The sequence below is a fragment of the Geomonas ferrireducens genome (assembly GCF_004917065.1).
In the GTDB taxonomy this organism is placed as follows: Bacteria; Desulfobacterota; Desulfuromonadia; order Geobacterales; family Geobacteraceae; genus Geomonas; species Geomonas ferrireducens.
Genome location: NZ_SSYA01000001.1, coordinates 356590 through 414260, shown reverse-complemented (window position 1 = coordinate 414260; position 57671 = coordinate 356590). Strand labels below are relative to the sequence as shown.

The 57671-nt window shown below is 56.4% G+C and carries 44 protein-coding genes and 1 pseudogene (2 of these 45 only partly in view); 22 read left to right on the top strand and 23 right to left on the bottom strand.

Annotated elements, in window-relative coordinates:
• The 3 genes from E8L22_RS01860 to E8L22_RS01850 all read left to right on the top strand — a co-directional run.
• Positions 1-1366 carry the 3' portion of an FAD-dependent oxidoreductase gene (locus tag E8L22_RS01860; protein ID WP_136523587.1) on the top strand. Its footprint begins 647 nt before the window's first position, so the window shows 1366 of its 2013 coding nt (coding positions 648-2013); its start codon lies beyond the left edge, outside the window; its stop codon occupies positions 1364-1366.
• Between the two features lie 57 nt (positions 1367-1423).
• Complete coding sequence (locus E8L22_RS01855) at positions 1424-3895, top strand: molybdopterin-dependent oxidoreductase (protein ID WP_136523586.1); 2472 nt, start codon at positions 1424-1426, stop codon at positions 3893-3895.
• A gap of 139 nt (positions 3896-4034) precedes the next feature.
• A complete protein-coding gene (locus tag E8L22_RS01850; RefSeq protein WP_129127204.1) occupies positions 4035-4271 on the top strand; it encodes a hypothetical protein in 237 nt (78 codons plus the stop codon).
• Between the two features lie 7 nt (positions 4272-4278).
• On the opposite strand, the gene E8L22_RS01845 is transcribed toward E8L22_RS01850, so the two are convergent.
• From E8L22_RS01845 to E8L22_RS01815, 7 genes are all read right to left on the bottom strand, one after another.
• A complete protein-coding gene (locus tag E8L22_RS01845) occupies positions 4279-4854 on the bottom strand; it encodes a menaquinol oxidoreductase (protein ID WP_246044513.1) in 576 nt (191 codons plus the stop codon).
• 10 nt (positions 4855-4864) lie between these two features.
• Positions 4865-5701, bottom strand: coding sequence for a cytochrome C (locus E8L22_RS01840; RefSeq protein ID WP_136523585.1), 837 nt, complete (start codon positions 5699-5701; stop codon positions 4865-4867).
• A gap of 65 nt (positions 5702-5766) precedes the next feature.
• The gene (locus E8L22_RS01835; protein WP_136523584.1) at positions 5767-6501 is read right to left on the bottom strand and encodes a cytochrome b/b6 domain-containing protein; all 735 of its coding nucleotides are present in this window, start codon (positions 6499-6501) and stop codon (positions 5767-5769) included.
• Complete coding sequence (locus tag E8L22_RS01830; protein WP_246044511.1) at positions 6498-7583, bottom strand: cytochrome c3 family protein; 1086 nt, start codon at positions 7581-7583, stop codon at positions 6498-6500. The genes E8L22_RS01835 and E8L22_RS01830 overlap by 4 nt, the downstream gene beginning before the upstream one ends.
• Before the next feature lie 22 nt (positions 7584-7605).
• Positions 7606-8259, bottom strand: a complete 654-nt coding sequence (locus E8L22_RS01825) for a DNA-binding transcriptional response regulator (RefSeq protein WP_136523583.1) — start codon at positions 8257-8259, stop codon at positions 7606-7608.
• Positions 8260-8291: 32 nt separating this feature from the next.
• Entirely contained in the window at positions 8292-8555 is a 264-nt protein-coding gene (locus E8L22_RS01820; protein ID WP_136523582.1) for a hypothetical protein, read from the bottom strand.
• A gap of 51 nt (positions 8556-8606) precedes the next feature.
• On the bottom strand, positions 8607-8855 hold the full coding sequence (locus E8L22_RS01815) for a hypothetical protein (RefSeq protein WP_136523581.1): 249 nt from the start codon (positions 8853-8855) through the stop codon (positions 8607-8609).
• Between the two features lie 493 nt (positions 8856-9348).
• Between E8L22_RS01815 and E8L22_RS01810 the strand changes: the two genes are divergently transcribed.
• Positions 9349-10776: a sigma-54-dependent transcriptional regulator gene (locus E8L22_RS01810; protein WP_136523580.1), complete on the top strand. Its 1428-nt coding sequence runs from the start codon at positions 9349-9351 to the stop codon at positions 10774-10776.
• Between the two features lie 83 nt (positions 10777-10859).
• Here E8L22_RS01810 and E8L22_RS01805 read toward each other — a convergent pair whose 3' ends face one another.
• From E8L22_RS01805 to mltG, 6 genes are all read right to left on the bottom strand, one after another.
• The gene (locus E8L22_RS01805; RefSeq protein WP_136523579.1) at positions 10860-11855 is read right to left on the bottom strand and encodes a cytochrome c3 family protein; all 996 of its coding nucleotides are present in this window, start codon (positions 11853-11855) and stop codon (positions 10860-10862) included.
• A gap of 270 nt (positions 11856-12125) precedes the next feature.
• On the bottom strand, positions 12126-13772 hold the full coding sequence (locus tag E8L22_RS01800) for an aspartate:alanine exchanger family transporter (protein ID WP_136523578.1): 1647 nt from the start codon (positions 13770-13772) through the stop codon (positions 12126-12128).
• 52 nt (positions 13773-13824) lie between these two features.
• Positions 13825-16305 (bottom strand): methyl-accepting chemotaxis protein, encoded by a 2481-nt coding sequence (locus tag E8L22_RS21940; protein WP_136523577.1) that lies wholly within the window; start codon positions 16303-16305, stop codon positions 13825-13827.
• A gap of 92 nt (positions 16306-16397) precedes the next feature.
• Positions 16398-17531 (bottom strand): ABC transporter substrate-binding protein, encoded by a 1134-nt coding sequence (locus tag E8L22_RS01790; RefSeq protein ID WP_136523576.1) that lies wholly within the window; start codon positions 17529-17531, stop codon positions 16398-16400.
• Positions 17532-17821: 290 nt separating this feature from the next.
• Positions 17822-19738, bottom strand: a complete 1917-nt coding sequence (locus E8L22_RS01785) for a response regulator (protein ID WP_136523575.1) — start codon at positions 19736-19738, stop codon at positions 17822-17824.
• On the bottom strand, positions 19735-20760 hold the full coding sequence (gene mltG / locus E8L22_RS01780; protein ID WP_136523574.1) for an endolytic transglycosylase MltG: 1026 nt from the start codon (positions 20758-20760) through the stop codon (positions 19735-19737). Before mltG ends, E8L22_RS01785 begins: the two co-directional genes overlap by 4 nt.
• A 254-nt stretch (positions 20761-21014) precedes the next feature.
• On the opposite strand from mltG, the gene E8L22_RS01775 reads away from it, so the two are divergent.
• Positions 21015-24479, top strand: coding sequence for an alpha-amylase family glycosyl hydrolase (locus E8L22_RS01775; protein ID WP_136523573.1), 3465 nt, complete (start codon positions 21015-21017; stop codon positions 24477-24479).
• Positions 24480-24571: 92 nt separating this feature from the next.
• Complete coding sequence (gene scpB / locus E8L22_RS01770; RefSeq protein WP_136523572.1) at positions 24572-25351, top strand: methylmalonyl-CoA decarboxylase; 780 nt, start codon at positions 24572-24574, stop codon at positions 25349-25351.
• A gap of 137 nt (positions 25352-25488) precedes the next feature.
• Here the strand turns inward: scpB and E8L22_RS01765 are convergent, their stop codons facing one another.
• From E8L22_RS01765 to E8L22_RS21685, 6 genes and pseudogenes are all read right to left on the bottom strand, one after another.
• Complete coding sequence (locus E8L22_RS01765) at positions 25489-25599, bottom strand: RCKP-type rubredoxin-like domain-containing protein (RefSeq protein WP_129127189.1); 111 nt, start codon at positions 25597-25599, stop codon at positions 25489-25491.
• Positions 25600-25611: 12 nt separating this feature from the next.
• Complete coding sequence (locus E8L22_RS01760; protein WP_136523571.1) at positions 25612-27111, bottom strand: M16 family metallopeptidase; 1500 nt, start codon at positions 27109-27111, stop codon at positions 25612-25614.
• 81 nt (positions 27112-27192) lie between these two features.
• Complete coding sequence (locus tag E8L22_RS01755; protein ID WP_136523570.1) at positions 27193-28683, bottom strand: M16 family metallopeptidase; 1491 nt, start codon at positions 28681-28683, stop codon at positions 27193-27195.
• A 151-nt stretch (positions 28684-28834) separates the two neighbouring features.
• Positions 28835-31153: an endopeptidase La gene (lon, locus tag E8L22_RS01750; protein ID WP_136523569.1), complete on the bottom strand. Its 2319-nt coding sequence runs from the start codon at positions 31151-31153 to the stop codon at positions 28835-28837.
• Between the two features lie 84 nt (positions 31154-31237).
• The gene (locus E8L22_RS01745; RefSeq protein ID WP_136523568.1) at positions 31238-33181 is read right to left on the bottom strand and encodes an ABC-F family ATP-binding cassette domain-containing protein; all 1944 of its coding nucleotides are present in this window, start codon (positions 33179-33181) and stop codon (positions 31238-31240) included.
• A gap of 215 nt (positions 33182-33396) precedes the next feature.
• Positions 33397-33501 (bottom strand): annotated as a pseudogene (locus E8L22_RS21685) (HNH endonuclease); the annotation flags it as partial.
• A gap of 299 nt (positions 33502-33800) precedes the next feature.
• Between E8L22_RS21685 and E8L22_RS01735 the strand changes: the two are divergent.
• From E8L22_RS01735 to brxL, 16 genes are all read left to right on the top strand, one after another.
• Positions 33801-34136, top strand: coding sequence for a YajD family HNH nuclease (locus tag E8L22_RS01735; RefSeq protein WP_136523567.1), 336 nt, complete (start codon positions 33801-33803; stop codon positions 34134-34136).
• 696 nt (positions 34137-34832) lie between these two features.
• Positions 34833-35777: a toll/interleukin-1 receptor domain-containing protein gene (locus E8L22_RS01730; RefSeq protein ID WP_162604762.1), complete on the top strand. Its 945-nt coding sequence runs from the start codon at positions 34833-34835 to the stop codon at positions 35775-35777.
• Positions 35778-35885: 108 nt separating this feature from the next.
• Positions 35886-36830 carry a toll/interleukin-1 receptor domain-containing protein gene (locus E8L22_RS01725; RefSeq protein WP_162604761.1) on the top strand — a complete coding sequence of 315 codons (945 nt, stop codon included), beginning with the start codon at positions 35886-35888 and terminating at the stop codon, positions 36828-36830.
• Positions 36831-37459: 629 nt separating this feature from the next.
• Positions 37460-37819: a hypothetical protein gene (locus tag E8L22_RS01720; RefSeq protein WP_136523564.1), complete on the top strand. Its 360-nt coding sequence runs from the start codon at positions 37460-37462 to the stop codon at positions 37817-37819.
• Positions 37820-38057: 238 nt separating this feature from the next.
• Positions 38058-38543 carry a hypothetical protein gene (locus E8L22_RS01715; RefSeq protein ID WP_136523563.1) on the top strand — a complete coding sequence of 162 codons (486 nt, stop codon included), beginning with the start codon at positions 38058-38060 and terminating at the stop codon, positions 38541-38543.
• Between the two features lie 138 nt (positions 38544-38681).
• Positions 38682-39152 carry a hypothetical protein gene (locus tag E8L22_RS01710; protein ID WP_162604760.1) on the top strand — a complete coding sequence of 157 codons (471 nt, stop codon included), beginning with the start codon at positions 38682-38684 and terminating at the stop codon, positions 39150-39152.
• A 220-nt stretch (positions 39153-39372) separates the two neighbouring features.
• The gene (locus E8L22_RS01705; RefSeq protein ID WP_136523561.1) at positions 39373-40020 is read left to right on the top strand and encodes a hypothetical protein; all 648 of its coding nucleotides are present in this window, start codon (positions 39373-39375) and stop codon (positions 40018-40020) included.
• 743 nt (positions 40021-40763) lie between these two features.
• Complete coding sequence (locus E8L22_RS01700; protein ID WP_136523560.1) at positions 40764-41156, top strand: TIR domain-containing protein; 393 nt, start codon at positions 40764-40766, stop codon at positions 41154-41156.
• Between the two features lie 5 nt (positions 41157-41161).
• Positions 41162-42136, top strand: a complete 975-nt coding sequence (locus E8L22_RS01695; protein WP_136523559.1) for a caspase family protein — start codon at positions 41162-41164, stop codon at positions 42134-42136.
• Positions 42137-42181: 45 nt separating this feature from the next.
• Complete coding sequence (locus E8L22_RS01690; protein WP_136523558.1) at positions 42182-43036, top strand: toll/interleukin-1 receptor domain-containing protein; 855 nt, start codon at positions 42182-42184, stop codon at positions 43034-43036.
• Between the two features lie 201 nt (positions 43037-43237).
• Entirely contained in the window at positions 43238-43441 is a 204-nt protein-coding gene (locus tag E8L22_RS01685; protein WP_136523557.1) for a helix-turn-helix domain-containing protein, read from the top strand.
• Positions 43442-43647: 206 nt separating this feature from the next.
• Positions 43648-44805 (top strand): hypothetical protein, encoded by a 1158-nt coding sequence (locus E8L22_RS01680; protein WP_136523556.1) that lies wholly within the window; start codon positions 43648-43650, stop codon positions 44803-44805.
• A gap of 256 nt (positions 44806-45061) precedes the next feature.
• On the top strand, positions 45062-47419 hold the full coding sequence (locus E8L22_RS01675) for a phosphoadenosine phosphosulfate reductase domain-containing protein (RefSeq protein WP_136523555.1): 2358 nt from the start codon (positions 45062-45064) through the stop codon (positions 47417-47419).
• Positions 47420-47455: 36 nt separating this feature from the next.
• On the top strand, positions 47456-51610 hold the full coding sequence (locus E8L22_RS01670; protein ID WP_136523554.1) for a transposase: 4155 nt from the start codon (positions 47456-47458) through the stop codon (positions 51608-51610).
• A gap of 4 nt (positions 51611-51614) precedes the next feature.
• Positions 51615-53741 carry a BREX-4 system phosphatase PglZ gene (locus E8L22_RS01665; protein ID WP_136523553.1) on the top strand — a complete coding sequence of 709 codons (2127 nt, stop codon included), beginning with the start codon at positions 51615-51617 and terminating at the stop codon, positions 53739-53741.
• 20 nt (positions 53742-53761) lie between these two features.
• Complete coding sequence (brxL, locus tag E8L22_RS01660; protein ID WP_136523552.1) at positions 53762-55219, top strand: BREX system Lon protease-like protein BrxL; 1458 nt, start codon at positions 53762-53764, stop codon at positions 55217-55219.
• Between the two features lie 320 nt (positions 55220-55539).
• On the opposite strand, the gene E8L22_RS01650 is transcribed toward brxL, so the two are convergent.
• The 4 genes in view from E8L22_RS01650 to E8L22_RS01635 are tightly spaced (at most 40 nt apart) and all read right to left on the bottom strand, a layout consistent with a single transcriptional unit that may run on beyond the window.
• The gene (locus tag E8L22_RS01650; protein ID WP_198420105.1) at positions 55540-55944 is read right to left on the bottom strand and encodes a hypothetical protein; all 405 of its coding nucleotides are present in this window, start codon (positions 55942-55944) and stop codon (positions 55540-55542) included.
• Positions 55945-55969: 25 nt separating this feature from the next.
• Positions 55970-56422, bottom strand: a complete 453-nt coding sequence (locus E8L22_RS01645; RefSeq protein WP_136523550.1) for a hypothetical protein — start codon at positions 56420-56422, stop codon at positions 55970-55972.
• A gap of 3 nt (positions 56423-56425) precedes the next feature.
• Complete coding sequence (locus E8L22_RS01640) at positions 56426-56929, bottom strand: HNH endonuclease (RefSeq protein ID WP_136523549.1); 504 nt, start codon at positions 56927-56929, stop codon at positions 56426-56428.
• Positions 56930-56969: 40 nt separating this feature from the next.
• Positions 56970-57671: the 3' portion of a metallophosphoesterase gene (locus tag E8L22_RS01635; RefSeq protein WP_162604759.1), read on the bottom strand. The gene runs 57 nt beyond the window's last position; only the last 702 of its 759 coding nucleotides appear in the window; its start codon lies off the right edge, out of view; its stop codon occupies positions 56970-56972.

Sequence of the window (57671 nt, the reverse complement as noted above, 5' to 3'; positions counted from 1 at the left end):
CAGGAAAAACGTCGACGAGCCGATCAACATCATGGTTCTCAAGCGCAGCGCCTCCGACTACGAGTGGCAGCACGGCCATCTCCCCCCCATGGTACCGGCGGAGAAGAAGTCCAAGAAGGTCGCCGTCGTGGGTGCCGGTCCTGCCGGCCTCGCCGCGGCCTACTACCTGGCGCTTGAAGGGTACCCGGTCACCATCTACGAGGCGCTCCCGCTCGGTGGCGGCATGGTCGCCGTCGGCATCCCGCCGTACCGGCAGCCGCGTCACCTTTTGCAGCGCGACATCGACATCATCGCGGCGCTCGGCGTCGAGATCGTCTACAACACGCGGGTCGGCAAGGACGTCACCCTCGACGAGCTGAGGCAGAAGTTCGACGCCGTCTTCCTGGCGCCGGGCGCGCACCGCTCAAAGCCGATGGGGGTCGAGGGCGAGGACAAAGGTTACAAAGGCTTCTTGACCGGCGGTATCGACTTCCTGAGAAACGTCTACCTCGGCCTTCCCACAGGGATGGGCAAGAAGGTCTTCGTGGTCGGCGGCGGCAACACCGCCATCGACTGCGTCAGGGTTGCGCTGCGCGAGGGGGCCGAGGAGTCGGTGCTCGTCTACCGCCGCTCCCGCAAAGAGATGCCGGCGGACGTCTGGGAGGTCGACGGGGCGGACGAGGAAGGGGTGCGTTTCGAGTTCCAGGTGCTCCCGACCAAAGTCATCGCCAACGAACAGAACGAGGTCACCGGCGTCGAGCTGATCAGGATGGCGCTGGGCGAGCCGGACGCCTCTGGGCGTCGCCGTCCCGAGCCGGTGCCGGGCTCCGAGTTCGTCATCGAGTGCGACACCATCATCCCGGCCATCGGTCAGGATGCCGACCTCTCCTTCATCCCGGCCGATGCGGGGATCGACACCACCAAGTGGAGCACCATCGTCACCAAGTACGTTCCGCTCAAGGGGCACGACGGCAAGGACCTGAAAGACGGCATGGGGAACATGCTTTCCAGGACCCTCATCACCGACTGCGGCGGCGTCTTCGCCGGGGGCGACGCCGAGATCGGCCCGCTCACCGTCGTGGCCTGCATCGGCTCCGGTCACCGCGCTGCCAAGGTGATCCAGCGCTACCTCGAAGGTAAAGGGGTAGAGCTTACCGACGACGAGAGGATGGAGGACATCCTCACCTACTTCGGCGTCTACGACAAGAACGAGGACGTGCAGTGGCTCGATTCCGCTTCCCGCGCGCACCAGAAGGAAGTGCACGGGAAGCAGAGGGCTAGCTACAAGAACTACTGCGAGGTGGAACTCGGCTACGCCAACAGCCAGGCGGTGCGGGAGGCCGAAAGGTGCCTGCGTTGCTACCGAGTCGCCATGGTGGCCGTCTAGGCGACACGCCGGCCCCGACCTAGTTGAATTCATTACACCGAATACTGAGGTTTTTATATGGTCAGCTTAACCATTGATGGCAAGAGCGTGCAAGTCGAAGAAGGTACCACCATACTGGGGGCCGCGGCCACGGTCGGGATCACGATCCCGACCCTTTGCTGGCTGAAGAAGGTCTCCCCCACCGGCGCCTGCCGCGTCTGCGCGGTAGAGGTGGCCGGGGTGGAGCGTACCATGACCGCCTGCAACACGCCGGTCAAGGAGGGTATCCAGGTCACCACGGACACGCCGGCCCTCCGGGAGGCGCGGCGCAAGATCATGGAACTCATGCTGGTGAACCACCCGCTGGACTGCCCGGTCTGCGACGCCGGCGGCGAGTGCGACCTGCAGGACTCCTGCTACGCGCTGAACGCGACCAAGCAGGACTACTCGGCGATCCTGGAGCGCCGCCAGATCCGCTACGACTGGCCCCTCATCGAAAGCGACCCCAACCGCTGCATCCTCTGTGAGAAGTGCGTCAAGGTGGACCACGAGATCGTCGGCTGCGACGCGATCAAGGTTGTGAACAAGGGGGAGGACGCCATCATCGACACCGTCGACGGCAAACCCTTGAACTGCGAGTTCTGCGGCAACTGCGTCGCGGCCTGCCCGACCGGCGCCCTCATCTCCAAGCCGTTCAAGTTCAAGGGGCGTCCCTGGACCTTCAACCGGATTCCGAGCGTCTGCGCCTTCTGCGGTACCGGCTGCCAGATCGAGTATCACGCGAAGGAAGGTCGCGTCGAGCGGGTAACCAGCGAGGACGACGGCTACAACAACGGCAATCTCTGCATCAACGGCCGCTTCGGCTACCGCTACCTCGATTCCGACCAGAGACTTTCCGAGCCGATGCTGAGAAACGATGCCGGGGCCCTCGGTAAGACCGACTGGAACACCGCGCTCAACACGGTGGCGGCGAAACTTAAGGAGATCGTGGCGCGCGAAGGGGGCAAGGCGGTTGCCGGCCTCGGTTCCCCGAGGGTTACCAACGAGGAGAGCTTCCTCTTCCAGAAGATCTTCCGCGAGGCGCTAGGCTGCGGCAACGTCGATTCGGAAGCGGGACTTGGCTTCGCCCAGGCGCAGGCCCAGATGCAGAGACGCTTCGGTTTCACCGGCGCAAGCAAACAGCTCGACGCGCTCGATGAGGCCCAGGCCATCCTGGTCTTTGGCTGCGACCTGAACGCCGAGGCGACCAACGCCGAGTACCGCGTCATCAAGGCGGCGACGAAAAAAGATGCGCGCCTGGTCCTCGTGAACATGCGCGACGTCAAGCTGAAGAAGTTCTCCAACGTGCACCTGAAGAACGCACCAGGTGCCGAGCTGCAGGTGATCTACGCCCTGATGAAGGGTCTCATCGCGGCAGGCGTCGCCGTCCCCGCCGGGGCCGAGAGCGTCAAGGAAGGGCTCGCCCAGCTTTCCATGGCCGAGCTCTGCGAGCAGGCCGGTATCACCGAGGCGGCCGTCGAGAACGCGGTGCAGCAACTCGCCGGGATGAGCCGCGTGGCCATCGTCTTTGGCGCCGATCTGATCAGGAGCGCCGATGCTTCCGTCAAGATCGCGGCACTTGCCGACCTCGCCGTGCTCACCGGGGCCTCCGACGCGCAGGGGGGGGGCATCTACCCGATCGACGCGAAGAACAACAGCGTAGGCCTGCTCGACATGGGGGTGGTCCCCGGGGCGGACGGCAAGGATATCTGGGGCATCGTCGAGGGGATCGAGGCGGGGAGCATCAAGGCGCTCTACCTCATGGGATGTGACCTGGCCGGCTTCCCGGACAACCAGCGGATCAGGAAGGCCCTCGCGAAGCTTGAGTTCCTGGTGGTGCAGGACGTCTTCGAGGGAGACTCTCTCGAGTATGCCCACGCCGCGCTCCCGGCTGGTGCCGCGGCTGAGAAGAGCGGCTCGTTCACCTCGCTCGACAACAGGGTGCAGGCGATCTTCAAGGCGGTCGACGCCCCCGGCCACGCCAAGGAAGACTGGGCCATCCTGGCCGACCTCTGGAGCCGCCTCACCTCCAGCAACCAGCGCATAACCCCGGCAAGCGTCATGGCTGAAATCAAGACCAAGGTCAAAGCGTACGAGGCATTTGACGGTTCGCGTGACGGCGTTACAAAGGGTGCTACCGCTGCCAGGGGCGATGCGCCGCTCGCACCGATCACCAAGCCGGCAAGCTCCGCCAAGGCGAGGTTCCAGCTCCTGGTCGGACCGGTCGGTTACCACAACGGTACCTCCACCACCCGCTCCTCCGCGAACCTCGAGGTCTGCCCGACCGGATTCGTTGAGCTGCATCCCTCCGATGCCGCGTCCCTTGGGGTCGCGGAAGGGGCGAGCGTCAAACTATCCTCCGGCAACGGTGCCATGACCGCCCCGGCGCGCATCAGCGACAAGGTGCAGCCCGGCCTGCTCTTCGCTCCGTCGCACTTCAGGGAGCTGAACGCAAACGCGCTCCTCAAGGGGAACTGCAACCTCGTCGAAGTGAAAGTGGAAAAGGGATAGGAAGGATGCCGCGCACGGCATGAAAGAACGAAAGGCCCCCGAAGCAAGCGCTCGGGGGCCTTTTTTTGTAGCGGTCCCGGACGTGTGATGATAATCTGCCGGTCCAACTGCAGCGAGATCACTGTGGAGGTGGAAAACGATGGAAGACAAGCTGACGCAGATCGCCGCGATGGCGGGGAAAAACGACAAGATCGCTGACAAGCTGGAGCAGATGCTCTCCGGCCCCAACGACCGTGCCTACGTGGTCTGCAGCTACGAAGACTGCAAGCTCCACCTCAAAGGGCGCTGCACCATCTACACCGTGCTGGACGTGCCCCGCATGAAGACGGGGCAGCCCTGCAACAGTTACGAGAAACACCAGGCGGCTGAGAACTGATGGGGGATCAGCTGTAGAGGGAGTCTTCTTCCTCGGGGGGCATCCTGCCGTTTCGCTCCAGAAAGTCCAGTTGCTCCTGTTTCTTTCCGAGCTGGTCGCTGCAGAAAGTCCAGATCCGGTAACTTTCCAGGCAGAGGACGGTGAAACCGGCGCCGAAAACGGCCCAGTAGTTGTCGGCGAGCGCGTCGGCCACGTAGTAGAAAAGGTAGAACCCGAGCGCGTAGCCGACATGACAGAAGCTGCTTTTGTGGTACACGCCGGCCATCATGCGCGACAGGCTCAGGATGATGGCGGAAAAGGTGTAAAGCACCAGCACCATGCTGACCATGAACGGGGTGGGGGGCGTCCCCATGGCCGCCACGAGCTGCTGGGGAGTGGGGAGGAAGGTGAAGCCCCGCCACGCCACGGTACTGGCGACTATGAAGAGCGACAGCGCGAAGAGCCCGCGGTTTGAGAAGCGCCGCAGCCTCGCCATGTCGTCCATAAGCCCCTGCCGCAGCACGCTTTTCGCGTCCCGGGCAGCGCTACCCGTCGCTATCTTGTCTTTGCTTGCCGCTTCCATGGAGCACCCGTCCGCTTTCATGACTGGCCTGCTACCGGTTCGGATCTGCATTGGGGGAAGGATTCACCCGGTTCAGTTCGACGTTGTCCAGCCTTTTCCTGATACAGTAGAAAGACTGTGCGATCCTGTCAAGCTCATAGGGGAGTTTTGGCGGGTGCAGCGCGGTACCTCCCTCCTCGTTTTTTTCCGCAAAATCCTGCAGCTTCCTCATAGGCACAAGCACGATCATCTTAAGTAGTGCGATCACCCCCGCCATTGTCAGTACCAGCGTCAGTATCGAGAAGATGATCATCTGCAGGCGGATCGATGCCAGCGAGGCGAGAGTAGCTTCCTGCGAAAGGCCGATATCCAAGGTTCCCAGCACCTTCTGGTCGGCGGGGTGGAAGTGGCAGGCGGCGTTGGCGCATTCGGGGTCGTTGTAGATCGGCGCGGTTATCGCGATCACGTCGGCGCCGAGGTTGTTCTTGAAGCTGCGGGCCTTCTGCATGCTGCCGAGCGTCGTGATGGGCTGAGCTTTTTCGTGGCAGATGACGCACCCTTCCGCTTTCTTGTCGAGCTGGCGGTTCACTTCTTCCGGGTGCGACGAGACCACGACGGTCCCTTTCTTGTTGAAGATGCGCACGTGCTGTACGCCCTTTTGCTCGCTTATGTTCCGGATGATCGCCCGGTTTAGCTCGCGGTCCGATTTGAGCATGGCATGCCGCGTAGACTTCAGCACGATTCCCGCCAGGTTGTTCGCGTGTTCCACCGAGTCCCGCAGCACCACGTTCTTGATCGCCGCATACAGGAGCACGAAGCAGACCACGAGGAAACCGGTTACCACGATCCCGACCGGGACCAAAGCCCTCCCTGCGATTCGCTCGAACATGGTGCACCTCCGTTTTCACGTATCCCCGGCGACCGGTTTACTCCGGCGCCGGGGTGGCTGCCGCCTCAACTATGCTGATTGTCAGGTATGTGCTGCATGCACTCCGGGTAATGCCGTACGGGCCGGTACCCCCTGGGAGCGTCCTGGTGCTCTTCGGCCACCTCGTGGTGCTCCTCCACCTCCTCCCAACCGAAGATCATCGGTTTCAGGTAGGAAAGCGGGGTGGCGCCGAGGGTCGCCAGGTAGACGTGGGTGCAGAGAAAGGCCACCAGTGAGCAGGCAAGGAGAAAGTGCAGCGCGACGATGAACTTGATCCCTCCGGTCATGAGCACCAGCACCCTGAGCGGGGTGACGTTCATGAGCAGCAGCCCGCTGAAGATGACGAACGGCTCCAGCATGAACATGACCACCAGGTACGCCGCCTTCTGCATCGGGTTGAACTTCACCTTGGGTGTCGCGTGGAAGGGGCTCGGACGCCCGAGGAAGTACCAGAAGCAGTAGTAAAGAAGCTGTCTTACTATGCCGTGCTTGATGTCTTCCTGGTTCGGAATGTAGATGTCGTCCAGGTTGCTCTTCACCGTCGCGTAGTAGAAGAACCAGATGAGAAAGGAGAACGATACGATCAAGCCGGCGGTGTTATGGACCCTGATTGCGGTCTGGTAGCTCCCGAGAAAACTGAGCGTTTCTGGGAAGCGGATCTGGACGCCCGTTACTGCGAGCGTGATGATGCCGAAGGCGTTTAGCCAGTGCCAGACCCTGATCGGGATGGGCTGCAGGTATATTTTCGTTTTATCGCTCATGACTCATGCTCCTTTCTCTCTCTGTTTTTGCGGGTAAGGAAGCGGAGGAAGCCATGCCCGACAGGCATGATGAGGCCGCCGCAGATGATGGCGAGGCCGATGCGGTTCAGGTTCTGGTTTTTCGTCGAGCCCATGAGGTAGAAGTCAGGGGTGCCATAGAGGGCGTCGAGGATGGCCCCCTTCTCGACCGCCACCCGCTGATAGGTGCCGTCCCTCCCCGGGAAGGTGAGGTAGCTCGTCTGCATCACGGTGGAACCCGAGGTGTGGCAGAAGGAGCAGTTGCGGCGGTTGTCGAGGATCTCGAAGTTGTGGGTGACCGTTTCCGGGGTCATCATCCCCTGCAGGTGCAGGTTCTTGTGCGCCGGGTCGTTGTTGAAGTTGCGCAGTTCCTGGATGGAGATGTAGTTGTCGTGGTTCTTGTCGACCAGGGTTACGATCTCCGCGCCCCCGGCGAGACCTTTCAGCTCGTCGTAGCTTGCCATCTCCTGTTTCCCGAAACGCGAGCCGTTTTGTCCTTTCACGATGTACATGCTGATGTAGTAACTCTTCGCCCCGGTATGGCAGGTGATGCACGGCAGCATCCTGATGTGCAGATCCGCCTGGGGTAGCCACTGCCCGTGTGTTGCCGTCATCTTGAAGACGTCATGGCAGTTGGAGCACATGGTGTTTATCTCCTGACCGGAGATTTCCTCGGGAGACTTCACCTTGTGCGGGTTGTGGCAACCGGCGCATCTGGTCTTGCCTGCGTGGATGCTGGAGCCGTACTGTTGGGCGATCTCCGAGTGGCACTCGGCGCACTCGGCCCTGGCCGGCACTCCACCTTGCGGATGTGTCGCCGGCATGGAGTCGTGGCATGATGGGCAGCCGATCTTGGCGTGCGTGGTCCGTGTGTAGCGCGCGGGATCGATGAGCATCTTCCCGCCTACGGCGGCGGGGTCCGCATGGCAGGAAAGGCAGGTGCCGCTTTTCCCTTCGGTGCCGCCGAAGGAAAAGCCTTCCGCCCTGCAGATGGCCGCGCTTGCCAAGAAGAGCAGTGCCATGAGGAAAAGGGCTATCCAGTTCTGGTTCGTGTGACGGTTCACGTTGACCTCCTTTTTACGGCAGTTATCTCTTGGACAATTCGCTAACCGCGGTCTGCGCCACCCGCTGTGCCAGCCTGATGCGGAAAATCGGCACGAGCTGCGTGGTGATGATGACGGCGCAGAAACCGAGGAAGAGGTAGGTCAGCCCTGCGGTGGCAAATCCGGCCCCCTGTATGGCGAGGGTAAGGGCCGCGCCGATGACCACGGAAAGAAGCGTCATGAGGCAGACGACGTGCCTGGCCGGTGCCGCTATCCTGTTACGTTCCCGGCCGACAACGCCTTTGCGGCCGTTTTCGCGGTTTTTCCTGAAGGCACATCCTACTGCCGCCTCGAGTTCCTCGGTGTCGCACGGATCGGCCGGTTTCAAGGCGCAGTAGAAAATTCCCTCGTTGTGGACCCGGCGAGCAAGCGCGGCTGGGACGTCATCGCATACCAGAATCACCTGGAGGTTCGGATCGCCACGTTTCAGCAGGTGGAGCAGGTCAGCCGATGCGATATGGGGATCGAAGTCCCCGTCCAGCAGCAGTACGCCACCCTGCGTCTCGAAGACGCCCTGCAGCAACTCGGCGGCTGAACCCATGGTTGTCACCGAGTATCCCGAGGCACTGAACCTGTCCGCCATCCGGTCACGCCGCACCGCGTCGTGTTCCGCTACTATGACTCTAAGCTCTTTCATGGCCCACCTCGACTGGCCTTAGCCAGCACCGACTACTTGGTATCGGTTTCCACTGGAACCCGGGATTTTTTGCTGACCAGGGAGTAGACCCCTTTGAGCATAGCACCCAGCAGCATGAGCCCCGGGATCACCTGGACCACGATCACAGCACCGAGGAAGAGGAAGAACACCTTGGACATGGTCCCTTCATGCCCGGAGAGATCGACTACGCCGGAGATCATGGCGGCACCGGCCAGGACCAGACCGATGATGGAGCAGGTGACGATTTTGGCTTTTTGGTTGGCTAGCTTTTTCATGGCATCCTCCTTGGTATCGGGAAATTGTGCTTGTTAACGGTTCAGGGTGCTCTAGCCGATTCTGGTGCTGCGGCTCTTCACCGCCGCTTCCCGCTTGGTGTGGGCGCCGAAGAGTCCCTTGAGAAGCCCGATGAAGAGCGCTGCGCCGGGGAAGAGCTGGAAAATGAACACGGTGGCCGCGAAGGTAATGAAGAAGGTGGCAGCGAATCCGTTCCAGGCAGGAGCCGAATCCTGGGCTGCAGCAAGGGCCTGGGGTACGGAGGCGAGCAGGGCTACGATCAAGGTGGCGAGCGCTTTCATGATTCCTCCCCGTCGCGGGCAGATCGTCATGCCCGGATCTTGCTTTCCTACTAGCATCGACCATGCCACTTTTTGTAAACTTGCAAGTGGTTGAAATTATTATATGTGTGCGAATGGTGTGTCCGGCGTGGCGAGAAAGTCTTCCCGAATCTGTATAACGCTTTAATACAGCTCCGTGTTTCGGGCGGATGGGCAAAACGGTCGTCGCTAAAGGCAGATCACGCAATTTCAACATGTTATCCGTGTCCAACACGGTGTATAAAGGCGAGATACACTCTAGGAGGTGCGGCGCGGCTTTACTGTCTCGAGCCTTTTGCTTCTTTATCTGCAAAGGCATGGAAGGTTGCAGTGAGGAACTTGCCGTTTACAATGCTTGATGTTGACACGATGATGTTTGTGGGCTATTGAATAGCTGCACATGAATGACATCTTTTGTTGACGTCGACCGACGAGGTGATCGAGCCTGTAACCTTGAATGAGGTATGGTGAGCCTATGAACATCCTGGTTGTAGATGATGAAGCTGTAATTCGGGAGGGGCTTTCACGGATTCTGGAGGGTGCTGGTTACCAGGTGGAAACTGCGAAGAGCGGTATCGTAGCCATCCCATTGCTGCAAAAACAGGAATTCGATCTCATCATCACCGATCTCAAGATGCCGGGCATGAGCGGTTTCGAGGTGCTGGACACGGTGAAGACGCTGCAGCCGGGGGTTCCGGTCATCATGATCACCGGGTTCGCCACGGTGGAGACCGCAGTCGAGGCGATGCGCCGGGGAACCGTCGATTACCTCGTCAAGCCGTTCGCTCCGGACCAGATCCTCGAAAAAGTTAAGCTCGCCCTGGAACAGCGCAAGCTTCCCCCCGAAGACCTCTTTCTCAAAAACGAATTGCAGTGCCACCAGGGCTTCGACCTCTTCGTGGGGCAGAGCCCGGAGATGCAGAAGGTTTACCGGCGCATCCTGCAGGTCGCACCCACGGCTAGCACGGTCCTCGTCTACGGCGAAAGCGGTACGGGGAAGGAGCTCGCGGCGCGCGCCATTCATAACAACAGTCCCCGCAGGGACCGTCCCTTCGTGGCCGTAGATTGCACGGCACTCGCGGAAACCCTTCTGGAGAGCGAGCTTTTCGGCCATGTGCGGGGCGCCTTCACCGGGGCGGTGCAGACGAAAACCGGCCTTTTCAAGGTTGCCGACGGCGGTACCCTTTTCCTGGACGAGGTGTCCAACATCAGCGTTTCCACGCAGGCGAAGCTTTTGCGTGTACTGCAGGAGCGGAAGGTAACCCCGATCGGGGGGACCCAGCCCGTCCCCTTCGACGTGCACCTGGTCGCTGCGAGCAACAGGAACTTGAAGACCATGGTCGCCGAAGGGACCTTCCGCGAAGACCTCTTCTTCCGTCTGAACATCATCCCGCTGGAACTCCCACCCCTGCGCGAGCGCAAGGGTGACATCCCGCTTCTCGCGCGGCACTACCTCGAAAAATTCGTGGGTGAAATGGGGAAGGATATCCGGGGCATCTCCCAGGAGGCGATGCAGTTTCTGGAGCACTACCCGTTCCCGGGGAACGTGCGCGAGCTGGTGAACTGCATCGAGCGGGCCGTCGTACTCACCGAGGGGGAACTGGTTCAGCAGGAAGACCTGGAACTTGGCGACGCAGTCGTCTCTGGAAGGGATGATGCGGAGGGTGACGACGAGTTTGGCGGGCTGGTGCCGCAAAACGTCGAGGACCTGAAGGAGATGAAGCGCCAGATTCGTGACAAGTCGGTGGAGGGCGTGGAAAAGGCCTTCGTGATCAACGCGCTCAAGAAGACCCAGGGGAACATCTCACGGGCCGCCGAGGAGACCGGCATGCTGCGCCCGAACTTCCAGACCATGCTGAAACGGCTCGGGATCTCGGTGAAGGATTACTTCGGCAAGACGTAACCTTTGCGCTTGCCGCATGAAAAAAACGCGGGCCGCCGCTTCTTCGTGAAGCGACGGCCCGCGCTGCGTTTTAGGGCCCCTTCTCAGCCGCGGACGTGGCAGGAGTCACAGTTGCCGTTGACCGTGAAGGCGGCCTTGCCGTCGTGGCATGCCCCGCACGACCTGGCCTTCTTCATCTCGGACATCGAGATCGGTTTGTTGCCGCTTCTGGTCGGGAAGGTGCGCGTGTGGCAGTCCTGGCATTTGTACATCTGCAGGTGCGAGGTGTGGCTGAACTTCACATCGCCGACCTTGGCCACCTTGAAGTTGATTTCCCGTACCGGATGGCATTTTTCGCACTTGGCCAAGGCGAAGGCCTCTTTCGCGTTGTGGCAGGCACCGCAGGATTTCCCCTTCTGCATGGCCGCCATGGAGACCGGCTTGTGATTGGGTGACAGCGAGTAGATGGCAGAGTGGCACTTGCCGCAGCTGTAGAGCCCTGCATGTTTGCCGTGGTCGAAGACGGTAGGGCCGGTCTGCTTGACCTTGAAGACCACCTGCTTGGGCGAGGGGTGGCAGGCCTCGCACCGGTCGATGCTGAAGGCTTTGTTGCCGTTGTGACAAGCCCCGCACGATTTCCCCTTCTTCATCTCCGCCATGGTCGTCGGCGGGTTGTGCCCGGTAGTGAAAATGGCGTCGTGGCACGCGGTGCACTGCATGCTCTTTAGGTGAATGGCGTGGCTGAAGTGCACCGGGCCTGTCTGTTTGATCTTGTAGGTGATGTTTTTCACCTTGTGGCATCTGGTGCATTGCGCGACGGCGAATGCATGCTTGCCGTCGTGGCACTTGCCGCACGATTTCCCCTTCTCCATGTCCGCCATGGTTGCCTTGCTCTTCGGTGCATTGGCGTCCTCGTGGCAGCTTTTGCAGGTCGTTTTCCCGCCCTGGGCGTTTTTCGCCTTCAGATGGGTCGAATGGCTGAAGACCACCTTGCCCGCCCCGTCAGTCTCGTACACGACGTTCTTCAGCTCCAGTGCCATCGCCCCGGATGCTGCCAGTGCCAATGCGGCCAACACGGCGAATGCGGATCTGCGTCCCATGGTCTGTCCCTCCCGGTTTGTGGATTGATGTACCGTACTGCCGTTTCTCGAGCAGATTGTTTTCAGAAAGGACCTGTTGCATCACGCGTGCCGGAATATCCGGTGGTTAGCCGAGATTCGGTATCTGTTTGGAAAGATGGGCCTTTTGCCGACGGCCGCACGGAAGGGCGGCGCCCCGGTGAGGGGGCGCTGTATAGCGACGCTATACACGCCGCGCGTTCAGCTGCGGTTCGGGTGGCGGGTAGGGGAGGCGGGCCGAGCCCGCAGGCGTCAGTAGGGGCCGACCGTGGCAAGAATGATGTGGACCAGGATGATCTTCCCTATCGTGGCGAACGGGAAGACGCAGGCGTACCCCTGGTCGGAGAGGTCGTTGCCGGTCTGTTCCTTGATGTATCCGAGGCCCGGCGTGGAGGTGTGCATCCCCGCGACGATGCCTACGGCGAGCGTCATCGGGAGCTTCATGATCTTGTGCGCGATGAAGAGGCCAAGGAAGGCGGTGACTGCGGTGAGGCAGACCCCGGCGATGAAGATGGCGCCGCCCCCCCCCTCGGTCAGCGTGGTGAGCAGGCTGTAGCCGGAGCGGGTGCCGATCCCGGCGAGAAAAAGGACGAGTCCAACCTGCTTCAGCGTCATGCTGGCGCTGTAGGGGAGGCTCCAGACCATTTTGCCGGTCCTGCCGAAGGTGCCGAGGAGGATGCCGACGATGAGGGGGCCGCCGGCGAAGCCGAGTTGCATGCTTCCGCCCCCCGGGAATGGGAAGGGGATGAGACCGAGGATGAGACCGATGACGAGGCCCAGGCTGAAGGTCATCACGTCCACCTCGCTCACCTTGCGATACGAGTTGCCGAAGAAGGCGGTCACCGCATCCATGTCGCTTTTGTGCGCAAGGACCCGGATCACGTCCCCCAACTCCAGCACCATCTCCCCGTCGGGAAGCAGCTCGCTGTCGCCGCGGCGCACGAGCGTGATCACCTCACCGAAACGCTGGTCATTGTGCAACTCGCCTATGGTGCGCCCGATCGCTTGCGGACTCGATACGAATATCCGGCGGTACTCGTACTCGGTGCGGTCCAGCCCGAGGCGCTCCTTGCTCCTGCGTTCCCCTAGCACCGCCGCGAGCTTTTCGATCTCCTGCGGCAGGCCGGCCACCATGACCAGGTCTCCAGGCTGCAGCACGGTGGCGGGACCGGCGTAGAAGAACTCGCCGGAGCGCTTGACCCGGCTGAAGATCACCTCGCAGTTGTTCGACTCGTTCAGCCTCTGAACGGTCGTGTCCGGCGGCTCCACTGTCTGCACCTTGATGGTGCAGTGCACCAACGACTTGCGGTCCTCGGGCTTATGCAGGACCTGGTACTCGGCCTGGTAGTCCACCTTCCAGAGCTTCTGGCAGACGTTTATCGTCAGCATGAGACCGATGACGCCGATGGGGTAGGCGACCGAGAAACCGACTACGGGCTCGGCCAAAAGCTTCTCGAGGAGGTTCTCCGGCGCGGTCTGACGGATCGATTCGAGCGCGCCCCCGAGCGCCGGGGAGGCGGTGAGGCTGCCGCAGAAAATCCCGGCGGCGATTCCCGGCTTCAGTTCCAGGTAGCGCTGCAGTGCTATGCATACCGCAGCCGACACGCAGAGTACCCCGCCTGCGACGGCGTTGTTCATGACGCCGTTTCTGCGGAAGGTCGAGACGAAGGAGGGGCCGGCCGAGAGCCCGACGGTGTAGACGAAGAGCGCCTGCCCCATGATGTACACGATGGCGGGGGCCTTCATGTCGGGGTGGAGCATGCCGAAGCCCAGCCCCACGAAGAGGACGGCGCCGACGCCTAAGGTGATGCCGTAGCACTTGATGCGCCCGAGCGGATAACCAAGCGCAGCCACCATGAGCAGAAGCATCAACGGGTTCTCGAGGAGAATCTTGATCATGATCGCACCTCATCTCGCTGTCATGACCGGGCGTTGCGCGCCCAGCGATCTGCTAGCTCAGCTTGAACTGCCCGACCAGTTTCTGCTGTTCCTCGGCGAGCCGTGACAGAAGCGCCGCGGACGCCGCAGACTCCTGGGCGTTCTTCGCGGTGTCCTGCACCACCTCGTTTATGTTCTGGATGTTGTTGCTGATCTCCACCGTGGTCGCGGTCTGCTCTTCCGCTGCGGTGGCGATCTGGTTCACTTGGACGGTGACCGAGCCGATCTGCTGGAGGATCTCCTCCAGTGCGGCACCCGATTTCGCCGCCTCGACGGTGCCCGCCTCGACCCGGGTGACGCCGGACTGCATGGCACCGATCGCACCTCTCGTCTGCTGCTGCACGGCCTTGATCATCTCACCGATCTCGCGTGTCGCACTCGAAGTCCGCTGCGCCAGGGCGCGCACCTCGTCGGCGACGACGGCAAAGCCGCGCCCCTGCTCTCCGGCGCGCGCCGCCTCGATGGCGGCGTTCAATGCCAGGAGGTTCGTCTGGTCGGCGATGTCGTTGATGGTGTTGACGATGGCGCCGATCTGTTCCGACTTCTTGCCGAGGTCACCCACCGTCACTGCGGACGCACGGACCTGCTCGGCGATCTGGTTCATCCCCTGGACCGTTTCCTTCACCACGTCAGCGCCCGCCTCCGCGGCGTTGTTGGCCTGCTTCGACCCCTCGGCGGCCTGCGTGCAGCTAAGGGCTATCTCGTTGGAGGTCGCCGCCATCTCCTCGCTGGCCGTGGCCACCGTGGCAGCCTGCCCGGCGACCTGGGCCGCACCGGCTGCCATCTGCTCGGCGGCGCAGGAGAGCTCCGTTGAGGCCGAGGCGACCTGGGCGGTGTTCTGCGAAACCCGCGAGAGTACCTCGTGCAGGTTCACGACGATGTTGTTGATGCTGTCGCAGATGTCGCCGATCTCGTCGCGCGAACCGGTCTTGATGCGCTTGGTCAGGTTGCCGGCGGCGATCTCCGCGGTCACGAGCTTCGCGTGGGCGAGGGGCCTCGTGATCGAGGCGATGATGCGCAGGCTGATCACGAAGGAGATGAGGATCACGGCCGCCGAGACCGCAATCATGACATAGGAGAGCAGGGTGGCGTTGTCTACCGCGCGGCGCACGCCGGTCAGGATCTGCTGCTGGTTCTCGCCGATGCTTTTTACCTGCTCCTCGCTTCTTTGCGCCTGTTCGCGTGAGATCCCTTGCGCCGATTCCAGCGCCTTCTGCATGGCGAGGTTGCTGCGGATCACGCCGAGCTTGGTCGCCTCGATCTTCCGGATCGATGCGCCCGCTTTGCGGATGATGCCGGAGACATCGGTGATGTTCCGCGCGAGGTCCTTCTGCCCGGAGTCGAGCAGGAGTTTTCTAGCCGCGGCTATGTTCGCCTCGATCCTCTTCTGGGACTGGGCTAGCGTTCCCGACAGCTTGCCTACCTCCGCTTCGGTGCCGCTCAGCATGATCTGGCGCACCCCGGCGTTCAGCTCCTTCACGTCCACACTGATGTTGCTGCCAGCCTCCATTACGCCGTTGGCCGCATTCTGAAAGCCTAGCGACGACACCACCTTGTTACGGTCCTTAACGATCTGCAGCTCGAGGGTGTCGATGGTGTTGAAGATCTTCTTGCTGTTTTCCTCGAGCGGTTTCATGATCTCCCGCGCCTTGGTCGCGTACTGCTCCGCGTCAGCCTTCTCCGGGTTGTTCAGCATCTCCTGCCTGAGGGCCAGAAGGCCCCCTTCCTCGGCGCCGATCCGGTTCAGGATCTCGGTCGCCACACCCTTCACTTCCTTGATGGCCGGGTTGTCCCCCGGATCCACTTCGATGTTGCGGGTGAGCTCGATGGTGTTTTTCAGGCGCTCCTTTAAGGGCGCGATCTTGAACTTGCTCTTCACCAGTTCGAGGTCCGCCATGAAGATGTTGATGTCCTTCAACCGGCTTTGCAGGGTGAGTAGTTTCTTGATCGAGCTGTTCACCTGGAGGTTTGCTGCCTGGGAGGAGTTGATGTTGGAGAGGGCGCTGTTTCCCATCTGGCTGATCTGTCGGCGCATGGCGCTGACACTTCCCTCGGCCTTCAAGAGCTCCGCGTTGACCGAGGCGATCTCGCTCTTGAAAAGGGACATGTCGCTGAGCCTTTGCGAGGCTACCTGCACCACGGTCTTTTCGATGTCGCGCAGCACCGCGGTGTCGACCCCGCTGGAGGAGGCGCCCCCCTTGACGATGTCGTCGTTCAGGGCCTCCATCCGCTTGATGCGCGTCGTTATCGACTCCGACAGGCGCGTTACCTCGGCGGGCTCGGTCGTCATCTCAAGGCGCATGAAATCGGCGGAGACCTTTTCCACCGTCTGCTGCAGCTCCAGCATCTTAAGGTGCAACGGCGTCGACTTTCCCGTCAGGATCTCGATGCTCGACTTCACCTTCGCTATGGAAAAAAGACCGATCCCGGCCAGTACCGAGATCCCCACGATGGTCAGCGCGATGTTGCCCCAGAGCTTGCTTTTGACGGTCATTGCCACGCCCCCGGAAATAAGATGCCGTGCCGAGGGAACCGGGCCGCAGTCAGTCGCGGCGCCGGTTCCCGACCTGTCGTCGTACTCATGAGCTACTTCATGGATACCAGCTTGTTACCCTTCACGACCTGCAGGTAGACGTTGTCCTGCCCCTGGTGGTCCTGCGGCGTGAAGGTGAGCTTGATCCCGCCCATGTCCGCGTCCTTCATCGCCTCGTAGGCCTGGATGAAGCCGGCCTGGGTGGGGGGATTGCCCGCCTTCTCCAGCGCCATGACGATGGACTTGGCCGCCATGCATCCTTCCATGCTGACCGAGTTGAAGCCGACCTCCTCGGGACTCTTCTCGATCGCCTCCTTGCACTCCCTGGTGATGGGGAGGCTCAAGTCGTCCAGTTCGGGCACCACCTGGCTCATGATGACACCCTCGGCCGCCTCGGGCCCCACCGCCTTGACGAGATTCATGCCCCCCGCGAAGGAGCCGGAGGCGAGGCGTGCGGTTACCCCTTCCTTGCGCGCGAGCTTGATGAACTCGGCACCCGGTTTGTACACCGCGCCGACGATGATGGCGTCCGGCTTACCCTCCATGATGCTGGCAAGCCCTGCCGTCACCGCCACCGTGTTACGCTCGAAGGAGCCCTTGGAGACGACGGAGAGCCCGTGGCGTTTCACCGCCTTCTCCGTGGAGGCGAGGATGTCGGTGCCGAGCCCGTCGTTTTGGTAGAAGACCGCGAAACGCTTCGCCCCCTGCTTCACCAACTGGTCCACGATCTTGTCCACCTCCTGCTGATAGCTGGCGCGGACATGGAAGACCTCCCGGACCACCGGAGTGCGCAGTTCGGTGGCGCCGGTCCTCGGGTTTATGTACGGAAGCTTGTATTCCTTGACCACCGGCAGGCTCGCGACGCAGTTCGAGGTACCGACCGAGCCGACCACCGCGAATACCTTCTGTTCGTCGGCCAGTTTCAGCAGGCAGTCGATGGTCTTGTCCGTCGTCATCTGGTCGTCCATGGCGACGAGCTCCAGCTTCCTGCCGTTAACACCACCTTTCGCGTTGATCGCCTTGAAGTAGGCGTCGACGCCGACCTTCATCCCTCTTCCTGAGCCTTTGTTGGCCCCGCTCTGGTCGTTCACCATGCCGATCTTGATGACGTCGCCTGCCGCCCCCGCAGCTTGTGCCGTCGGAGCGATCATCATCAGCACCACGGTGAGGAAAATCATCTTTCTCATGACAACCTCCTTTTCTCTGGGTAGGCTCGCGCAGGGGCCACATGGGGACAGCCTGCGTCGTGGTTGTAAGCACAATCATTTCGGGCTGTTGCAAATGGGCTCCATCCAGAGGATGGTAGATTTTGAAAACCCGCCAATAATAAACTACTAATGATTGGATGGCAAGGCTTTCTCTTAGAATGTTTTTATGGATGGCGGGCGCATCGTGGAGGGGTGTGGCAGGAAAAAGAAAAGCCTGCTCGCAGGCAGGCTTCGTTGTGTCTGTAGGTTGTAATCAGTGGCAGGGGGCGTCAGCCGAAGATGCGCTTGAAAAGCCCCTTCTTCTCGGCCTCGCGCCGCTCGGTGATCAGGCGCATCCCCCCGAGGGCGTGGGCGTCGTGCGCGTTCAGCTTCAGGGCCTTCTGGAATTCTCCCTCGGCGAGCCCGTCGCGCCCCTCGTCTAGGAGCATCCACCCCCGGAAGGCGAAGGCCTCGGCGGTGCGCTCGGCCTGCAGGCTCTTGGTAAGGAGCATGCGGCACTTTTCGAGGGCCCCGGCAGAGCGCTGGTTGCCCGGGTTCTTGTAGATGGACCAGGCGAGGTAGGCGCTCGTGCGGGCGTCGTCCGGGGCGAGCGTGTAGGCGTCCTGCAGCGCGCGCTCGGCGTTGCCGAAGTCCTCCATCTCCAGGAAGACCTTGCCGGACTGGAACTGGATGCGGGCCTGCAGCTCGTCGTCGCGCTTGCCGGCTAGCCCTATGGTGTTCGCGTTCAGCATCTCGTCGTAGCGTTCCTTGGCGATGACGCTGGAGAGGGTGTTGTAGGCGTTTGCGTAATGGGAAAGGACGTCCTGTGCGCGCCCAAGGATGGCGCCGGAAAGCTGCATGAACTTCTCGGGCGAATACTGGCGCGTCTTGGCGAAGTAGGCCTCCTTCAGGGCGTCGAAGCTGAAATTGCCGGGACTCATGCCGAAGATCTCGTAATAGTTTTTGTCCTGGATCGCGGCGTAATCACGCTGCACTTCCTGCTCGAAGTCGATCTCGCTTGAGGAGAGCGGCGCGGCCATCCCTGTTTCCCCCACCACGAGTTCGATGGAGTCCGACACCTCGTCTACCAGGTCCTCGAAGCTCATGGCTGCCGCCTGCAACTCGGCAACCTCCTCGATGGGGCGGTTGAAGAGCCGCTTCTGGGGGAACTCGGGGGGTTGGTCGGAGGCCTGCGCGCTGTTCAAGGTGAGCATGCCCATCCCCGCCAGCAGGTCGAGGAATGCGCCGCCGCGGGCGGGCTTTTCCAGGCCGGAGAGGATGGCCTGTACCGTCTTCCCCTGCCCGAGCTGCTGCAGGAGCTCGATCTCTTCCTGCCTCATGTTGAGCAGGTTGGCCAGGCGGAAATAGGTCTGCGTCAGCGTCGGGAACAGTTCGCCGGCGCGCGCGGGATAGGCGGCGAGGTCAAAGGGGGCGGCGTCGGCGGCCTGGTGCAGAAGACGCGGCAGGCAAAGGGGGGTGAGCGGAAGTTCGATTGTGGCAAGCTCCGGGGAGAAACGCGGCGCCTGTTTTTGCGCGAGCGCCTCGATGAGGGTGCGGGACAGGAAGAGCCGCGACTGCTCCAGGAGCTCCTCGTAGCTTAAAAGGCCCGCCTCCACGAGGGGGAGCCGTCCGGGACGGGCGAGGGGGAAGCGCTCCAGGTCCGCGCGCTGCAGGTGGTTTCCCAGAACGAGAAAGGGTACGAACCTGGGCGACGAGAAGCTCGCCGGTTCACCCCCGATGACGAATACCCTGGTCCCGCCGCGCAGTTCCAGCGTGCCGCTCTTGCCGTCGCGGAAAAGCTCGAGAAGGAGGCGTCTCAGCTCCTTTCCTCCCGGGCCCTGTTCGAGGGCTCCGTTAACGGCCTTCAGGAAGTCGTCCCTGCCGAAGGGCTTCTCGAGGTACGCCGAGACGCCGAGCTTTGCCGCCGCCTGGGCGTAACCCGCGCCGCGGAAAACGCCGGTCATGATGACGACGGGGAGTTCCTTGAGCGCGGCGCTGCGCCGTACGTGCCGAAGGAGGTCCACCCCGTTCATGCCGGGAAGCTTCAGGTCCAGGACGAGGAGATCGAAGCGCTCCCCCTGCAGTAGGGCGAGGGCGGCGTCACCGCTGGTCGCGCAACGCACCTCGTGCCCGCGCGCCTCGAGGACGCCGCGCAGCATGGTGCAAAGCCGTTCGTTGTCCTCAACCAGCAGGACTCTGCCCGTCATCTGGCTCCTCCCCGGGGTGCCGCGCTCGGCGCCTTAAGGTACCTGTTGACCGCGTCGTTGTGCGACGCGAGGTCGTTCGAGAAGTGGTGGCTGCCGTCGCCGCGTGCCACGAAGTAGAGGTAAGGGACCGCAGCGGGGGTCAGCACCGCCTCTATGGCATCCTTGCCCGGGTTGCCGATCGGGCCGGGGGGAAGCCCCGGGATGAGATAGGTGTTGTAAGGGGTCGGCTTCAGGATGTCGTCGCGGCTCACCTTGCCGGCGAAGGCGCGCACGCCGTAGAGTGCCGTGGGATCGCTCTGCAGTCTCATGCCGATCTTGAGGCGGTTGCGGAACACGGCGGCGATGAGGGGCTTCTCCTGCGGGAGCACGGCCTCCTTTTCCACCATCGAGGCAAGGACGAGCACTTCCCGCATCGACAACCCCTTCGCCTTGGCCCGTCCGTCGACCGATCCGGCAAGCACCTCTTTCTGCCGCTTGATCATCTCGCGCACCACGTCACGCTCGTTTCTGCCGGGGAGGATGTTGTAGCTGCCCGGAAAGAGGTACCCTTCGGCACTCGGTGCGTCGATCCCCATCTCCTTCAGGAGCGTCCGGTCGCTACAAGCAGCGAGGAAGCTCTCCCTGGTGAAGATCCCCCGCTTTTCGAGCATCTCGGCAGCCTGGTAGCTCGAGTACCCTTGCGGGAGCGCGAAAAGTCGCAGATAGACGTCGCCGGCGATCATCTTGGCGAGGATCTGTCCCGGTCGCAACCCATCGTCGAGCTGGTACGGACCTGCCTTGAGACGCGCGTCGCCCCCTTTCATGCGGGCGTAAAATACGAAGAGTCGGGCGCTGGTGATGATGCGCCGCGCCTCGAGGTCGGCGGCGAAGGCGCGCAGCGAGCGTCCTCTGCTCAGTTCCACTATTTCCACGCGCTTGCCGTCGCCGGCGGGAAACAAGAGAAACCTGGTGAAACGGGTGATGGGAACCAGGATGACTATCAGCAGCAGCGCGATGCAGAGTCTGCGCTGCTTACGGAACATGTCTTTGAGGCTGGAAGCGATGATGGCACTATCCTAGGTGAAAACAGGGCTTTTGCTGACTCAGCATTAGGTTTAGGTGAAATCGCTAACTGTGTCAAGGCTAAATGCCTGAGCCATCAGCGGGCGAATTTATGCTGGTGCTGCGTTAATAATAAAATTTTTAAAGACAGTGGTGGTATTCCACGGTATGATATCTGACCGTGCCGCCCGACCGGGACCGGAACACCACTACAGTAGGGCAGACGAGGTGCTTGATGAAGCAGAGGTTTATTAACTCGGACTATTTCCCCTTTCAGATACAGATTTCGGCCGCCTGCGGCGACCGCATCGACCTGCGCGGCACGCTCGAGGAGTTGGGCGATGTGCCGGGCATCATCTACGCGAGGCGGGTGGCCGCGAAGCTCAACAAGGGGCTGCAGGCGCACGAAACACCCATCCAGCCTGGGCTTTTGCATCTCTACTCCACGCTGAGCCGCGTCTATCGCTATGTGGCCGGGCAGTACTGCGCAAAGCAGCAGCCGGGGGTGCTCGCGGCGACGGCGGCCCAGGCGGGATACCCGGGCTTTACCGGTGACGCCGAAGCAACGCTGCGGCGTTTCATGGAACTCTTCCCCTCACAGCGCATGGTGCTCGATGAGGACACCCCGGACGGCTTTCTCTCCGGGGACGACGACGAGCAGGGACGCCGCCAAGCCCTCTCGGCGGAACTTCTCCTCATGCTGTTAAACGGCGAGAACCGGGCCTTGGACCAGTTCCGCCGGCTCTTCGACGCCTCTGAACTCGCCGGCTCCTCTCAGTACCTTAAGGTAGCCACCGACATCGACCGAGGCCTTGCCAAGGCTCCTCCTTTCGAGCCGATCGGGGTGCCGCTGCCGGAGCTTTTGCGCGCCCCGATGAAGGCCTCTCCCGATTCACTCGCCGGGCAGATCGCCTACATCAGGGAGCACTGGGGCGCCATCCTTCCCCCGGAGCTTTTGACCGAGCTCGTCACCGCCCTCGACATCGTCTCCCAGGAGGGGCGTGCCTTCTTCGGCGGCCCGGGCGAGCCCAAGGTGCTCCGCTTCGGCAGGGATGCGCAGGGGGGCGAGGAGTACCCGGAGTACGAACGCTTCTCGCGCGACGCCGACTGGATGTCCAACGTCGTCATGATCGCCAAGATGGTCTACGTCTGGCTCGGCCAGCTCTCGAAGACCTACGGCGTCGAGGTGAACACGCTGGACCAGATCCCCGACGCGGAGCTCGACCGCCTCGCCCGTTACGGGTTCAGCGCGCTCTGGCTGATCGGCATCTGGGAGCGATCTCCCTCCTCGCAGACCATAAAGAGGATCGCCGGGAACCAGGAGGCGATCAGCTCGGCGTACTCCCTCTACGACTACATCATCGCCCATGACCTGGGCGGAGAAGGGGCGCTGGACAACCTGAGGCGGCGCTGCGCCGCCCGCGGCATCCGCCTTGCGAGCGACATGGTCCCGAACCACACCGGACTCTACTCCAAATGGACCGTGGAGCACCCGGACTGGTTCATCCAGCTCGACTACCCGCCGTACCCCGACTACCAGTTCAACGGCCCGGACCTCTCCCCGGACGGGCGCATCGGCCTCTTCATCGAGGACGGTTACTGGGACAAGCGCGACGCCGCCGTCGTCTTCAAGCACCTGGACCGCGGCAACGGGCGCGTGCGCTACATCTACCACGGCAACGACGGGACCTCGACCCCCTGGAACGACACCGCGCAGCTGAACTACCTGATCCCGGAGGTGCGCGAGGCGGTGATCAACACCATCCTCCACGTGGCGCGCCAGACCCCCATCATCCGCTTCGACGCAGCCATGACGCTTGCCAAGAAGCACTACCAGCGCCTTTGGTATCCGCTGCCGGGCCACGGCTCCGGCGTTCCGTCGCGCGCCGAGCACGGCATGGACCGCGCGAGCTTCGACCAGGTCTTTCCGGAGGAGTTCTGGCGCGAGGTGGTGGACCGGGTCGCGGCCGAGGCGCCGGACACCTTGCTCCTCGCCGAGGCCTTCTGGCTCATGGAAGGGTATTTCGTGAGGACGCTCGGGATGCACCGGGTCTACAACTCGGCCTTCATGAACATGCTGAAGATGGAGGAGAACGCCAAGTACCGTCAGACCTTGAAGAACGTGCTGGAGTTCGAGCCTGAGATCCTGAAGCGCTTCGTGAACTTCATGAACAACCCGGACGAGAGAACCGCGGTCGAGCAGTTCGGCAAGGAAGGGAAGTACTTCGGGGCGACCGTACTCCTCGTCACCATGCCCGGTCTTCCCATGTTCGGCCACGGTCAGATCGAGGGCTTCCACGAGAAGTACGGCATGGAGTACCGCCGGGCCTACTGGGACGAGCCGGTGGACCAGCACTTCGTGGCGCGCCACGAAAGCGACATCTTCCCGCTCATGCGGCGGCGTCACATCTTCTCGGGGAGCGAACAGTTCACCCTGTACGATTTCTATTCCGGCCACAGCGTGAACGAGAACGTCTTCGCCTATTCCAACCGCAACGACGGCGACCGCGGCCTCATCCTCTATCACAATGCCTACGCCACGACCTCCGGGTGGATCCGTACCTCCTGCGCCGTCTTGAGAAAAACCGCGGAAGGGGGGACCTCTCTCGCGCAGACCACGCTTGGCGAGTCGCTCGGCTTCAAGGGGGACGGCCGCCACTACTACAGCTTCCGCGACTACGCCTCGGGGCTTAGCTACCTGAGAAACGGACGCGACCTGTGCGACCGGGGGCTCTACGTCGAGATGGGCGGCTACGAGTACCATGCCTTCCTGGATTTCCGGGAGATATACGACGACGATTACGGGACCTGGGGTGCGCTCTGCTACCGCATGAACGGAGCCGGAGTTGAGAACCTGGACGACGAGGTGAAGAAGGTCCGCTACGCTTCCCTCCACGAGGCGCTTAGGGCGGTTCTCGTCAAGGCCGCCGTGGTGCTCCAGGAGCCTGGCGTGGCGCCGCCGGTCCGCCTTGGGCCGTTGGAGCCGCTCCTGGCCGGCTTCTACAAGGCGCTGGCGCCTCAGGCACCTGATAAGTCCCATCGCGCCCTCCTCGCAGCTTTCGGTACCGAGCTTACCGAGGCGCTCGCCGCGAAGGCGGGAGGGGAGCTTCTCCCCGCCGAGTGGGTCCTGTTATGCGCCTATCTTGCACTGCACCGGACCGGAGACCTCGCCGGGACCGGGACGTGGGGGCTCTTCGAAGAGCTCGGCCTGGTGCATCCAGTGGTGCAGGCCTTCCAGTCGCTGCCGCCTGCCGATCCGGAGCAGTTGATCGACCTGCCGCCGAAGAGCTTCGGAAAACTCCTAGGGCTCATGCTGCGGCACGATACCTTCCTGGCGCAGTGCCGCGAGCTGGGCGCCGTGCGCTGCTGCACCGCGCTCTTCTCCGATCCGGTGGCGGCCCGCTTCCTGTACCTGCACGAAAGCGGCGGCGCCCAGTGGTTCAACAAGGAGCGCTTCGAGCTTTTGCTGTCGTGGCTGCTTAAGGTTGAGCCGTTCGCAGGCAGGGGGGACGCTGCGCAGGAAAAAGCCGAAGTTGCTCGGAAAAAGGCTGGAGTCGCGCTGGAAAAGCCGGAAGGCAGGAAGGAAACGGGGGTGAAGGAGCCCACCGGGGAGGCGCTTGTCGCCCTCCTGAAGGAGAGTGCCGCCGCGGCGGGTTACCGGCTCGATCAGCTAATGAATTTGCTGCAGACCGGTTTCTGATTTTTCTACATTACCTGTTAGAATCAGTAGCTGGCGCTTGATCATCCGCAGCGCCCTTGTCTATGGAAGGCATCGGACAGAGGGGGAAAGCCATGGCGGTCATCAACACGCAGCTAAAGGACAACATCGGGACCATCACCTTCAACGATCCGGAACATCGCAACATCCTGAGCAGCACCATGATCGACGAGATGCTGCAGTCGATCGGCGCGCTGCAGAAGGGGAAGATGCGGGTCCTGGTGATCCGGGCCCCGGCGGGTTCCAAGGTCTGGTCGGCCGGGCACGACGTGCACGAGTTGCCGCTTCCCGGGCGCGACCCGCTTTCGTATCACGACCCCCTGGTGACCGTGCTCCGTTCGATCCAGAGCCTCCCGATCCCGGTCATTGCCATGATCGAGGGGAGCGTCTGGGGCGGGGCCTGCGACCTTGCCCTTTCCTGCGACATCCTGATCGGCTGCCCGACCACGTCGTTCTGCATGACCCCGGCGAAGATCGGCGTCCCCTACAACGTCTCCGGCATCCTGCATTTCATGAACATCATGGGGGTGAACTTCGCCAAGGAGATGTTCTTCACCGCGGAGCCGCTCTCGGCGGAGCAGGCGAACCGGGCGGGCCTTCTGAACCACCTGGTGGAAGCCGCGGAGCTTGCGGACTTCACCTATTCAATGGCGCACCAGATCACGAGGAACAGTCCGCTCAGTATCGGGGTGATCAAGGAGCAGATCCGGCTCCTCGCGAGCGCCCATCCCCTCTCGCCGCTCACTTTCGAACGGGTGCAGGGGCTCAGGCGGACCGTCTACGACAGCAAGGATTACGCGGAGGGGATCAAGGCGTTTTTGGAGAAAAGAGCGCCGGTCTTCACCGGCGAATAGAATCGTCCCCCCCCTTCTCCCTCTGGAGAGGGGCGCGGTAGGGGCGTTTGAGGGAGAAGGGACAAGAAAAAGGCCCGGCCGCATCTTCGCGGTCGGGCCTTCGTTGTTCTATGTCTCTGCACGATCAGCGAAAGAGTTTATTCCTCCGCCTTCTCGAAGTTCCCCTTCTCCTGGCACTGGGGGCACTTCTGCGGCTTGCAGCGACCTTCCTTGGTGAATCCACAGCTCTTGCATTTCCACGTTGCCATAATTGCCTCCTCTTAGTTGTTGTTCAGCTTTATTTCCTGCACCTTCCCGAAAGTGGAAAGAGGCTGGTCGAATTTCTTCTGGTCCCCCACCACCACGAGCTTCATATTTTCCGGGGCGAGGTACTTTTTCGCCACGCGCAGCACGTCGGCGCGGGTGACGCGGGCTATGTTGTCGCGGTAGTTCTCGAGGTACCCCTTGGGATAGCCGTAGAACTCGAGGCGCGCCTGCTGGGTCACCACGGAGCTGCTCTTCTCGAAGGCGAAGATGAAGGAGTTGATGATGGAATCCTTGGCGAGCTTGAGCTCCGCCTCGGACACCTCGCTCTGGGTCATGCCGTTGATGATCGAGTCGAGCAGCTTGATGGTCCGCGCCGTGGAATCCACCTTGGTCTCGGTCTCGGCGATGAAGGGGCCTTTGAACCGGCGCCCGACCTCGAAGTAGGCGTCAACGTTGTAGGCAAGCCCCTGGTTGGAGCGGATCTCCTGGGTGAGACGCGAGGTGAAGCCCCCCCCCAGGATGTATTCCATCACCTTGAGGGCGTAGAGGTCCGGGTTGTTCTTGTCGATCCCCAGGTGCCCCATGCGGATCACCGACTGGTTCACCTCTTTCTGCACGTGCAGTACCGCCGGGGTCATCTCCTCGCGGGGAGCGGGGACCGCCGGGAAGGGCGCGGTCTGGTTGGGCCAGTCGCCGAAGAGGCCCTCGAGCTTCTTGAGAAGCTCCGCCCGGTCGAAGTCACCGGAGACCGCCACGATCATGTTGGCCGGGTAGAAGTAGCGCCGGTGGTAGTCGATCAGGTCCTGACGGGTGATGGCGTTCACCGTGGCTATGGTGGGGATACGTCCGAGCGGGTGGCCGGCGTAGATGGCCCGGGCAAGCTCCCTTCCCGCGATTCCCTTGGGATCGTCGTTCTGGCGCCTGATCCCCTCGATGGCGTGGCTTTTGGCGAGCGCGACGCGCTCCGGATCAAAGGCCGGCTCCCGGACCACCTCGGCGAAGAGGGTGAGGGTGCGGTCGAGGTTCTTCGAGAGGGTGGCCAACGAGACGCTCGCGTTGTCCGAGTTGATGCCGGACTCGATGGACGAGGCCATGAATTCCAGCTCGCGGTCGAGCTTGTCGGCCGGGGTCTTCAAGGTCCCGCCGCTTCTCAACACCGCGCCGGTCAAAGAGGCAAGGCCGGTCTTCGCTTCCGGCTCGTAGACGCTCCCGGCGTTCAGGTACGCGGTGAGGTTCACGATGGGGAGCTCGTGGTCCTGCAGCAGGTAGACGATCATGCCGTTTTTGAGCTGCACCCTTTCGCTCTTCGGTAGCTGGAACTTGAGCGGCGGGAAGGTCATGTTGCGCGGGTTCGCCGGGGGCTGCACCTGGGTCGGTGCCTGTGTCACCTTCTGCGTCTTTGACTCGGCGATGGTGCCGGAGCGGGCCGCGCCCGCCTCAGATACCAACGAACCGGCGGTGCAAAGGGCGAGGGCGCTCAGCAGCACGAAACGGGAAAGGTATTTTCGAATCATTCAGGGTCCCCTTCTTCTGGACTATTAGGATCAATCACGGCTCCCTCCCGCCGCCTGGCGGAGGGGCTGAATATCGCGGCCTTACTGCGCGGCCTCGGCCTTCGTGATGAAGCCGACGTTGCGGTTTTGGCGGGTGAAGTACTGTTTGGCAACGCGCATGACGTCCTCGGGCGTGATCTTCGCCACCTTCTGACGGTGTTCGATGAGGTAGCGCCAGGTTCCGGCGATCGCCTCGTACTCGGTGAGGTTGCGCGCGAGGCCGCCGTTGGAGGCCATCTGGCGCGACTCCTCGAACTCGAGCTGGTTCAGGATCTGCTGCAGCTCCTCGTGCGTCATCGGCTCGGTCTTCAGGCGATCGAGTTCCTGGTAGATCGCCGCCTCCACTTCGGCCACCGTGTGCGGCGCGCGCGGCGTCGCGCTGATGATGAAGAGGTTGGGGTAGCGGCTCCCGGGTGCTCCGAACGAGGAGACGGAGGTGACGAGCTGCTTCTCTAGGACGAGTTTCTTGTAAAGGCGCGAGGTGCGGCCGCTGGTGAGAAGCATGTCGATGACGTCGAAGACGTAGTCGTCGGGCGCCGGCAGGGTCGGCTTGTGGAAGCCGATCATCACCTCGGGCTCGGCGTCGCCGATCACCTCGGTCCGTTTCTCGCCCGACTGCTCCGGTTCCTGGACCGCGACGGGGGGGACCGGGGTCCCCGGCTTGATGCCGCCGAAATAGCGCTCGACGAGGGCGATGGTCTGCTTCGGATCGATGTCCCCGACGATGGCGACGATGGCGTTATTGGGGGCGTAGTACTTGTGCAGGAAGTTCTCCGCCTTGGTACGGGTGAGGTTCTCGATGTCGGACATCCAGCCGATGGTCGGCTGCCCGTTCGGGTGCGCGTTGAAGGCGTCGGCGAGGAAGGTCTCCCACAGTTTCCCTTCCGGTTCAGCGTCATAGGAGCGGCGCCGCTCCTCCATCACGACGGAGCGCTCGGTGTAGAACTCCCTCAGCACCGCGTTCTGCATCCGGTCCGATTCGATGGCGGCCCACAGCTCCAGCTTGTTGGCCGGGATGTTGATGAGGTAGGTGGTGCCGTCCTTGCTGGTGAAGGCGTTGTAGCCGGCGCCGCCGTTTCGGGAGTAGATGTCGGCGAACTCCTCCTTCACGACGTACTGCTCCGCCTCCTTCTCAAGGCGCTTAAGCTCCGCGGTCAGTTTCTCGATCACCTTCGGATCGGCTTCGTCGCGCTTGTTCTTTTCCGCCAGCAGCTCTTGCGCGGTCAGTTCGATCTTGTCCAGAAGCGGCTTCTCCGCTTTGTAGTCCCTGGTGCCGAGCGTCTTGGTTCCCTTGAAGAGCATGTGCTCCAGGAGGTGGGCAAGCCCGCGCTCGTCGCTTCTCTCGTCCACGCTCCCAACCTTGAAACGGATCCACGCCGCCACGGTGGGGGAATTGTGGCGCTCCACCATCAGGAGCTTCATGCCGTTTTTGAGGGTGTGCTCCTGCACCCGCTCGGCGAGCCCCTGCCCAAAGCATATCGACGCGTTGACGAGGATGACGAGGGCAACAACCCATCTGGACACTATCTTCATGACTACCTCGGTTCGGTGGTTTTAATGTGAAGTGTGAAAAAAGATAACATTTGTCCTTTTGAAGCGCAAGGGGTTAAAAGACAGGAAAATCCCGCAGGAGATGCGCTCCTGCGGGATTGAGTGTATCGTGATGGAGGCGTTGCTTGCAGGGCTACTTGAGGGCCTGGGACAAGACCTCGCGGATGTCGTCGACGAAGATGAATTCGAGCTCCTCCCTGACGTTTTCCGGGATATCCTCGAGGTCTTTCTTGTTCTTCGCGGGGGCCAGCACCTTCTTCACCCCGGCGCGACGGGCCGCAAGCACCTTTTCCTTAAGGCCGCCTATGGCGAGCACGCGGCCGGTGAGGCTCATTTCGCCGGTCATGGCGACGTCCCTCTTCGCGGGGCGACCCGAGAAAAGCGAGACGATGGTGGTGGCCATGGTGATCCCGGCGGAGGGGCCGTCCTTCGGTATGCTCCCGGCCGGCACGTGGATGTGCAGCGTCGTGTCGTCGAAGGCCTTCTTTTCGATGCCGAGCTCGGAGCAGTTCGCCTTGACGAAGGAGAGTGCGGCGCGGGCCGATTCCTTCATCACCTCGCCCAGCGACCCGGTGAGGATCAGGTCCTCCTTACCCTTCATCTTGGTCGCCTCGACGAAGATGATGTCGCCGCCGCTTTCGGTCCAGGCAAGCCCGGTGGCGACGCCGATCCGGTCCTTCTCGGAAGCGACCTCGTCGAAGAACCTGGGCGGCCCCAGAAGCTCCGCCACCGTTTCCGGGTCGACCAGGGTGCGCAGCGGCTTCTCCTGTGCCACCTCTTTCGCGATCTTGCGGCAGACCGAGGCGATGCTCCTTTGCAGGTTCCTGACCCCTGCCTCGCGGGTGTAGTCGTGGGTGATGCGGTAGACCGCCTCGTCGGTGAACTTCGGGACCATGTTGCTGAGTCCGTTTTCCTCCACTTCCCGCGCGATCAGGTACTTCTTGGCGATGTTCAGCTTCTCCTCGTCGGTGTAGCCGGAGAGGGTGATCACCTCCATGCGGTCCTTCAGGGGCGCCGGGATCGGGTCGAGCTGGTTCGCCGTGGTGATGAACATCACGTTGGTCAGGTCGAACGGAACGTCGAGGTAGTGGTCGGTGAAAGAGAAGTTCTGCTCCGGGTCGAGCACCTCCAAAAGGGCGCTCGCCGGGTCACCGCGGAAGTCGGCGCCGATCTTGTCCACCTCGTCCAGCATGAAGACCGGGTTGTTGGAGCCGGCGCGGTTGATCTCCTGGATGATCCGGCCGGGAAGGGCGCCTATGTAGGTGCGCCGGTGGCCGCGGATCTCCGCCTCGTCGCGCATCCCCCCCAGGGAGATCCTGATGAATTTGCGGCCGAGCGTCCGGGCGATCGACTTGCCGAGGCTCGTCTTGCCGACCCCCGGGGGGCCGACGAAGCAGAGGATCGGGCCCTTCATCTTGTCCTTCAGGGTCCGGACCGCCAGGTACTCGAGGATCCTTTCCTTCACCTTCTTAAGGTCGTAGTGGTCCTCGTTGAGGATCACCTCGGCCTGGTTGATGTCCTTGTTGTCCGGGGTGCTCGTCTGCCACGGGATCGTGGTCAGGTATTCGAGGTAGGTGCGCGAGACGGTGTACTCGGGGGAGGCGGGGTTGATGCGCTCGAGCCGCCTCATCTCCTTTTCCGCGATCTTGCGGACGTCGTCGGGCATCTTCGCGCTTTCGATCTTGCTTCGGAGCTCGTTGGTCTCGCCCATGCGGGAATCTTCCTCGCCGAGCTCCTCCTGGATCTGCTTCATCTGCTCGCGCAGCAGGAATTCCTTCTGGCTCTTGCCGACCTTCTTGGTGACCTCGGCCTGGACCTCTCCCTTGATCTGCAGCCGCTGCACCTCCGTCGTCAGGTGCATGTAGACCTTCTTGAGCCGCTCCAAGGGATCGAGGGTCTCCAGCAGTTTCTGCAGCTCGTCAATGGGGAGGTTCAGGTAGAGCGCCACGAGGTCGGAGAGACGCGCGGGGTTGTCGATGAAGTCGATCATCTTCATGACATCATCGGGAAGGGGACGGCCGTAGGAGAGGGCGATCTTCAAAAGCGCGTTCAGGCTTCCCACCAGCGCCTCGGAGACCATCGACTTCTCGGCGAACTCGCGCACCGGCTCCAGTCGGGAGAGCGCCACCGGGGTCTGCTGCACGATGGCGAGCAGCCGGACCCGGATCACCCCTTCGAGGACAACCTTGGCGCCGCCTCCGGCGAGCTTGTTGAGCTGCACCACCTTGCAAAGGGTGCCGATCTCGTGCAGGGCGGGAAGTAGTTCGCCTTCCGGTTCCTGTCTCAGCTTCACCAGTGCGACGAGGTTGTTGAAGAGCACCGCCTCCTCGAAAGGGGGCATATCTTCCTGCTTCAGGAAGATGGTGAAGACCATGTAAGGGAAGGCAATGATCTCCCGCAGCGGATACAGCGGGACGATCTCCGGCATGTTTATGGTGATGTTTTCTGTCATGGCAGTATTTCCAGATACTTGGTTGGGGGGCGCGAACTGTAAAAGAGTACTGGAGAAGCTCCCCCTGTCAACTGGAACCGCCGTTTAGATCGCCTCCCACGCTTCGTACAGGGCTGCGATTTCCGCGGTGAGCGACGCGTGCCGCTCACCCGCCGTTCTGGCCGCCTCGTGGTCGTTGAAGAAATCGGGCTGTGCCATCTTCTCCTCGAGTTTTGCGAGCTCACCTTCCTTCACGCCGATCTTCTCCTCGATTTCCGAAAGTTTTCGCTCCCGTGCCCGCTCCTCTTTCTGGCGCTGCTTGTCCAGTTCGCGCTGCTGCTGGCGCGACAGGCGCGGGTCGGAGGACTCCTCGGCGGCCGCGGTCTTTTCCTCTCCCTTGACCGGGGTGAGGCGCCCGAGGCCGTCCTGGCCGGGAGCCGCGGCTGCGGTGCCGGCGGTCTTTTCCAGGTAGTACTCGTAGTCGCCGTAGAAGTTCTCGAGCTTGCCACCACCGACCTCGACGACGCGGGTGGCGAGACCGTCGATGAAGTGGCGGTCATGGGAGACGAAGACGACGGTGCCGCCGAAGTGTTTGAGGGCCTCGAGGAGTACGTCCTTGCTGAAGAGGTCCAGGTGGTTGGTCGGCTCGTCCATGAGGAGCAGGTTGGCGGGGCGCAAAAGAAGCTTTGCGAGGGCGAGGCGGTTTCTTTCGCCGCCGGAGAGCACCCCTACTTTCTTATGGATGTCGTCGCCGGAGAAGAGGAAGGCCCCGAGGATGTCGCGCAGTTGCGGCACCATGTCGTATGGGGATTCGGCGAGGATCTCGTCGTAGACCGTGCGCGATGCGTCGAGCTCCTGGGCCTGGTCCTGTGCGAAGTAATCCTTGATCACGTTGTGGCCGTCCTTCACCGCCCCGGAGGTGACGTCGGCGTTTGCCAGCACCCGCATCAGGGTCGATTTGCCGGCGCCGTTGTGGCCTACCAGCGCGACCCGCTCTCCGCTTTCCACGGTGAGATCCACGTTTTCGAGCACCACGTTGCTGCCGTAGGCCTTGGTTACGCCGGTCAGTTCGATGACGGTCTTGCCGCTCTTTGGAGGGGTCGGGAAGCGGAAGTGGATCTTCCTGCGCTCGGGGGGGAGGACGATGCGCTCGATCTTCTCGAGCTGCTTGATGCGCGACTGCACCATGGCGGCCTTGTCCGCCTTGTAGCGGAAGCGGGAGATGAAGTCTTCCATCTTCTCCACCTCCTCGTCCTGGCGCTTCTTGGCCTCGCGGAGGGCGGAAACCCGCTCCTCGCGCTGCACGAGATAATTACTGTAGTTGCAGTGGTAATCGGTGATGGCGTGGTTCCAGACCTCGGCGATCCTCGAACAGACCTGGTCCAGGAAGAAGCGGTCGTGCGAGACCAGCATCACGGAGTAGGGGTAGTTCTGCAGGTAGCCTTCGAGCCAGTTGCGCGCCTCGATGTCCAGGTGGTTGGTAGGCTCGTCCAAAAGGAGGACGTTCGGCTTCTTGAGGAGGAGCTTCGCGAGTGCGATGCGCATCTGCCAGCCGCCGGAGAACTCGCCGCACTCCTTTTCCCAGTCGGCGGAGGAGAAACCTAAACCGGTGAGGACGTTGCCGACCTCGCTCTCCATGGCATAGCCCCCCTTCAGGCGGAACTCCTCCTGGAGGTGGCCGAAGCGGTCCAGGAGCTGGTCGTGCCCCGGCGCGTCGTGCGGCTCGTGTTCCAGGCGCGCGGTCAGCTGGGCGATCTCACGCTCGATCTCCTGCAGTTCGGAGAGCGCCGTCATCACCTCAGCGAAGAGCGGCTGGCCTTTCGCGACGATGCCGTCCTGCGGGAGGTAACCTACCGTGCCGCCGCGGGTGATCTGGATGTCGCCGCTAGTGCTTTCCACCTCGCCCGCGATGATGCGCATGAGGGTCGACTTGCCGGCGCCGTTCTCGCCGACTAGACCGACGCGCTCGCCTTTTTTCAGATGCCAGCTGATGTCTACGAAAAGCGGTTTTCCCGCGAAATCCTTGGAGAGTTTCTTCAGGTGCAGCATCGAGGTTTCCTTCCTGGGGGACTATTGAGGCCGGGGTGCCCGGAACAACGGGACATTGTAGGTAAAGCGGCGGGAGTTTGTCAAAAGCAAAAGGCAAACTGACAGGGATGAAGGGGATGAAAGGGATAAAGGCTTTTAAACCAAATAAAGGTTCGTGTTTTTGCCTTTGCAGTTATCCCTTTTATCCCCTTCATCCCTGTTAAACGCCTTGTTCTTTATTTCTTGTCCTTCTCCGCGAGGTAGTCGGCTAGGATGGTGCGGCTGTGTTCGTCGTCGTGGCAGTAGACGCAAAGGTTTTCCCAGTTGCTCCCGTCGGGCGGTACCCCCCACTCTTTTTTTAGAAACTCTACCCCGACACTCTTTGAATTTCTGAAAAACTTTGCCCATGCCAAATTTGATGACATTCGGCAATTGCCTTCGGTAGGTACGGGCTGTTTTCCTTTTGGCGGGTGGGAATCGTTCTTAGACGAGGTCCTGAAAAGGTGCACCAGGGATAAAATTAATTGGAGCTTGATTTCTGGGGGGGATGATAGCATTCTTGCGGGAAGATGGCAAAGGTTTGAGCCGGAGAGCCTTCCCCGCAGGTTGGGGGGCTTTGGCGATGGCAATCGGAGGTCACATGTCTGCTGGATTCAATTCAAGAAGGCCCCGTACGGTAAAACCCATTTCGCAGCAGGAAGCAGACGAGCTCGTCTTGAAAATGCGAGGGGAACGGTCCGCACTTGAGGACTACCGGGCGAAATCACTTAAGCTTCACGGATGGATTTGCGCTAAATGCGCCCGAGAGTTTGAACAAAGTAACCTTCACCTGCTCACGGTGCACCATAAAGATGGAAACCATAAAAATAATCCCAGTGATGGTTCGAATTGGGAAAATCTTTGTGTTTACTGTCATGATGATGAACATAGCCGCGGAATATTGGCGGATTACCTAAATAAAGGGAATAAAGAGTAGGCGGGAATGCTCCTCCTGTGTCTCGGATGGCTTTAAGTGTATTATGTCTCCCCTAAAAAAAGATTTTGGCTCTTCGAATTTCGGTGTGGAAACGCAATGGGTGACAAAATCATCCAAACAAAAATATAGTGTGGATTTTTTGCGATCACTGACATCCTATCCTTGATCCTCGCTCAACCATCTTGTCACCAACTGCGTCATCTTCCACGACACCTTCTCAATCAGCCGTATCATTCACGAACTTCAACAAGGCCTACCAACTCGACCCCGCCTAGAATGCTGAAATCAGTCCGTATCCTACCCAGCACATCAACGCGATTCGGCCGATACGATCTAGTCCTGTAAAGACATCACCCGAAGTGGTTTCCAATTTTTAGAGGCGTAAAGTGATCGGGATAATGATAAGCTGTTTTTCATTGACCACTGCCTAAAACCGTTATAAATTCGGCTTGCTGAGGATGTCACGGGATGTTGTACAGAAAACCGCCCAACAAGCCAGTTGGAACATTTATCCCGATAAATAAGCCTTTCAATACGATAATCTATCCAAATGGCTTCATTTGGGTCATCTTTGCAGAACGGGATTTTGTCGAACTTGTAAGGATCCGGTAGAATAACCGATTTAGGACGATCAGCGGTTCACGCGCGCGTGAACCGCTCAATAGGTAGTTGGCACAGGAACGAAAGGAGATAAAAGTGAATGAACAAATAAGCGGGTTTAAGTATGACATCACGGTTTCTTTTGCTGGAGAAGATCGTTTGGTAGTCGAACAATTCGTGAATAAACTAAATGAATCCGGCGTGCGGGTTTTTTTCGATAGTTGGGAACAAGCAAACCTTTGGGGCAAAGACCTCTATCAACACCTTGATGAAGTGTACCGTAAATCAGCTCGGTTCTGTGTTGTTTTCATATCTCAACACTATGCAGCAAAAGCCTGGACCAGCCACGAGTTAAGAAGCGCGCAAGCTCGTGCTTTTCGGGACAACGCCGAGTATATTTTACCTATTAAAATTGACGATACAGAACTGCTAGGTTTGCCTCCAACAATTGGCTACCTTGATCTCCGAAAGGTTAATGTAGAATCAATAGCAAGTTTAGTGCTGCAGAAGCTGCATGCAGAAGCGCTTACGCCAATTCTGGCGCAAGTTGCCACTACAACAACCACCCCTGCCCCGACTCCCCCAGGATTTCGAATACCGAGAATCGGTAGAGCGAACCTCGATCCTGTTCAAGAAGCATATAACCTTGTCGCACACATCGAAACTGTAATTGACCAGCGCATACCGGTACTTCGAGAGGCCGGTTTGACCGTGAGCAAAACTACCCCTGAAGGCAGCCGACTTTATCGAATCACATACAATCAGCGATTGATTTACTTCTTCAGAATGGCTGTCGGGAGCAGTATGGGAGCACACATTTTGTCATTTCTTGATGGCTGGAACGAACCGAGTACAGCTAATGCAGCCACCGCATACGGAGAAGTTCAACAAACTATTAGTCAGAAAGAGCCAAGCGTGAGCATTACCAACTTAAGCCTTCTTGAGACACCTGGGGTTTCTGTGGTTATGACTTATGATGAGCTAGCAGACAGTATTTGGCAAAAGTCATGTAATGTAATTGAGTCCATAATGAACAGATAGCTACGAAGAAATGATTTTATGAAATAAGAATCAATTCAGGTGGTAGAACTGTAACCAGATTAAAACATTTGGCATGGATTCTTATTACCCTTTTCAAGTGAGGTTGTTGTGCATAAAATAAATAAAATTAAATCTTTTTCCTATGATGTGTGTTTATCGTTTGCTGAAGAAGAAAGGGGGTATGTAGAGGAAGTTGCTGAATCCTTAAAACACAAAGGAGTGAGAGTATTTTACGACAGGTACGAGTTGGTTGCACTATGGGGGAAAGACTTATACTCGCACTTGGATGACATCTACCAAAACTCAGCACGTTATTGCGTGGTCTTTGCTTCGAACAGATATGCCAAAAAAATCTGGACCAACCATGAATTGAGGTCAGCTCAAGCTCGGGCCATAAAGGAGAAGCATGAGTATATTCTTCCTGCTCGTTTCGACGATACAGCCATACCTGGCCTGCCAGACACCATAAATTACATAAATTTGAAAAGTGTTAACCCTGTTGAACTAGCGAATTTAATTGTACAAAAGATAGGGGTCTGGGAAAGAGAAAACTATTTCCCAGCCGATCCGGACTATTTATTTAAGCAGCTCAAATGTAAAACTAACAGTAATAAATATTATGCATATAAAGTGTGTCTTGAATTTTTTAATATACTTAAACGACTAACTGATGCTGAAAAAGAAGTATTGTTAACAATAATATTGTTAGGTTGTCATGCAGAACTTCCAGAAAATATACATGTTGATGTTGAGAGGATTGTAGAGGCAACTGGCTTGACAATTAAGAATATACTACGTGATCTTTCAGGAATATCAGTATTTGGTTTTGAGTGTAAGTCGATACAATTTCATGACGACCATGGCAATCTTAACGAGCATATAGATATAATGTGGAACCAAAGTCAGGGTAAAAAGTTTGTGATGGATATTGTGTATCATATGGTACACGGTGCTACTGATGGGTACTGTGTAGGGCATGCGATGGCAGCTCTTAGACGAAATGATTTTTCGCAACTTTCATCTGATACTTTCAGGCTAGATGAGCATCAATAGGCTTTTAATAGAGCCGAGGGGGCGAGGCTGAGTAGGAGGCTTAATGCAGAAAGAGGATGAGAGGGGGCAGCCCTCGACACAGGACAAATTGAAGTTAGAATTCCCAACAAGGAAGTTAGACCGGCCGCGCCGGTCAACTTCCGCCCGTTGGACCATGAGATAAAGGGATGATTTTCGGATATTACACTCCTGAAATATTTGCCAGTTTGGTGCTGATTCTTGTCATTTCCTTGATTGTTTTCGCATTTAAAAGAACCAATTACAAATTGAGGACATGGGCAGCCGAGCAGGGATACGCAATTACGGGCATCTCCTCCAAGGGAATGGGTAAGAATCCCTATTTTTTCAATACGAAACGAGCAAGTGTTTATTACGTCAAAATAAAGGATCGGAACGGGCAGAGCCGAGCTTGTTGGCTCCGTGTTCCGCAATATGGATATGACATAGATTGTACATGGGAAGATCCGTGAGGACTTAAATGAAGGCACCCGCTGATGTAACTCAGTCCGCCGAGGAGTTGCCCAACAACAACGGGTGGAGACGGTCTTCGCAAGTCGGTTGAAGACGGCGAAAGCTTGAACCAGCTGGGGTGCTCCGCCGCTCACCCGCAACCCGTTGGACAAGAAAGAATGAAAACATCAAAAGAGAGAACAAATGCAGTAGTGGCGAGTGCCTGTGCCGCTGCGGGGAATCTTGGGGCCACGGCGGTTGTTCTTAATGCTGGAGGCCTGACAGACTTTATGGCGATTTTGTCTAACAGCCCACGGCTCGTCCTGCTCCTGCTGTCGGGACTCATCTCCGCGCTAATCACAGTTATTTTGCTTCTGCCGCTGCAACTGGGCAAAGGCTTCAAACTTACGGCTTTTCTTGTCTCCATCGCCATTTTTGTTATAGCAGCACTTCAAACTTCGATAGTGACCCTTTTTGTTCTTTTATGGCCATGGTCACTTTACAGACTATATCGGGACAACGATCGGATTGAGAGTTAGTGATTGAGCCATCGGGGAAACCGCTCAGCCCCTGACTTGGCACATTTTAAAAAGGATTCCAACACTTATCAGGCCCCCGTCTGTCAATAGGCAAAATGGTGCCCTAACGATTTGAAGTCGCCTTTTTAGAAGAATCGTATCTCTGGAGACGGACTGCGCGAGTCAATAGGAGCGAATAGGAGCCTGTGAGAGCAAGGTCGCTCCACCGCTCACCCGCAACCCGTTGAGTGAGTAAAGAATGATAGACAGAAAAGCAAGAGACATACTCGCTGAGAACTTTCGGCACCTGATATGCGGACAAATTTCGAACGACCAATTTGAAGACAGGCAGAAATATAGCAAAGATGCTGGAGTATGCGAGGTGCTCTACAACGGAGCTTGGCCGCTTTACGACGATCTCCACGAACATAAACTGACAGGCAAGTGGGCAATTCCGGAGGAAGGAAAACCGATTGCTGCTCGGTATATCCTCTTCCTGAAAACAGACCTTGAATACGAATGGCCGAGGAAAACGGGGATAAAAGAAGTTCCTTGGGCTTTTCTTGGCCTCTTTACTTTCGGAATAGCGTCATTAATCCGCAACAGGATTAAGACTAAAGGAGAAAGAGGCGACAAATCTGTATGGCCGTTTTATCGCCGTTCTGACTACGAAGCCGCTCTGGAAGTACCGCCATACTTGAATAGAGAGCACTCAACCAGGGCCTTGAACGCCGACCGGGGCTGAGAACCGCCCCGGCGCGTGTCAAGGCCCGGCCCGTTGGAACTTAAAAATATCGAGGTGAACCATATGAGGTTTTTGTTGCTGCTCTTTTGTGTGTCTTATTGCGTATCATCTGGTTTTGAGAGTTTTGCCGCAGATAAGATGGAAATACAGAATATAAGTAATGAAACACCTCTGCCAATATATGGTAAGTTGCATGAATTTTTTAGAGGAGATGTAATTTATTCACGAGATGCTGTCACTCTAGGTCCAATAGTCAAGGAATGTACAGCTTACGACAGCAAGATGTCTAAGGATAACAAACCTGGGTGGATCACAAATATTCGTTGGTCAAAACATAAAAGTATGGGTGGGTATTATACGAATATCATCCTTATTGTGGATGGTGTTTATCATACATATCCGCTTGCTGCAGGCCATGAAAATAAGAAAGATTTTGGGATAATCTACACAAAAGATCACTTTTTTGAGCTCCCCCTAGGAGAGGGCGTCAGATATATTGATTCATTTCAAGTAGTAGTTTATGGAAATGCCCTTCCTCCAAGCAACCCTGATGTTACCGGTGGGGGTGGATTAGAAAATGTATTCATTGGTTGGCGTACCGATAATTAAGTTGCAATTATCTAAATCCAACAAGGAAGATGCACCTGACCAAAATAACCGTCAGGTGATCTCCCACGCCGTTGGACCCAAGAACAGGGGGTAAAGAGGATGAATCTTTGATGTCACGCGTAATACGGATACATACGCTACGACTATGGCTGCGGGAAGCCGGCCACGCCGCTGCACCCCCAGCCGAACATTCAGCAATGAGAAATGAGAAGGGAAAGATATGAATTCTTCACAAACTGTCATATTAGGCGTTGTCAGTGGAGTTATTACAAGTGGCTTGTTATACCTGGCACTAACCATCTTCAAGGCCGTAATTTTGCCTTGGTACCAAAATGTTATTTACTCAGGCACCCAAATTGCCGGTGAATGGTATTGCTATGCAAGGGATCTTGCGCAAAATGCAAAGTTTGAGCTCACTCAGCATGCAAACGAATTGAAAGGGCAGGCTGTTTACATTCATGCAGATGAAGGAGATGTAGAAATAGAAAAACTCAGGACATTCAGTGTGTCTGGAATCATCGAAGAAAGATTCGTACAACTCAATCTCAAGCATGTTGATAAAACCAGAATCGGACTCGTCTCATACTTACTCGAAGTTAAGGGTGATGGTCGCAGGATGAGTGGTGCTGGTTGCTATTATGAAGTGCACGATTGTGAAGTCGAAACTACACCTTTATTGTTTTCACGGCAGCCTCTATCACATGAGTACTTGAGCGATTTTTGGCAACTTGAAGATGAGACATCAGAAGATCATGAGCAGAGTACCGATTTGGGTGCTGAGGGAGAAAAAACGAGGCAAGCAGAAAATCCACCTGCTATTGACAGTTGTGTGCGGCCCAGCCCGAGTAGACAACCTGCTTGCGGGTGAAAAGTAAAGCCGAAGGAAGACATTCAACCAGCGGCAAGACCGGCCCAAGTAGAGGAGGCCGGTCAACTCCCGAACCGTTGGACAAAAGAGCCACAAGTCATCAACTACGGAGTGGATATTTCCACCTTGTTAGCCTTCATTAAAGGACGGCAAGCTATAGCCCTATTCCACACTCAAATTTGGAGACCCAAGATTTTTACCGGCTCTTATCTGGTATAGAGGCCCTAAACGGTCAGATCTATGGCAGGCACACAGGAGCTAGGAGATTTTTGTTGGGGGCTGAGGCGTAGGAGACCGAACTATAAGTATGAGGGCGTGACGGCAACCTTTCGGGTTTCTTTAAAGGCTCTTCTGATCGTGGGTGTTCCAAAGCGCAGTTACCGCATCTGTTTCGGGAGCATAGGGGCGGAGGTTTGGATCCTGCCTTCGGACCATTAAAAACAAAGGCCCTTGGCATTCGCTGAGGGCTTTTGCGTTGGGGCCGCGGTCCTCTTCTGGTCCACGAGGTTCTTTTCCTGGCCAAGAAGACATTCTATACCCAGCAGTCCACCACACCACGGTCTCAAGTCATAACGCCTCCTGCCTCTACTGTCTTATCTGATTACTGTTACTACTTAAATCTTTCAAAATGAACTTGCCATAACGTGAAAATTGCTTTAGGTTGCGGTGGTTCGGCATAGGTCCCGTTGGAATGGTATGGGGAGTATATAAAACTCCTAATAAACTAATCCGGAGGTCAAGAAATGACAGCAAAAAAACGGGTGTTCATTAGCTTTGACTACGATAACGATGAAGGCGCAAAGATCATGTTGGCCGGTCAGGCAAAGCTTCCAGATAGTCCTTTCGACTTCAAGGATGCATCGGTCAAAGAGCACTTGACTGGTGACTGGAAGGAGAAAGTTGGACGCCGAATGGACAACATCGATGTTGTAGTAGTGCTCTGCGGCACAAAGACGGACAAGGCAACAGGGGTAGCAGCAGAGCTCACAATTGCTAAGGAGAAGAAGAAGGAATACTTCCACCTTGCAGCATATTCTGACAAAACCTGCGTGAAACCTACGTCAGCGACGTCCTCGGACAAGCTTTACAAGTGGACGTGGGAAAACCTGAAAAATCTCATTGGCGGTGGGAGGTAGGGGGCATGCGGAAGGCTTTGGTTGTCGGTATTGATTACTATGAGCATGTTACACCACTGTTCGGCTGTGTGAACGATGCACACACGGTAAAGACGGTTCTTGATCGGAACAGTGACGGAACTGTCAACTTCGGGACAAAGCTTTTAACAGGAACAGGTCCTTCGGATTTCGTCAAACGGGCACAACTCCGGGACGGCATCAGGGAACTATTTGCTGGAGAATGTGAGACCGCACTCTTTTACTTCGCAGGACATGGTCACATTGAGAGCACCGGCGGCTACCTGATTGCAAGCGATGCAAAATCCGGCGATGAAGGGATACCGCTCAGCGAGGTTGTTGCGTTCGCCAACCAATCGTCTGCCAGAAATCGCATCATCATACTGGACAGCTGCCACTCTGGAGTTGCCGGAAATTCAGCCTTGGCTTCGAATGTCGCAGAACTCAAAGAAGGAACGACAATCCTGACTGCCTCTACTGCCGAACAGTATGCCTCGGAAAAGAATGGAGCGGGTGTCTTCACCACGTTGCTTGTCGATGCCTTGAGCGGCGCTGCGGGGAACCTTGTTGGTGATGTAACGCCTGGTAGTGTCTATGCTCACATAGACCAGTCTCTTGGGCCATGGGACCAGCGTCCGGTATTTAAAACAAATGTAAAAAGCTTCGTCTCTCTTCGAAGGGTTCAGGCCCCAGTGGCCCTGACTGAACTGCAACGCATTACCGAATTTTTCCCTAAAGCGGGAGATGAGTTCCCTCTCGATCCGTCCTTCGAGCCTGAGCGACAAGGGGCAGATCTGTCAATTCCGGCACCCAACCCGGTCAATACGGCAAAATTCGCAATTTTACAGAAATACAACCGTGTCGGGCTTGTAGTCCCTGTTGATGCTCCTCATATGTGGCACGCAGCGATGGGGAACAAGGCATGTAGGCTAACTGTCCTTGGTGAACACTATCGCAGATTAGTCGAGCAAGGTCGTATCTAAAATTTCCCAGGACGTTGAAGAATCTGGAGCGAAATCGAGGGGAAAATGCCGCTTTTTATCAGCTACTCTCACACAGATAAGGACTTCGTCGATAATCTTGCTATGCAACTGGTCGCGCGGAATGTACATGTCTGGCTTGATCGGTGGGAAATGCATGTTGGCGAGTCCATAATCGATAAGGTCCAACAGGCGATCACAGATGCTAGTGCACTTCTTGTGGTCCTCTCACCAGATGCTGTTGCCTCAGAATGGTGCAGAAAGGAGTTGAACAGCGGCTTAATCCGAGAACTTGAAGAGCGGCGGATAGTCATCCTCCCTGTGCTCTTTCGAGACTGCGACATCCCCATTTTCCTACGCGAAAAAATGTACGCCGATTTCCGTACAAATTTTGACGAGGGCCTTCGTACCATACATGAAGCGGTTGCTAAGGTGACCAACGAATGGCGGAACCGGCTCGAAAAACCTAACTGGCATACCGATTGGGGAATCGACTGGGGATATGTTGGTGGAAGGCTAGTCATTAACCTAACGATGATAGAGGTACCGGAAAGTCAACCATACTCCGTCTTGACCCTCATCAGCCTTCTCCCTGCCCCTGACAGCCAGAGATGGTACAAAAGGATGGTGAAAGAAGGGAAAGGGGACGTCGCTAGGAATCTCATTATTGCCGCTTTTTCAGAAGCTCTATCACTAATAGACCACAAGATACTTCTTGAGGATCAGTTCCCTCAACATGCATCAATCCCTTTCTCCACAGCCTATGGCGACTTCCTCGGCAACATTACAACAAGGCTTCTTGGGACTGACACCGGTCGCGACGTACTCTTCTACACTGCGCAGCAAATTGCAGGAATCAATGAGCAGATGAAGAAGGTGGTAATGCCGCCGAAGGGTAAATAAGGCATAAGAGAATGAAGGTGGGGTGGTCCTGAGCCACCGACAAGAGACGGGTACCGCCTCAGATGCTTAATGCGGCTAGATAGTGAGATTTAAGCTACTTAAATGATCTAGGTTCCGATGGCCATACTTCATTGACTTCTACTCTTGATAAGAGTAGTATCCGGGCAGTTTGAGAGGGGGCTAAGAAACAAGGGTGCCAGTATGGAGAAAGACCAGAGAAAGAAAATTGTGGCCCACAAACTTGTGGATATTGGTGAAAGTGTCACATCTTGGGCTGCTAAGAACGGGCTTCATCAGCGCATTGTTGCTGATCTTTTAGACGGCAAACTGAAGGGAACTCGTGGGGTAACCCTGGAGGCACGTAGGAAACTCGAGGAGACGTTCGGACCGATATTCGGCTCTTAACCTCGCCCAAGTCTGAGTTCCCGCATCCGCAAAGTCGACAGGTATCCATCGCATGACGTCCCACCTAATCGTTCTTGCCATGCCTTGTTCCGATAATGCCATTAAATAGCAGTGAGAGAGGCTTCAAGTGTCACGGAATCAAAAAACTACCCCTTTGATGTGCACAATCTGATGACATCCCAGCAAAACAATGACTGGAGGGTTGTATGACGATTCCTGAGCTTTTGACGGCATTCACGCGGGTATGCCCCAATGGCGTGTCATTCGATGCCATGGCCGTGCGACTATTGCGGCAGAAAGTCCCATTTGAAGATTGGCAGGTCGAGGATTTGAAATCAGCCATGTTCCGGTCGAAGAGTGGGCTGTGGTTTACATGCGAGATGATTTTGGATGAAGAGTCGTTGTCTGCATTCAATGGACAGGCGATGGCATGGCTTATGGAATACGGTTGTTTTGCGGTCGAACGGTTGTTGGAAGCTTTTTGCAGCGTTTTCCGTAATATAGCCACGTTAGAGGATTGTGCTGCGCTTCTTGGGCATATGGGATTCACGATTGCTACGGGTAGGAAGGGGGGGCTCTTCTGTTGTCAGCCTGAATCTAGCTTAGAGGAACGTTTGGCGGCAATCTCAGAGAAGATTGCAGGATGGCTTGAAGAGGCGGACGGCACTTTGACCGTTCACGAGATAGAAACGGAGATGCCACACCTCAGTGCCGAGGCATTAGAGAGCATCCGAGAGCTTTTCCTTCCGGAAGTCCATGAGGCGGAAGTGGGCGGAGTACCTTGTTGGCGCAACGCAGACGGGGTTTTCCTACCAGAGGATTTTTCGAGTAGGCTGACCACCATCGTCGACACGCTGGTTATGCTTGAAGAAAGAGTGTCTGTTGCCAATTTAGAGTTTGCTTTGAATTTACTCTACTGTGTGCGCTTCCGCACGGAATATGCCTTAACGGATAACGATACCTTCATGCGGATCTGCGCAAAACATTATCACGGTGGGAAAAACGCATTTCCAAATACGAAGAGACTTCGTACTAATGGAGATGGCGGCACCATGGCGGGCAAGCGCGTCCGTAGTCCCAATACGCGCTTTCACAGTCTTGGTGTGCCAATCGGCGCAAAGCTATTCTTCACAAAGGACAGTCGTATCACTTGCACTGTACTGGATGACTCCAATCAGGTGGAGTACGGCGGCAAAGCATGGGCGATTTCGCCGTTGGCAATGCATTTATTAGGTGGGGTGGTCGTAAATGGTTTTGCACATTTCAGTTATGAAGGCGAATCATTGTGGGAGCGTCGGTTGCGACTCAAATGGGAGCGCCTACACGACAAAGACCCGGGAAGCGAAGAATTCGCCGCTAGCTGATTTATGGAAAGCAGAAAACAAAAGCATTGCAGTATAAAGACAACCGATATCGTCTTAACTTAATGGTTGACTAAAAATGCCAGCAAAAATCGTTATTATGCTGAGTGGGCGAGATACGCTGAATACGGAGATATTGTGGAGAATTTTGAAAGTGATAGTGGGTGGGCTGCGCCGACTATGAAGGAAACCATCATAACTAGTAATACGCATTATATTATCTGCAAAAACAATGGCATCGTGCCGGAGGGCGGCACGAATGTATAGCTACGAGTGGGACAAGCGCACGGGCAGATACCGTCTGACAACGCAGACAGGGAAATTCGTGGCGAGTGAAATTCGCCCAGTCTTCGCAGAAGAGTTAACAGCCATGGAGTTGGAGGCAAGATTGGCGTTCGATCCGGTAGAGCGGCGCCCTCTCCTTTGGGCGAAACAGAACGTATTCCTGTATCGCGGTGAAGAAATAGCAAAACTCCATAAGAAACGAAATGGTAAGGTGGACATCGAGTGGAAGGGGGTTTTGTGCGAGACCGAAGCTCCATCCACGAGTGTGAAGCCAAGAACAAAATTGAATTTGGTTCCGGTTGATGTTGAGGTGCTGGTTGCCGAAAATCGTGACATCATGTCAGCGTTGGTGGCAGATACGCTCAAACGTATCAAGGAAATGTACGATGCCTACGCTGGAAAATGTGATGCTGTCTATATAGGTTTCAGTTGCGGCAAGGACTCAGTTGTTCTGCTCGACCTTTGCCACAAAGTTCTGCCATTAGACATTCCAGTCGTTTTCAGTGATACAGATATGGAGCTTCCGGATACATACAGCATCTGGGAACAGATTCAAAACCTGTACAAAGGCCGTCCTTTTTTGAAGGTCTCCGCAAAAACCCCGGCATTGGAGAACTGGCGGCAGTTCGGACCACCGTCGCAAGCGTTGCGTTGGTGCTGTTCTGTTCACAAGAGCACTCCCGCAATATTAGCTCTCAAGGAAAGGCTTGGTAAACGGTCTATCAATACTTTGGCATTTGTTGGGGTCCGTGGTGAGGAGAGTCAACGGCGTTCGGGATACGAGGACATTGGCGATGGATTGAAAAGCCAATCGCAGGTAAATGCCATGCCAATTTTGGCTTGGTCTGCCCATGAACTGTGGCTTTACATTTTTGAGCACAAGTTGTTGCTGAACGAAGCATATCGAAAAGGTTTGCCACGTGTTGGATGTCTGATGTGTCCGATGTCAACTGACCGCCAAAATGACCTGATTCGTATGAATTATCCGGAAAAGGTCGCGCCGTTTGCTAATGCCGTGCGTAACACGATTGACCGCGAATTTTCATCTGAGGAAGACGCGGATGCATTCGTTTACGAAGGCGGATGGCATGCGCGGAAAAGCGGCGTGTCTTTGAAACACGTTATTGTAGAACCTGGCGTAGAACGCAAAAGCGACCGCATAATTTGTGAGTACCCAATTGAAGCAGAACGAGCCTTGAAAGAATGGCTCAAGGCTCTTGGAAAAATTGAAGGCACTGAGTTGTCATTCCGTGAAGACGGGCAGAGAGGGGTGTTAGAATGTGTCTGGTCAAACGGTAAGGCCGACAAGGCCGTCTCAAAGTGGCTGGTGTACGCTGTCCACAAGGCAATGTCCTGCACCGGATGTAACTCATGCGAGGCGGAATGTCCGACAGGAGCTTTACGGTTTGAGAAAGATACCTGTAATGGCAACACGAAGGTTCGTATCGATGACGTAACGTGCATCAGTTGCATGAGATGCTTTGCACCTGATGATGGATGTTGGCGATATTACTCAAAAAGGTATGCAGGAGCAAAGACTATGAACATCAGTGGAATTAATAAATACATGACTTTTGGACTGAAACCCGAATGGATTGAAGTCCTAGCCAACGCGGGTGCCAATTTCCGGCAGACAACTGCCTTGGGTAACAGGATGGTTCCAGCAGCCGTGACATGGTTCCGCGAGGCGGGGTTGATTGGAGATTCCACGGCCATTACCACAAACCTGCTTTTAGAAGTTGGCAAAAAACGAGGGTTTAGTGATTTGCTGTTTTGGCACCTGCTGTGGTTTCGTCTAGCAAATACTTCGCCGCTCGTTAAATGGTATGTTTGCAATACTGAGATCGATGTCCATTTCCATATGAAAGAGATTGATGAAAAGCTTAGTCAATCAGTAGGTTCGGCATCGGTGAGGAAAGGCGCATTACAATCCCTTTGCCAACTGGTTAAGTCTTCTCCGCTTGGGGAAGGAGCCGAGGCGTTGATTCATGCCGAAATGAAGGGGAGAGCTGTTGAAAAGCTCATGCACTGTTCGCGTCCGGTGGATCCACTGACAGTTCTATATGGGCTTTATGTGATGGCGGAAAAATCTGGCCGAGGTGCATTTACTGTGCGGCAAATGATGGTGACGGAGTTCGATGTGGAAGTCGTGTCACCACTGGCCGCTTTCGGCATATCTCCGGATGATTTCAAGAAACAGTGCATGGGACTCGCGGCGATGCATCCAGACTTCATCGCGTGCAGCTTTACCCTGGGATTGGACGAAGTGCGGGTGGCCTCGGGGACGAAAACTTGTGATGACGTTGTCGCTCTGATCTTGGAAAAGATTTGAAGCACAGATGGGTCACTGATTACAGAGGGATAGAACATGACTTTCTACAAGGACTATTTCGGAATTAAACCGGATTACGTGCCGTGCATGACTTTGGCGGACATAAACAAGACGCCAAAAACGTGGCTGGGGTTCTATCCTCATAATTCATTCGTAGAGATTTTGCGGGAACTTCTCAAAAGTTTGGAAGGCGGGAACAAGACGCTTTGGATAACGGGCGCGTATGGCACCGGCAAGAGCTTCGCGTCTCTGGTTTTGCAAAAACTTTTCATGGACGATGATTCCCGTGTCCTGGAGTGGCTGGATCTCCGTATGAAACAAATTCCAGCACCTGTACGTAACGGGGTGCTTGCCCGGCGTCGAGATAAAGTGCTCGTAGTCTATGATGTGAACGCGGATGGCGTGGATGCGAAAAACCAATTTCTGATGCGCTTGCAGCGCGGCATCACAAAGGCACTGGAAACGGGTGGTCATATCATTCCACTGAAGGGCCAACTGGATGAAGTCATTGAGCGCATCCGGCAGGACGAGCCTTATTTCTTCGCTAAGCGCGATGAAATGCAAACACGGCTTTCACATCTGAATCCAGGTATTAAAACAGCGAATGCGTTGGAGAAGTGTTTACGGGATAAGAACCTCGAAGCAGGGTTGGTCAGCGACGCCATGCGAGTACTTGAGGCACGAAAGGTCTATTTGGATTTGAGCCCCGAGGAGTTCCTGGAATGGGTGGAAGCATCCTTAGAAGCAAACGGACTTTCAAAGTTGGTCTATATCTGGGACGAATTTTCGGCGTTCATGGAACGGAACCGGATGGAATTAAAGACTTTGGAGCAATTGGCTGAGGCAGCGCAACAAGGTCGATTCTATTTTGTACCTGTGACACATACGGACATTTCATCTTATGTCGCTCCTGGCTCGGAAAGCGCAAAGAAGGCGAACAATCGCTTTACCTTCAGACAGCTCGATCTGCCAAATGAGACAGCCCTTAAGTTGGCAGCAGACGCATTCGTAGTTAATCCGGAGAAGCAAACCGAGTGGATGCAAGAGCGTGACGTACTGTGGCACAGTGTGAAAGGCGTCGCTGAAAACTACATGGCAGTCAACAAGGCGGGCATCGATACGGCAGATTTCATGGGAATCTTGCCTTTGCACCCGATGGCTGCGTTCCTGTTGAAACATCTGTCTGTAACAGTTGGAGCAAACCAAAGGAGCATGTTCGAGTTTTTAAACGGTGAGGAATTCAGGGCTTTCATTGAAAAGGGCGGGATGGATGTTTTCGGTCATCAGTTCCTGACGGTGGATCATCTGTGGTGTTATTTTGTTGAACGGGACGACCTAGGTACGATACACGCTGTGCAGGACGCACGTGCGGAATACGCTCGTCGAGAAAAGGATTTACAGCCAGAAGAACAGCGAGTCTTCAAGGCTGTGCTGTTGTTCGGGTTGATCGAGCAGATGCAGGGAAAAGCACATCCGTTGCTGAGCGTTGCGGTCGAAAATATCCTACGTAGTTTTGAAGGGGACGGCGCCTTGCCAGGGGTGGATGCAATCCTACGCAATTTAGCACAAAAGCATTGTTTCGATATTGTACATGGACGTTGCGAACGTTTCCGTGACCGTTCCAATACAAAGGAAATTGAGGAGAAGAAAGCTGCCTTGGAAGGCAAGTTTGGCGACCTGGTGCTGAAAGACACCGAGCCGGAGTTGGCCAAGCAACTAAAAGGTGTGAACTACGGTGGGCGTTTTGATGTTCGCTCGGCAGGAGTCAGCAGCCTTTCAGCATCAAACATCACAAAAAAAGAATCGTTTGGGGACTATGGGAACCGGATACTTGTTCAGTTTATTCTGGCCCGGGATGAGCAGGAACAACTCCGAATTCCCGAGAAAGCAAAAGAGTTGGCAAAACAATTTAAAGACCACCGAATGCTCTTTGTGACGCTTCCGGAGGTTAACTTCTGCCGCGACAACGCGAAAGCGTGGGATGAGTTTACAGAAAACAGTGCCCGTCTTGCATTGGCTACTGACAGCGCAAGCAAGAGGGTGTTCGAAACTCAGGTCAACAGTGCCAAAGTCGCGTGGCTTTCTAAGGTAACGAGTGCTGCCAAGCTCATAGTGTACAAACCGAACTTAAACGGCGAACCCTACGCTGAAGAAGTGACATGGGCCCAACTGAAAATAGACTGGCTCACGACCTATGCGAAACAGATGTTCGGGGCATATACTGACCATTTGAGCGGCTTCAACATCAGTGCGTTTGCTGCACCGACTGCCTTGCAGAGCTGGGCACTGGCGGGGATGGAGTTCGATAAATTCGCGAAGCCCGGAGCGTGGAAAACTGTGGTGGCGTCATGGCAGAAGTGCGGCGTAACTGGTGACGAAAAATGGTTCGACGCAAATCCGAGCCACCCACTCATGCAACTGATGGAATTCTGCAAGAAACGACAGGACAACACGGTAGGAGATGGCAACCCTTGCTCTATACGTAAACTCTACATTGACCTGCAACGGCCGCCGTTCGGCTTGATGTGTGTACCGCATTCAGCCTTTGTGCTGGGCTTTGTGCTGAAGACATGGTTGACGGGACAGCGCAAACTGCAATGGACCGATGGCGTCACTAGCAAAACCTTGGACGAAGCGGCGCTAGCTGAAATCATTGAGGCGGTGGTAAAAGACGACGGCGCCAATGAGATCAAGTCCGAGAAATTGATTTGTCGCCTTTCCAAGGAGGAAAAGGCATTCATCGAACAGAGCAGCGTGATTTTCGGAAACAGTCCACTTGCGGACGGAACTGTGGAGGCTGCACTGAACGCGGTTGGGACACGTTTAGGACAGATCTCACAGCGCGTACCGCTATGGGTGCTGCCCGAATATATCCGTGCGCAAGCCGATCCGAGTGCAGAGGCAATGAGCAAAGTTCTCGACGCACTGTGCGCAGCGAACGTCATCAGCTCCAAAGGAGACACCGAGACGCGCGGCAATAAGGTCAAGGAGATTGGCAAGATTCTTTTGGCGACCCCCGGGTTGGCGGAAGCGATGGCCGAGTATATGACGCCGGTAGTCTTTGAGAAGGCATTCCAGCAGTATGTCGATAGTGCCAAGCCAGAGTTGAAGACCGCAGCTGAACGTGGGGGCGACTTGTCGCACATCTATTGTAAGGCGGTCAAAAATCGCTTTGCTGAGACCAGCGGTTGGCTATGGAAACCCGGAGACGCCGAGTCCGTACTGGAAGAGGTTTTTAGGCAGACCCTGTGCGCTGAGCATGTGCGTGGCCTGACGGGCTCATCGGGATACATGGGTTTCGAAGACGCGTTTAATCTGTTGCAGACGGCGGTGCTGAGCGAAAACAAGGTGCCAACAGATTTCTGGGTAAAGAAATTTCCAGCGTTGCAACGATTCTTTGATTTGCTGAATAGGCAGTCGTTGTCCGGGGAGGACGTGAAAAACTTAGAGGAGATTCTGGAACAGCAAAACGAGGTTATCTGCCAGGTTTTCTTCGATGTGGCACAAGGGCGGCAACTTGGGGCGATGCGGGAAATTTTTGGAGAATTGTGGCCGATTGAGAATGCAGAAAGCCGCGAACTTTATAATGTTTTTCCCCAGGGCTCGGCGAGAATCGATGAACAAAGCTTTAAAGTACAAGGGCGTAATAAGATTGAGGAGTACAGCCGGACGCTGGTTTCCAAACAGGTTGGTGCCCTGTGGCACGAACGCACAGGCACTGACTCGCCTGTCGAGTGGAGCACCAAACACGCGCTGCCCGCAGAATGCCTTTTGGCAGTGAACGATGCCAAGTACATCGTTGATGCGGTCGCGAACCCAGGAGGCGTGTCTGCGGAACGGTTACAGTCAGTGTACGACGTGCTTCGGAAAGAGGGGGTATTCCTAGATGTTGGCACGGCCGGTGAAAAATTTCTCAAAGGAGTGCTGCCTGTGCGATATCAAAAGATCGGTTTCAGCGTGGGGGAGTTGAGCGATTGGTTATCTAAAAAACTGGGTGACTCTCCGGGTAGATGGTTGACGGACGGAGGACTTCGGGATGCGGTTGAGGCATTCGTTAAGCAGGGATACGATACGCATGCCAGGAAGCAGGCTGCGGAAAAGGTCAGTATGCTTCCCGATGCTGAGGCAAAGATACTGCTCCTGAACCTCATTGATGAAATCCCGGACGTAGGGCTTTCCGTGCTGGAGTGATTGCATGACTTTGAACGAGTACTGCGAATACATCAGGAATCCGCTTTCAAACGCAAAAGCTCGGGTGGTGATTGTACCACCAGGAGAAAGTTCGACAACATTGCGCCGATTCTACCAAGTGCGTGGCAGCATTGAGTTGCGATTGAGCGATCTTGTAACGGAAAATACCTGGCTTCCAATGCCAAGCGAAATTTTAGAGCGGGTTTTCGATGCAATCAAGATAAAGGCGGCAAACCCTGAGCCTGTGGTATTGCTGGGGGGGAGCGGCTATCTTGGGTTGTTGACGGAAGAGAATAGACGGTCCGCAATTTTCGCTTTACGGGAGTGGTTGGATGGTGCCACTGGGCGAGAAGCCGTTTTGCTTTTGCAGAATGTTGAGGGCTTAGGGAACATACTCAGGGAAGTTTTCGCTAATCCGCGCTACCGCCAAGGGAAGCAACTGATAGAAATTGATTCTGAGCAGGCTATGTCGTCTACCGACTCAGAGGAATCAGAAAGAGTCGCTGGACGTCCCGAGGTGATGCTGGTCGGGAAAGATTTAGCATCCTACATTCCTGGAAGCTGCGAAACATTTCAGAAGTACTTACGACATACCGAGGATCATCCGAACGGCATCTCTATGCGACGGGTAGTTGTGGCCTCTGAAGGACGTGAATTGGCGGGGCTCAGCGCTGCGGTGCGGCAAGTTGTGTCTTTGCGAGATTTTGCTCGCGTTTTTTACAACTTGGAAGATGCCGCATTATCCGAAGAGGCTTTGCGATGGATATGCGAGCGGGGTAAAGAAGGTGAGAAAAACGCTTTGTCCGAAACTCTAAAGACTCTGTTTTTTCCACAGGGCGAGGTATCGAAGCGCATACTGCGTGTGTTTGACGAGTCTAGGGGGATTGAACGCGAGGCTGTACTATGGCTGGTTAAACAGATCTCGCCCAAGGGAAGTTACCTCGAGCGAATTGTAGCGCAAGAGGAGGTTGTTGTCGGCAACTTCCGCTCCGCATACGTAACGGGAGCCACGGAATGGCTAGATGATTCGTCGGTGTATGCTGTCGAGCGTAGGGACGCTATTCAGGAAGCTGACGTTCCAATGTCTGGCATGGATATCCGGCAGTTCATTACGCGGTGCACCAGCGAATCCACGTCACGAGTCGCAGCGTGGTTGAATTGCGGGACGGATGCTGAGCGGGCGGATTTACTACGGCGGTGTGCAGTGGATGGCCTGGTGTCAAATGCTGTAAAAGCTGTCTATCCAGAAGCGGCAATGTATATGAACAGCGATCTCGTTTTCGGTGACCTGACCCTGGAAGAGTATTTTATGGAGTACCGAGAACTGAAAATGGCCGGCCGCGTGACGCCAGAGTTCTACATGAGGGCGCAGCGCGTGTTGCCCCCGGAATCTGTGCAATCGCGAGACGCGATGGTTCAAAGATATGCATCAGACGGTGGATGTGCCTTATTGGTGGTAGACGCGATGGGCGCTGAGTGGCTTCCAATGTTGGTGACGCTGGCTTTGAAGCGGAATTTGGGCGTGGATTCGGTGGCAATTTGTGAGGCACATTTGCCAACCTCGACCAAATTCAACAACATCCATTGGCCGGATGTCAGATGCTTGCAGAACATCAAACGCCTCGACAACATTGTGCACAACGGCGATGAGATGCACGAGGTGCGGCGCCCGGAGGAGAACTTGGCAGCGGCGCTGAATGTAATTGGTGGCAAGGTTTTGCCGCACGTGGCGGAGGGGCTAACTCGGTTTGAGCGTGTGCTTGTCACAGCAGACCACGGTAGTTCACGTTTGGCAGTCTTGGCCTGGCAGGCCGAACCACGGTTGGCACAGACCCTTCCATGTGAGGCCGGTGCGGAAATCGCCGATTGGCGCTACCGTGAGCGGGCGGCGCAAGGCGGATGTCCTCCGGAGTTAGAGGAAACATTGGACGGCAGGCATTGGGTGGTACGCGGGTACGATCGACTGCCCAAGAGTGGCGGCGGACAGAGCTTCGAGTTGCACGGAGGGGCCACGCTTGAGGAGAGATTGGTCCCAGTGGTGGTTTTCTCTCGGACTGGCCAGTTTGTGCCGAAGGCAAGGACTAGCGGCAAGCGGGCACAAATTGTAGAGAAAGACGATTTCGATTTGTAGTCTTAAGGGGTTAATGAACCATGGTCGATACAGAAAAATTGCGAGCGGCATTTCCGGATACGACGGTCTTTAAGGCCCCTAATATCGTGGCAATCTTCAAAGCGGCGTCCATTCCGTCGTTTTTGCGTGACTGGATTCTTAAGCGCAAAGCGGAATCCGATGGGAAAATCCATGACGCGGAGGCTCTACGAAAATACATATACGAAATCATCCCACGCCGGGAGAATCTGTTGGAATTGAAGGACGCGGCTCGAAGTGAGGGACGCTCGAAAAAGTTTCTCGCCAAGATTGAAATCCAGTTCAGCGTCAGATCCGACGAGTACACGTTTTCAATTCCAGAACTGGGTCTTGGGCATGCTGAAACCCTGATCGAGGACTATATCTGGAATCGGATTAAAGATGATGTCGTAAAGACGGCTGGTGGCTGGGGGCTGGTACAACTGGGGTACCGCAGCCCGGACAACGAAACTCCGCGAGGATGTTTCACCTTATTAGAATACAAGAACTTCTGCCCATATACGATTGATCTGGACGCCTATAGAGAGGCTCGCAGCCAATTCACTACCGAAGAGTGGGTCGATGTTGTGTTGGGAGCAATTGATTACAACCCTGAGGGATACGAAGGCTGGGTGCAGAAGCATACAGTGTTGACACGCTTACTGCCGTTCATTGAGCCGCGCCTTAATCTGGTGGAATTAGCACCCAAAGGCACAGGCAAATCGTATATGTTCGGGAGGGTGGGGAAATACGGCTGGTTGGTCAGCGGAGGAACGCTGACGCGGGCGAAGATGTTTGGTGATATCAATGGGAAGAGTCCTGGTCTGATCGCGTCGAATGATTTCGTAGCGCTGGACGAAATTCAGTCGATTAACTTCCACGACCCGAGTGAGATGCAGGGCGGGCTGAAAGCTTACATGGAAAGTGGTGAAATCACTGTAGGTAAAAATCGCATCATTGGGGGGGCTGGTGTCATCCTACTGGGCAACATTCCTCAAACAGAGATGGACGAAACCAAAGATATGTTTCAGAGGCTGCCAGAAGTGTTTCACGAGTCAGCACTATTGGATCGATTCCACGGTTTTATCCGGGGGCGCGACATCCCGCGGATGAGTGAGAATTTGAAAATCAACGGATGGGCACTGAATACCGAGTATTTTTCTGAAATAATGCATTTGCTGCGAGAACCAGCAGAAACACTTATCTATCGGGATGTCGTTGGGAAGCTTGTTGAATATCCTTCTGGCGCGGATACACGAGACACAGAAGCCATTTTAAGGTTATGCACAGCCTACCTAAAATTGCTGTTTCCGCACGTCATAGCTCCTGGGAAAATAGATAAGGGAGAGTTTATGCGATACTGTTTGCGTCCCGCCGTGCAGATGCGAACTGTGATCCGGCAGCAGTTACAGAAGATGGACCCGCTGGAATACGGAGGTAAGAACGTCGCCGCTTATACGGTACGTGAGGGCGCTCAATGAGGGGAGGAAAAACAATCCATTGTGCCTACTGCGACAAGGAAAAGCTGTCTAAGGATGAGATTGGACTTAACAAAAAACTCATCCATCGGCAGATTGAACGGATGATGTGTCTCGCGTGTATGGCCGACCATTTCGAGACGACGGAAGACGACCTTCAAGACATGATCGAAAGATTAAAAGAGCAAGGCTGTTCGTTGTTTGGGTGAAGAAGTGGCTGAAAAACTCGTGGTTAGCTATCGTTGAGGAGGGATTGATGGCGATCTGGTGCTGTGGCTAGAATTGGGAGACTATCCCGTGTCTGGGCTTTCTTCCCTTGAGGCTTATTCTTCTTGCACCCCTCTCGGGTCAGCCCCACTATATTCATTGGATACATCCTTCCATTTGACACCTTGAGCATAGCGCCAGTGATTCCAGACGTAGTCAGCATCTGCATCAAATCCAGCTCGGCCAATGAGACAATAAATCCGACCAGATTTAGTCACTCCTTGACATCTTTCTCTATCGTAGGACTGTATGGCCGTACTCACCCTCCCTTCACGGCCTTCGAAATTGTATCCAACGAAATGCCGTTCACCGCGTTCAGTTTCGCGCACACTCCAACGGACCAGAGTAACCGTCGGCTGATCCGATACCGCTGGTGTCGACCAAATTCCTCCGCCCTTCATTGCTTTAATAATTTGGGATAATTCAAAGCTATCATCTTTGGGATTGTCCATAATGATCATACACTCCTGACACCGTCACTATAGGTCATAGAACTTGATTCAGGTCTAGGAACAAGAGCTTCTCTAGATATTTTTGCACAGTCTTACGCACCTTTATGGCTCCAAGCTGGAATTTATCACTCTCACTGCTGCTATTGTCTATCAACTCGGCTTCCAAAATTATTGCTTCCTCAAAGGCTGGGCTCAGCAACCCTGCAAACTTAGGATCGACTATTCTTTGGATATCCTTACTTTTACCAATTCTTGTTTTAACCCATGTGTCTACTACGAACCTAGCGTAAGCTATAAATATATGGTCAGGTATCGATCTAACTTGCATTTCCCACTCATTAATTCGGGAACCAGGGATGAATTTTTCTCCTGTTTTATATAGATACTCAGTTAGAGACAGCCCCATTTGTTTCTGGCTGAGTCTTAATGCATGCCGTATATATCGGATATCAATGGGAGTGATATTCAATTTGTTAATATCTCTCATGCTTCACTCCAAATACATGTCAATTACCCGCCAAAGTTCCATTAGGTCAGTGCCCCTGATTTCATACTCCACAGTGATATATTGTCGTTTTACTTGAAATTCAAGATCAGTCATCACTTTCTTTGCATTCCTTAAACGTGCATGTAATTCAAGATGTAGAAAGACGGGAAGGCATAGTAAATTTTCAGCATTGTTGTTAGTTGGATCAAGGTCTCGGTGGTGAATACAGCAGTTGTGTGGGACCTCTTTCTTGTAAAGTCTTTCCCAGACTAAGATATGCTCCATTTTTGATACTAATTTCTTTTCTTCTCGGTCAAAGTACTGCCGGAAGAAATAGCCCTTTGTATTTCTATATCTCTTTGCAAGATCCCACACTTGATCGCAGGAGGACGGTCTTAAGTATGTACGGTCTGCGTCTTTCGGCCTAGACCCAGCACAAATACCACTTCTGTGCAGATCGTTACAACCTGACACCTTAGCGAGCCCTATGCTGACAGATTGCTGCATTTACCCCTCCCCAACTGGCTCGTTACTGGTTCTGCATCCGTCATTCACTCCGCCCGCAATCGGTACAAGTTCCGTCATTATTAAGATAGTCAACCAGCATTAAGCACCTGCTGCACCGTCTCCGTCGATCCGGTTGCGGCAATACGATGATTTGATTCGTCTGGGTGTCGAATAAATAGACATTATCCCTGTTGCCTTCTGTGTTAAGCGCTACGTAATTCTCGGCTACCTCCGGCTTCTGGAGTGAGGTGTGCCCAAAAATCTGCTGAATCCCCGTATCTAGCCAAAGTTTTTCCTGTCTCAGGTCAAACCAGAAGCATCCGCCAAGAGCTGCTGACCCGTCCCTGGCAATCCCTATGTCGAAGATGCTGTGTCTTTCTCCGTGATACAGCCAGGCGTTCATTGCTTCGTTGATTCTGGTTGCGATTTGTTCGGGTGGATCCCCACGAGTTATTTTTGTACTGCACCCCGAGTGGGTGCAGAGCCATCCATCTGCGACGTAAGCTGCGACGAACCGCCTATGATTTGCCTCAATGATCTCCTGCAGCACGGTTTCTCGATACTGAATTCCACTGCAGCGGAACGGCGGTGGCACCAGGTAGTGCAGGTCGTGATTCCCCCACAGGAGCACGGCCGGACTTTCCATAAGCAGTTGCAGGGCTCTCAATTGGCGTTCCAGCGACTCCCACGGAGAGTCCAGATAGTCGCCCAGGGCAATATGCTCATGGTCGGGCTGATACTC

Excerpts from the sequence above, each read along its gene's own strand:
- E8L22_RS01855 (WP_136523586.1), top strand. The coding sequence starts at position 1,424 with ATGGTCAGCTTAACCATTGATGGCAAGAGCGTGCAAGTCGAAGAAGGT.
- E8L22_RS01850 (WP_129127204.1), top strand. The coding sequence starts at position 4,035 with ATGGAAGACAAGCTGACGCAGATCGCCGCGATGGCGGGGAAAAACGAC.
- E8L22_RS01845 (WP_246044513.1), bottom strand. The coding sequence starts at position 4,854 with ATGAAAGCGGACGGGTGCTCCATGGAAGCGGCAAGCAAAGACAAGATA.
- E8L22_RS01840 (WP_136523585.1), bottom strand. The coding sequence starts at position 5,701 with ATGTTCGAGCGAATCGCAGGGAGGGCTTTGGTCCCGGTCGGGATCGTG.
- E8L22_RS01835 (WP_136523584.1), bottom strand. The coding sequence starts at position 6,501 with ATGAGCGATAAAACGAAAATATACCTGCAGCCCATCCCGATCAGGGTC.
- E8L22_RS01825 (WP_136523583.1), bottom strand. The coding sequence starts at position 8,259 with ATGAAAGAGCTTAGAGTCATAGTAGCGGAACACGACGCGGTGCGGCGT.
- E8L22_RS01820 (WP_136523582.1), bottom strand. The coding sequence starts at position 8,555 with ATGAAAAAGCTAGCCAACCAAAAAGCCAAAATCGTCACCTGCTCCATC.
- E8L22_RS01815 (WP_136523581.1), bottom strand. The coding sequence starts at position 8,855 with ATGAAAGCGCTCGCCACCTTGATCGTAGCCCTGCTCGCCTCCGTACCC.
- E8L22_RS01810 (WP_136523580.1), top strand. The coding sequence starts at position 9,349 with ATGAACATCCTGGTTGTAGATGATGAAGCTGTAATTCGGGAGGGGCTT.
- E8L22_RS01805 (WP_136523579.1), bottom strand. The coding sequence starts at position 11,855 with ATGGGACGCAGATCCGCATTCGCCGTGTTGGCCGCATTGGCACTGGCA.
- E8L22_RS01800 (WP_136523578.1), bottom strand. The coding sequence starts at position 13,772 with ATGATCAAGATTCTCCTCGAGAACCCGTTGATGCTTCTGCTCATGGTG.
- E8L22_RS21940 (WP_136523577.1), bottom strand. The coding sequence starts at position 16,305 with ATGACCGTCAAAAGCAAGCTCTGGGGCAACATCGCGCTGACCATCGTG.
- E8L22_RS01790 (WP_136523576.1), bottom strand. The coding sequence starts at position 17,531 with ATGAGAAAGATGATTTTCCTCACCGTGGTGCTGATGATGATCGCTCCG.
- E8L22_RS01785 (WP_136523575.1), bottom strand. The coding sequence starts at position 19,738 with ATGACGGGCAGAGTCCTGCTGGTTGAGGACAACGAACGGCTTTGCACC.
- mltG (WP_136523574.1), bottom strand. The coding sequence starts at position 20,760 with ATGTTCCGTAAGCAGCGCAGACTCTGCATCGCGCTGCTGCTGATAGTC.
- E8L22_RS01775 (WP_136523573.1), top strand. The coding sequence starts at position 21,015 with ATGAAGCAGAGGTTTATTAACTCGGACTATTTCCCCTTTCAGATACAG.
- scpB (WP_136523572.1), top strand. The coding sequence starts at position 24,572 with ATGGCGGTCATCAACACGCAGCTAAAGGACAACATCGGGACCATCACC.
- E8L22_RS01765 (WP_129127189.1), bottom strand. The coding sequence starts at position 25,599 with ATGGCAACGTGGAAATGCAAGAGCTGTGGATTCACCAAGGAAGGTCGC.
- E8L22_RS01760 (WP_136523571.1), bottom strand. The coding sequence starts at position 27,111 with ATGATTCGAAAATACCTTTCCCGTTTCGTGCTGCTGAGCGCCCTCGCC.
- E8L22_RS01755 (WP_136523570.1), bottom strand. The coding sequence starts at position 28,683 with ATGAAGATAGTGTCCAGATGGGTTGTTGCCCTCGTCATCCTCGTCAAC.
- lon (WP_136523569.1), bottom strand. The coding sequence starts at position 31,153 with ATGACAGAAAACATCACCATAAACATGCCGGAGATCGTCCCGCTGTAT.
- E8L22_RS01745 (WP_136523568.1), bottom strand. The coding sequence starts at position 33,181 with ATGCTGCACCTGAAGAAACTCTCCAAGGATTTCGCGGGAAAACCGCTT.
- E8L22_RS01735 (WP_136523567.1), top strand. The coding sequence starts at position 33,801 with ATGTCTGCTGGATTCAATTCAAGAAGGCCCCGTACGGTAAAACCCATT.
- E8L22_RS01720 (WP_136523564.1), top strand. The coding sequence starts at position 37,460 with ATGAAAACATCAAAAGAGAGAACAAATGCAGTAGTGGCGAGTGCCTGT.
- E8L22_RS01715 (WP_136523563.1), top strand. The coding sequence starts at position 38,058 with ATGATAGACAGAAAAGCAAGAGACATACTCGCTGAGAACTTTCGGCAC.
- E8L22_RS01710 (WP_162604760.1), top strand. The coding sequence starts at position 38,682 with ATGGAAATACAGAATATAAGTAATGAAACACCTCTGCCAATATATGGT.
- E8L22_RS01705 (WP_136523561.1), top strand. The coding sequence starts at position 39,373 with ATGAATTCTTCACAAACTGTCATATTAGGCGTTGTCAGTGGAGTTATT.
- E8L22_RS01700 (WP_136523560.1), top strand. The coding sequence starts at position 40,764 with ATGACAGCAAAAAAACGGGTGTTCATTAGCTTTGACTACGATAACGAT.
- E8L22_RS01695 (WP_136523559.1), top strand. The coding sequence starts at position 41,162 with ATGCGGAAGGCTTTGGTTGTCGGTATTGATTACTATGAGCATGTTACA.
- E8L22_RS01690 (WP_136523558.1), top strand. The coding sequence starts at position 42,182 with ATGCCGCTTTTTATCAGCTACTCTCACACAGATAAGGACTTCGTCGAT.
- E8L22_RS01685 (WP_136523557.1), top strand. The coding sequence starts at position 43,238 with ATGGAGAAAGACCAGAGAAAGAAAATTGTGGCCCACAAACTTGTGGAT.
- E8L22_RS01680 (WP_136523556.1), top strand. The coding sequence starts at position 43,648 with ATGACGATTCCTGAGCTTTTGACGGCATTCACGCGGGTATGCCCCAAT.
- E8L22_RS01675 (WP_136523555.1), top strand. The coding sequence starts at position 45,062 with ATGTATAGCTACGAGTGGGACAAGCGCACGGGCAGATACCGTCTGACA.
- E8L22_RS01670 (WP_136523554.1), top strand. The coding sequence starts at position 47,456 with ATGACTTTCTACAAGGACTATTTCGGAATTAAACCGGATTACGTGCCG.
- E8L22_RS01665 (WP_136523553.1), top strand. The coding sequence starts at position 51,615 with ATGACTTTGAACGAGTACTGCGAATACATCAGGAATCCGCTTTCAAAC.
- brxL (WP_136523552.1), top strand. The coding sequence starts at position 53,762 with ATGGTCGATACAGAAAAATTGCGAGCGGCATTTCCGGATACGACGGTC.
- E8L22_RS01650 (WP_198420105.1), bottom strand. The coding sequence starts at position 55,944 with ATGATCATTATGGACAATCCCAAAGATGATAGCTTTGAATTATCCCAA.
- E8L22_RS01645 (WP_136523550.1), bottom strand. The coding sequence starts at position 56,422 with ATGAGAGATATTAACAAATTGAATATCACTCCCATTGATATCCGATAT.
- E8L22_RS01640 (WP_136523549.1), bottom strand. The coding sequence starts at position 56,929 with ATGCAGCAATCTGTCAGCATAGGGCTCGCTAAGGTGTCAGGTTGTAAC.